The organism is Pseudomonas sp. LABIM340, assembly GCF_040017195.2.
GTDB lineage: Bacteria > Pseudomonadota > Gammaproteobacteria > Pseudomonadales > Pseudomonadaceae > Pseudomonas.
On sequence record NZ_CM200227.1, the window covers coordinates 5,408,182 to 5,464,276 of the forward strand.

Annotated in this window: 54 protein-coding genes (1 of these 54 cut by a window edge); 19 read left to right on the forward strand and 35 right to left on the reverse strand. The window is 65.3% G+C overall.

Annotation, left to right across the window (positions count from 1 at the left end; genetic code table 11):
• Window positions 1–630: 630 nt before the first annotated feature.
• Complete coding sequence (gene mqo / locus ABKS89_RS24890) at window positions 631–2,124, forward strand: malate dehydrogenase (quinone) (RefSeq protein ID WP_138216032.1); 1,494 nt, start codon at window positions 631–633, stop codon at window positions 2,122–2,124.
• 63 nt (window positions 2,125–2,187) lie between these two features.
• Here mqo and ABKS89_RS24895 read toward each other — a convergent pair whose 3' ends face one another.
• The 3 genes from ABKS89_RS24895 to ABKS89_RS24905 form a co-directional block, all read right to left on the reverse strand.
• Window positions 2,188–2,589, reverse strand: coding sequence for a VOC family protein (locus tag ABKS89_RS24895; RefSeq protein WP_348587417.1), 402 nt, complete (start codon window positions 2,587–2,589; stop codon window positions 2,188–2,190).
• A 359-nt stretch (window positions 2,590–2,948) separates the two neighbouring features.
• Window positions 2,949–3,236, reverse strand: a complete 288-nt coding sequence (locus ABKS89_RS24900; RefSeq protein WP_017519723.1) for a PA4642 family protein — start codon at window positions 3,234–3,236, stop codon at window positions 2,949–2,951.
• Between the two features lie 98 nt (window positions 3,237–3,334).
• On the reverse strand, window positions 3,335–3,763 hold the full coding sequence (locus ABKS89_RS24905; protein ID WP_518301058.1) for a hypothetical protein: 429 nt from the start codon (window positions 3,761–3,763) through the stop codon (window positions 3,335–3,337).
• A 194-nt stretch (window positions 3,764–3,957) separates the two neighbouring features.
• On the opposite strand from ABKS89_RS24905, the gene ABKS89_RS24910 reads away from it, so the two are divergent.
• A complete protein-coding gene (locus ABKS89_RS24910; protein WP_348587420.1) occupies window positions 3,958–4,875 on the forward strand; it encodes a LysR family transcriptional regulator in 918 nt (305 codons plus the stop codon).
• On the opposite strand, the gene ABKS89_RS24915 is transcribed toward ABKS89_RS24910, so the two are convergent.
• From ABKS89_RS24915 to ABKS89_RS24925, 3 genes are all read right to left on the reverse strand, one after another.
• On the reverse strand, window positions 4,859–6,283 hold the full coding sequence (locus ABKS89_RS24915) for an aldehyde dehydrogenase family protein (RefSeq protein WP_348587421.1): 1,425 nt from the start codon (window positions 6,281–6,283) through the stop codon (window positions 4,859–4,861). The genes ABKS89_RS24910 and ABKS89_RS24915 overlap by 17 nt on opposite strands.
• Before the next feature lie 151 nt (window positions 6,284–6,434).
• A complete protein-coding gene (locus ABKS89_RS24920) occupies window positions 6,435–6,911 on the reverse strand; it encodes a WbuC family cupin fold metalloprotein (protein ID WP_348587423.1) in 477 nt (158 codons plus the stop codon).
• 2 nt (window positions 6,912–6,913) lie between these two features.
• Window positions 6,914–7,471, reverse strand: coding sequence for a hypoxanthine-guanine phosphoribosyltransferase (locus tag ABKS89_RS24925; RefSeq protein WP_017519718.1), 558 nt, complete (start codon window positions 7,469–7,471; stop codon window positions 6,914–6,916).
• A gap of 155 nt (window positions 7,472–7,626) precedes the next feature.
• Between ABKS89_RS24925 and upp the strand changes: the two genes are divergently transcribed.
• The 3 genes from upp (at window position 7,627) to gpgF (ending at window position 10,729) form a co-directional block, all read left to right on the forward strand.
• Window positions 7,627–8,265: a uracil phosphoribosyltransferase gene (gene upp, locus ABKS89_RS24930; RefSeq protein WP_081516307.1), complete on the forward strand. Its 639-nt coding sequence runs from the start codon at window positions 7,627–7,629 to the stop codon at window positions 8,263–8,265.
• A 3-nt stretch (window positions 8,266–8,268) separates the two neighbouring features.
• On the forward strand, window positions 8,269–9,570 hold the full coding sequence (locus ABKS89_RS24935) for a uracil-xanthine permease family protein (protein WP_138216025.1): 1,302 nt from the start codon (window positions 8,269–8,271) through the stop codon (window positions 9,568–9,570).
• Between the two features lie 160 nt (window positions 9,571–9,730).
• Window positions 9,731–10,729, forward strand: a complete 999-nt coding sequence (gene gpgF, locus ABKS89_RS24940; protein WP_138216024.1) for a glucosaminyl phosphatidylglycerol flippase — start codon at window positions 9,731–9,733, stop codon at window positions 10,727–10,729.
• Window positions 10,730–10,732: 3 nt separating this feature from the next.
• On the opposite strand, the gene ABKS89_RS24945 is transcribed toward gpgF, so the two are convergent.
• Window positions 10,733–10,918 (reverse strand): hypothetical protein, encoded by a 186-nt coding sequence (locus ABKS89_RS24945; protein ID WP_138216023.1) that lies wholly within the window; start codon window positions 10,916–10,918, stop codon window positions 10,733–10,735.
• Window positions 10,919–11,005: 87 nt separating this feature from the next.
• Window positions 11,006–11,857: a formyltetrahydrofolate deformylase gene (gene purU, locus ABKS89_RS24950; RefSeq protein ID WP_017519713.1), complete on the reverse strand. Its 852-nt coding sequence runs from the start codon at window positions 11,855–11,857 to the stop codon at window positions 11,006–11,008.
• A gap of 258 nt (window positions 11,858–12,115) precedes the next feature.
• Between purU and mvaT the strand changes: the two genes are divergently transcribed.
• Window positions 12,116–12,490, forward strand: coding sequence for a histone-like nucleoid-structuring protein MvaT (gene mvaT / locus ABKS89_RS24955; RefSeq protein ID WP_045211008.1), 375 nt, complete (start codon window positions 12,116–12,118; stop codon window positions 12,488–12,490).
• A 69-nt stretch (window positions 12,491–12,559) separates the two neighbouring features.
• On the opposite strand, the gene sbcB is transcribed toward mvaT, so the two are convergent.
• Complete coding sequence (sbcB, locus tag ABKS89_RS24960) at window positions 12,560–13,990, reverse strand: exodeoxyribonuclease I (protein WP_348587424.1); 1,431 nt, start codon at window positions 13,988–13,990, stop codon at window positions 12,560–12,562.
• A gap of 141 nt (window positions 13,991–14,131) precedes the next feature.
• On the opposite strand from sbcB, the gene ABKS89_RS24965 reads away from it, so the two are divergent.
• From ABKS89_RS24965 to ABKS89_RS24995, 7 genes are all read left to right on the forward strand, one after another.
• Window positions 14,132–14,947: a DUF975 family protein gene (locus tag ABKS89_RS24965; protein ID WP_138216021.1), complete on the forward strand. Its 816-nt coding sequence runs from the start codon at window positions 14,132–14,134 to the stop codon at window positions 14,945–14,947.
• 154 nt (window positions 14,948–15,101) lie between these two features.
• Entirely contained in the window at window positions 15,102–15,773 is a 672-nt protein-coding gene (locus ABKS89_RS24970; protein WP_138216192.1) for an RDD family protein, read from the forward strand.
• Window positions 15,770–16,756: a stage II sporulation protein M gene (locus ABKS89_RS24975; RefSeq protein ID WP_348587425.1), complete on the forward strand. Its 987-nt coding sequence runs from the start codon at window positions 15,770–15,772 to the stop codon at window positions 16,754–16,756. Before ABKS89_RS24970 ends, ABKS89_RS24975 begins: the two co-directional genes overlap by 4 nt.
• On the forward strand, window positions 16,743–18,338 hold the full coding sequence (locus tag ABKS89_RS24980) for a DUF4129 domain-containing protein (protein WP_348587427.1): 1,596 nt from the start codon (window positions 16,743–16,745) through the stop codon (window positions 18,336–18,338). The genes ABKS89_RS24975 and ABKS89_RS24980 overlap by 14 nt, the downstream gene beginning before the upstream one ends.
• The gene (locus ABKS89_RS24985) at window positions 18,335–19,624 is read left to right on the forward strand and encodes a DUF4350 domain-containing protein (protein WP_348587428.1); all 1,290 of its coding nucleotides are present in this window, start codon (window positions 18,335–18,337) and stop codon (window positions 19,622–19,624) included. The genes ABKS89_RS24980 and ABKS89_RS24985 overlap by 4 nt, the downstream gene beginning before the upstream one ends.
• Window positions 19,621–20,631, forward strand: coding sequence for an AAA family ATPase (locus tag ABKS89_RS24990; protein ID WP_348587430.1), 1,011 nt, complete (start codon window positions 19,621–19,623; stop codon window positions 20,629–20,631). The genes ABKS89_RS24985 and ABKS89_RS24990 overlap by 4 nt, the downstream gene beginning before the upstream one ends.
• Window positions 20,628–21,956: a DUF58 domain-containing protein gene (locus tag ABKS89_RS24995; RefSeq protein WP_348587432.1), complete on the forward strand. Its 1,329-nt coding sequence runs from the start codon at window positions 20,628–20,630 to the stop codon at window positions 21,954–21,956. Before ABKS89_RS24990 ends, ABKS89_RS24995 begins: the two co-directional genes overlap by 4 nt.
• A 71-nt stretch (window positions 21,957–22,027) precedes the next feature.
• On the opposite strand, the gene ABKS89_RS25000 is transcribed toward ABKS89_RS24995, so the two are convergent.
• From ABKS89_RS25000 to ABKS89_RS25010, 3 genes are all read right to left on the reverse strand, one after another.
• Window positions 22,028–22,387, reverse strand: a complete 360-nt coding sequence (locus tag ABKS89_RS25000) for a PilZ domain-containing protein (RefSeq protein WP_081516319.1) — start codon at window positions 22,385–22,387, stop codon at window positions 22,028–22,030.
• 60 nt (window positions 22,388–22,447) lie between these two features.
• Complete coding sequence (locus ABKS89_RS25005) at window positions 22,448–22,870, reverse strand: DUF4124 domain-containing protein (RefSeq protein WP_138216015.1); 423 nt, start codon at window positions 22,868–22,870, stop codon at window positions 22,448–22,450.
• A gap of 75 nt (window positions 22,871–22,945) precedes the next feature.
• On the reverse strand, window positions 22,946–23,314 hold the full coding sequence (locus tag ABKS89_RS25010; RefSeq protein ID WP_045211033.1) for a lipoprotein: 369 nt from the start codon (window positions 23,312–23,314) through the stop codon (window positions 22,946–22,948).
• 99 nt (window positions 23,315–23,413) lie between these two features.
• Here ABKS89_RS25010 and ABKS89_RS25015 point away from each other — a divergent pair, with 99 nt between their 5' ends.
• The 3 genes from ABKS89_RS25015 (at window position 23,414) to pyk (ending at window position 26,806) form a co-directional block, all read left to right on the forward strand.
• Window positions 23,414–24,238, forward strand: coding sequence for an outer membrane protein assembly factor BamD (locus tag ABKS89_RS25015; protein WP_138216014.1), 825 nt, complete (start codon window positions 23,414–23,416; stop codon window positions 24,236–24,238).
• Window positions 24,239–24,340: 102 nt separating this feature from the next.
• Window positions 24,341–25,249 carry a universal stress protein gene (locus ABKS89_RS25020; protein ID WP_348587434.1) on the forward strand — a complete coding sequence of 303 codons (909 nt, stop codon included), beginning with the start codon at window positions 24,341–24,343 and terminating at the stop codon, window positions 25,247–25,249.
• Window positions 25,250–25,354: 105 nt separating this feature from the next.
• A complete protein-coding gene (gene pyk / locus ABKS89_RS25025) occupies window positions 25,355–26,806 on the forward strand; it encodes a pyruvate kinase (RefSeq protein ID WP_138216012.1) in 1,452 nt (483 codons plus the stop codon).
• A 432-nt stretch (window positions 26,807–27,238) separates the two neighbouring features.
• Here the strand turns inward: pyk and ABKS89_RS25030 are convergent, their stop codons facing one another.
• Genes ABKS89_RS25030 through ABKS89_RS25040 form a run of 3 tightly spaced genes read right to left on the reverse strand, consistent with a single transcriptional unit; the run spans window position 27,239 to window position 30,120 of the window.
• Window positions 27,239–28,012 (reverse strand): enoyl-CoA hydratase-related protein, encoded by a 774-nt coding sequence (locus tag ABKS89_RS25030; protein WP_348587436.1) that lies wholly within the window; start codon window positions 28,010–28,012, stop codon window positions 27,239–27,241.
• A gap of 37 nt (window positions 28,013–28,049) precedes the next feature.
• Complete coding sequence (locus ABKS89_RS25035; RefSeq protein WP_348587437.1) at window positions 28,050–28,988, reverse strand: iron-sulfur-binding ferredoxin reductase; 939 nt, start codon at window positions 28,986–28,988, stop codon at window positions 28,050–28,052.
• Entirely contained in the window at window positions 28,981–30,120 is a 1,140-nt protein-coding gene (locus tag ABKS89_RS25040; protein WP_348587440.1) for a GGDEF domain-containing protein, read from the reverse strand. The genes ABKS89_RS25035 and ABKS89_RS25040 overlap by 8 nt, the downstream gene beginning before the upstream one ends.
• Window positions 30,121–30,381: 261 nt before the next feature.
• On the opposite strand from ABKS89_RS25040, the gene ABKS89_RS25045 reads away from it, so the two are divergent.
• A complete protein-coding gene (locus ABKS89_RS25045) occupies window positions 30,382–31,905 on the forward strand; it encodes a fumarate hydratase (protein ID WP_081516327.1) in 1,524 nt (507 codons plus the stop codon).
• A gap of 69 nt (window positions 31,906–31,974) precedes the next feature.
• Here the strand turns inward: ABKS89_RS25045 and ABKS89_RS25050 are convergent, their stop codons facing one another.
• The 9 genes from ABKS89_RS25050 to ABKS89_RS25090 all read right to left on the reverse strand — a co-directional run bounded on the left by ABKS89_RS25050 (window position 31,975) and on the right by ABKS89_RS25090 (window position 41,774).
• Window positions 31,975–32,475 (reverse strand): hypothetical protein, encoded by a 501-nt coding sequence (locus ABKS89_RS25050; protein WP_348587442.1) that lies wholly within the window; start codon window positions 32,473–32,475, stop codon window positions 31,975–31,977.
• Window positions 32,476–32,571: 96 nt separating this feature from the next.
• The gene (locus tag ABKS89_RS25055; protein ID WP_081516329.1) at window positions 32,572–32,877 is read right to left on the reverse strand and encodes a ribbon-helix-helix domain-containing protein; all 306 of its coding nucleotides are present in this window, start codon (window positions 32,875–32,877) and stop codon (window positions 32,572–32,574) included.
• 33 nt (window positions 32,878–32,910) lie between these two features.
• Window positions 32,911–33,492 carry a DJ-1/PfpI family protein gene (locus ABKS89_RS25060; RefSeq protein WP_138216007.1) on the reverse strand — a complete coding sequence of 194 codons (582 nt, stop codon included), beginning with the start codon at window positions 33,490–33,492 and terminating at the stop codon, window positions 32,911–32,913.
• A 91-nt stretch (window positions 33,493–33,583) separates the two neighbouring features.
• The gene (locus ABKS89_RS25065) at window positions 33,584–35,248 is read right to left on the reverse strand and encodes a GMC family oxidoreductase (protein ID WP_348587444.1); all 1,665 of its coding nucleotides are present in this window, start codon (window positions 35,246–35,248) and stop codon (window positions 33,584–33,586) included.
• Between the two features lie 76 nt (window positions 35,249–35,324).
• Complete coding sequence (locus ABKS89_RS25070; RefSeq protein ID WP_348587445.1) at window positions 35,325–36,542, reverse strand: mandelate racemase/muconate lactonizing enzyme family protein; 1,218 nt, start codon at window positions 36,540–36,542, stop codon at window positions 35,325–35,327.
• On the reverse strand, window positions 36,539–37,834 hold the full coding sequence (locus ABKS89_RS25075; protein ID WP_518300966.1) for an MFS transporter: 1,296 nt from the start codon (window positions 37,832–37,834) through the stop codon (window positions 36,539–36,541). The genes ABKS89_RS25070 and ABKS89_RS25075 overlap by 4 nt, the downstream gene beginning before the upstream one ends.
• A gap of 98 nt (window positions 37,835–37,932) precedes the next feature.
• Window positions 37,933–39,354, reverse strand: coding sequence for an aldehyde dehydrogenase (aldA, locus tag ABKS89_RS25080; RefSeq protein WP_348587447.1), 1,422 nt, complete (start codon window positions 39,352–39,354; stop codon window positions 37,933–37,935).
• A 262-nt stretch (window positions 39,355–39,616) separates the two neighbouring features.
• Window positions 39,617–40,555 (reverse strand): LysR substrate-binding domain-containing protein, encoded by a 939-nt coding sequence (locus tag ABKS89_RS25085; RefSeq protein WP_138216002.1) that lies wholly within the window; start codon window positions 40,553–40,555, stop codon window positions 39,617–39,619.
• A gap of 52 nt (window positions 40,556–40,607) precedes the next feature.
• Window positions 40,608–41,774, reverse strand: a complete 1,167-nt coding sequence (locus ABKS89_RS25090) for a putative porin (RefSeq protein ID WP_138216001.1) — start codon at window positions 41,772–41,774, stop codon at window positions 40,608–40,610.
• A gap of 221 nt (window positions 41,775–41,995) precedes the next feature.
• Here ABKS89_RS25090 and ABKS89_RS25095 point away from each other — a divergent pair, with 221 nt between their 5' ends.
• Both ABKS89_RS25095 and ABKS89_RS25100 read left to right on the forward strand, forming a co-directional pair.
• Window positions 41,996–42,871, forward strand: a complete 876-nt coding sequence (locus ABKS89_RS25095) for a LysR substrate-binding domain-containing protein (protein WP_348587449.1) — start codon at window positions 41,996–41,998, stop codon at window positions 42,869–42,871.
• 304 nt (window positions 42,872–43,175) lie between these two features.
• On the forward strand, window positions 43,176–43,631 hold the full coding sequence (locus tag ABKS89_RS25100) for a glycine zipper 2TM domain-containing protein (protein ID WP_138215999.1): 456 nt from the start codon (window positions 43,176–43,178) through the stop codon (window positions 43,629–43,631).
• 47 nt (window positions 43,632–43,678) lie between these two features.
• Here ABKS89_RS25100 and ABKS89_RS25105 read toward each other — a convergent pair whose 3' ends face one another.
• From ABKS89_RS25105 to ABKS89_RS25155, 11 genes are all read right to left on the reverse strand, one after another.
• The gene (locus ABKS89_RS25105; protein ID WP_348587451.1) at window positions 43,679–43,927 is read right to left on the reverse strand and encodes a hypothetical protein; all 249 of its coding nucleotides are present in this window, start codon (window positions 43,925–43,927) and stop codon (window positions 43,679–43,681) included.
• Between the two features lie 4 nt (window positions 43,928–43,931).
• Complete coding sequence (locus ABKS89_RS25110) at window positions 43,932–45,362, reverse strand: efflux transporter outer membrane subunit (protein ID WP_348587452.1); 1,431 nt, start codon at window positions 45,360–45,362, stop codon at window positions 43,932–43,934.
• Complete coding sequence (locus ABKS89_RS25115; protein ID WP_348587454.1) at window positions 45,362–48,529, reverse strand: efflux RND transporter permease subunit; 3,168 nt, start codon at window positions 48,527–48,529, stop codon at window positions 45,362–45,364. Before ABKS89_RS25115 ends, ABKS89_RS25110 begins: the two co-directional genes overlap by 1 nt.
• Window positions 48,530–48,539: 10 nt before the next feature.
• Window positions 48,540–49,583, reverse strand: a complete 1,044-nt coding sequence (locus tag ABKS89_RS25120; protein WP_348587456.1) for an efflux RND transporter periplasmic adaptor subunit — start codon at window positions 49,581–49,583, stop codon at window positions 48,540–48,542.
• A gap of 196 nt (window positions 49,584–49,779) precedes the next feature.
• Window positions 49,780–50,391 carry a hypothetical protein gene (locus tag ABKS89_RS25125; protein ID WP_348587457.1) on the reverse strand — a complete coding sequence of 204 codons (612 nt, stop codon included), beginning with the start codon at window positions 50,389–50,391 and terminating at the stop codon, window positions 49,780–49,782.
• 109 nt (window positions 50,392–50,500) lie between these two features.
• Entirely contained in the window at window positions 50,501–50,809 is a 309-nt protein-coding gene (locus ABKS89_RS25130; protein WP_348587458.1) for a hypothetical protein, read from the reverse strand.
• Between the two features lie 283 nt (window positions 50,810–51,092).
• The gene (locus ABKS89_RS25135; protein ID WP_348587459.1) at window positions 51,093–52,454 is read right to left on the reverse strand and encodes an MFS transporter; all 1,362 of its coding nucleotides are present in this window, start codon (window positions 52,452–52,454) and stop codon (window positions 51,093–51,095) included.
• 96 nt (window positions 52,455–52,550) lie between these two features.
• Window positions 52,551–53,990 (reverse strand): NAD-dependent succinate-semialdehyde dehydrogenase, encoded by a 1,440-nt coding sequence (locus ABKS89_RS25140; RefSeq protein WP_348587460.1) that lies wholly within the window; start codon window positions 53,988–53,990, stop codon window positions 52,551–52,553.
• Window positions 53,987–55,021 (reverse strand): aldo/keto reductase, encoded by a 1,035-nt coding sequence (locus ABKS89_RS25145; RefSeq protein ID WP_348587461.1) that lies wholly within the window; start codon window positions 55,019–55,021, stop codon window positions 53,987–53,989. Before ABKS89_RS25145 ends, ABKS89_RS25140 begins: the two co-directional genes overlap by 4 nt.
• 10 nt (window positions 55,022–55,031) lie before the next feature.
• Complete coding sequence (fae, locus tag ABKS89_RS25150; RefSeq protein WP_138215989.1) at window positions 55,032–55,544, reverse strand: formaldehyde-activating enzyme; 513 nt, start codon at window positions 55,542–55,544, stop codon at window positions 55,032–55,034.
• Between the two features lie 409 nt (window positions 55,545–55,953).
• Window positions 55,954–56,095, reverse strand: partial view of an Orn/Lys/Arg family decarboxylase gene (locus tag ABKS89_RS25155; RefSeq protein WP_348587462.1) — the final stretch only. The gene runs 2,147 nt beyond the window's last position; only the last 142 of its 2,289 coding nucleotides appear in the window; its start codon lies off the right edge, out of view; it ends in the stop codon at window positions 55,954–55,956.

The following is a 56,095-nucleotide window of genomic DNA, read 5'->3' on the forward strand; positions in this document are numbered from 1 at the left end:
CAATCAAGGGGTAGACACTAGGAAAAAAGTCTAAGGTGCAGAGCTTTTTTTTGTGTTTCGCCGTTATAATCGCCCCCCGATTATAAGGACGCCTCCTGGTCGGGCCCCGCACGATGCCGACACACCGTGTCTCGCTTCTGCCACCCCTCAAAGAGAGTCGCCACTCGCCTCGGTCACTGGCCGTCGCGCTTTGTACGTTCGTTGCGCAGAACTTGGCAAGGATGCAGCCGCCCCCTCCGCACGGAGACCGGACCGGCCCGCGACGACGATCCCCTTTGAGCTTCACGCATCCAAAAGAGCGTGATCGAAGGTTTTTCACTACTTCACGAGAGTGTGGCGAGCAATGAAGAGTTTTGCGTTGGTAGCACCATTGACGTCTGACCCCGCAGCACTGAATCGCTTTTTCGGCACCGGAAGCTGCGCATAAGCGCCACTTTTGGATGCACTTGCGGATGAATTCGTCCGCCGTGGACTGCCGAGAAGGTGCGCACTTCCCCTCCTCCGATCCCGGCCCGAGACATTCCGCGAAAGGTCCTTTGCGACCTGAGAAGAATTCGGACATGCGGCTTTCGCGCAACAAGCGCAAGGCCCCTGTCACAACTGGCTGCTGATAGTTTTGGAGACGCGTTAATGGCGCAGAACGAAATCGAATCGATGGACGTGCTGCTGGTCGGCGCCGGCATCATGAGCGCAACCCTGGCTGTCCTGCTCAAGGAAGTCGATCCGGGCGTCAAGCTCGAGATCGTCGAACTGCAGGAATCCGGAGCCATCGAGAGTTCCAACCCGTGGAACAACGCCGGTACCGGTCACGCCGGCCTCTGCGAGCTGAACTACACCCCGCAGGCGGCTGACGGCTCGATCGACATCAAGAAGGCGGTGAACATCAACGCCCAGTTCGAGGTGTCCAAGCAGTTCTGGGCCTACCTGACCGGGAAGGACGCCTTCGGCGCACCGCGCAACTTCATCAACCCCGTTCCGCACATGAGCTTCGTGCGTGGCAAGGACATTCCGTTCCTGAAGAAGCGCCATGAGATGCTCGCCCAGCACCATGCCTTCACCTCGATGGAATACACCGAGGACCGCGCGAAGATCGCCGACTGGGCCCCGCTGACCATTCCCGGCCGCCCGGCCGACGAGCAGGTCGCGATGACCCGTGTGGAAAGCGGCACCGACGTCAACTTCGGCGCCCTCACCAACCAGCTGCTGAGCTACCTCTCCAGCCGCGAAGGCAGCGAAGTCCGCTACTTCCAGAAGGTCGTGGGCCTCGAGCGCTCCGGCGACGGCTGGCTGGTGGACATCAAGAACACCCAGACCGGCGATGCCCGCAAGGTCAAGGCGAAGTTCGTCTTCCTCGGCGCCGGCGGCGGCGCGCTGCCGCTGCTGCAGATGTCCGGCATCCCGGAAAGCAAAGGCTTCGGCGGCTTCCCGGTGAGCGGCCAGTGGCTGCGTTGCGACAACCCGGAAGTGGTCAAGCACCATCAGGCCAAGGTCTACAGCCAGGCCGAAGTGGGCGCCCCGCCGATGTCCGTGCCGCACCTGGACACCCGCGTGGTCGAGGGCAAGACCTCCCTGCTGTTCGGCCCGTACGCCGGCTTCTCCACCAAGTTCCTGCGCCACGGTTCGTTCCTCGACCTGCCGCTCTCGGTGCGCACCAGCAACCTGCTGCCGATGCTCGCCGTGGCCCGCGACAACATGGACCTCACCCGCTACCTGGTGAAGGAAGTCATGCAGTCCATGGACCAGCGCATCGAAGCCCTGCGCAAGTTCTACCCGGAACTGAACCCGGCCGACTGGCGCCTCGAAACCGCTGGCCAGCGCGTGCAGATCATCAAGAAGGATCCGAAGAAAGGCGGCATCCTGCAGTTCGGTACCGAACTGGTGGCGGCCCAGGACGGCAGCATCGCCGCCCTCCTCGGCGCCTCGCCGGGTGCTTCGGTCACCGTCTCGATCATGCTGGGCCTGCTGGAGCGCTGCTTCCCCGAGCGCTACAAGTCGGCGGAGTGGACCGCGAAGCTCAAGGAGATCTTCCCGGCCCGCGAGAAGCAGCTGGAAACCGACGCCGCGGTGTACCGCGAAGTCAACCAGATGACCGCCGACCGTCTGCAGATCGTCGCCGCGTCCTGAGTGCCGCACCCATGAAAAAGCCCGCCATCCGGCGGGCTTTTTCGTTTCTGTGTTCGGAAGCGGTCAGTGACAGCTGACCATCCAGCCGACGCCGAAACGGTCGGTGAGCATGCCGAAGCGCTGCACCCAGAAGGTCTTCTCCAGCGGCATCTCCACCCGTCCCTCCTCCGCCAGGGCGGCAAATGCCTGCTCCGCCGCCACCACGCTGCGCAGCGTCAGGTGCAGGGAGAAACCATTGAAAGCTGCGTTGTGCTCGCCGCGGCCATCGGACAGGAAGACTTCCGTCTCGCCGATCTGCAGGCTGGCGTGCATCACCTTGTCCAGCCAGCCATCAGGCACCGGCGAGGGGCCGGGTGCCTCCTCGTAGCGCATCAGCGCCCCCAGCTGAGCACCCACCGCGTGTTGGTAGAAGGCAATGGCCTCATCGGCGCGACCATGGAAAAACAGATAGGGCTGTACTTGCACGGCTTCGTCCTCGCCTTGTCGTTATCGTTCTGTAGAGAAGTCTAGGCGGGGATTCGGAGGCAGGCCGAAAGACGGTGCTTAACCTGTAGGAGCGGGCCATGCCCGCGACCGCGGGAATACGCGCGGTCAGATCCAGTTGGCGACCTGGAAGGGAAAATCGCTGGTGCGTTCTAGTTGTCTGTGGGGGCCAACGGTGTTCGCATCAACTGTCGGCCCTGCCGACGGTTCGCGTGCATGGCACGCTCCTACAGTTTTGTATCGCAGCTCGTGTAGGAGCCGCGGCATACGATGCGCAAAACGTGCAGTGGACAAAAACAGAAAAGCCCGCACAAGGCGGGCTTTTCAGCGGTTCGCAGCGATCAGCCGCGAGCGGCCTTGATCACCTCGATGTAGGGCTCGGCCTGGCGCTGGTCCTGGATCAGGGCGATGAAGTCCTGGCCCTGGGCATCCTTGGCGGACAGGTCGTAACCGGCTTCGACGAAGAAGCCGACGAAGCGCTCGAAGTCGTCGATGCGCAGGCCACGGTAGGCCTTGACCAGCTTGTGCAGGGACGCCGGGGTGTCGTCGGCCGGTTCCACGTCGAGGAACAGCTTGATGGCGTCGTCGTTGATCTCTTCGCCAATCACCTGCTTCTTGTCTTTACGCATCGCTCGCTTCTCTCTACGGCTGTCTCGGGGATCGCGGCCGGCAACGGCTCAGGCCGGGCACCACGGGTCGGGCAGTTTAACCCTGCGCCGTGCGCGGCTCAACGCGCACGCACCGCGCCGGTATGCAGGTCGGCCCAAATATGGCCGTTGCCGTAGGTGAGGAACTGCACGTAGACGGTGCCGTTGCGCAGCAGGTCGAGCAACTGTGGATAAGCCGCCTGCGGGTAATACAGGCTGAGCACGCGGGTGTTCTCGTCGTAGGCCGGCTTCTTCAGGCTCTTGCCCTCGGCGTCGAAGCTGATGACCACCTGGCTGATCTGCGCGCCCTTGTTCAGCGGCTTGCCCTTGAGGCGCAGCAGCGACGGCGTGGTGATCGGGATCGGCTGCTGGTTGGACTGGCGCTGGTTGCCCAGCACCACGCTGTATTCAGTGACCTGCAGCAGTTGCTGCTGCTCCGGCTCGCCCTGGCGCAGGCCGGCATCGTCCGGCGGCAGGAACTGGCTGTGCATCGGCGCGGCAATGGTCATCCCGGCAAAGCCAAGGGGAAGGCAGAACAACAGCGCCAGCACGGCGCCCGGCATGCGAACGGACATCATCACCTCCGCGGGACAGGGCCAAGCACTCTAGCACGCGCCCGAAGCGCCACGACAGGCGCACATGGCAAGCCCGGCGATACATTGATAGCCTTCGAAGCAACAACCCCAACACATTGACAACGTCCATGCTGCACAACGTCTCCGACCTCGACCTGCGCCTGCTGCGCATCTTCGCCTGCGTGGTGCGCTGCGGTGGTTTCTCCGCCGCGCAGGGCGAACTGGGCATGGGCCAGTCGACCATCAGCACGCACATCGCCAGCCTGGAGACGCGCCTGGGCTATCGCCTGTGCGAGCGCGGCAAGAGCGGCTTCCGCCTGACCGAAAAAGGCGAACGGGTGCTGGATTACGCACAGAGCCTGTTCGCCGCGCTGGGCGACTTCCGCGATCAGGTGCAGTCCCTGGCCGGGCGTCTGGTCGGCGAGCTGCACCTGGGCCTGGCCGACAACATCGCCACCCTCCCCGACGCACGCATCCACCAGACCCTGGCGCGCTTCAACCGCCGCGACCAGGACGTGCGCCTGCATTTCCTCATCGAATCCTCCAGCGAACTGGAGCGCCTGGTACTCAGCGGTCGCCTGCACCTGGCCATCGCCTGCTTCAGCCGGCGCCTGCCGAACCTGCGCTACGAGCCGCTGTACCACGAGCGGGTAGCGGTGTTCTGCGGGCGCGAGCATCCACTGTTCGACAAGTCAGTGAAGGATGCCGGAGAGCTGGAAAGCTGCGACTGGATCCAGCACGGCTATGCGGTGGCCGACGTACAGTTGCCCGCCGACCCGCAACGCAGCACGGCCTTCGCCCAGCACATGGAAGCGGTGCTCCACGCCGTGCGCGCCGGCACCCACCTGGGCTACCTGCCCACGCACTACGCCGAACGCTGGGTGGAACAGGGCGAGATGCGCGCGCTGCTGCCGGACAGCCTTGGCTACGGCATCACCCACAGCCTGGTGTCGCGCGACGAACCGGGGCACAACGAAGCGCTCCAGGCGCTGGTCGAGGACCTGCGCCTGGAGCACGGGGTGACGCCGGTCAGCGCGGCGCGGTGATGTGCTTGATGTCGAAGAACGCCGACAGTCCCCACGGCCCCAGCTCGCGGCCGATGCCGCTGCGCTTGCCGCCGCCCCAGGACGTCTGCGGGAACACCACTTGCGGCGAGTTCAGCCAGACGTTGCCAGCCTCCAGGTTCTCGGCAACGCGCTGGGCGCGCTCGAGGTCGGCGCTGCACACGGTGGCGGCCAGGGCGAAATCGCTGTCGTTGGCCTGACCCAGAGCGTCTGCCTCATCACTGAAGGTGCGCACGCACAGCACCGGGCCGAAGATTTCCTCGCGCCACAGGCGGCTGTCCGCCGGTACGTCGGTGTACACGGTCGGCTGGATGAACCAGCCCTCGGCCGCTTCGCCGCCGGTCAGGCAGGCCAGGCCTTCGTCGCGGGCGACCGCGAAGTAATCGAGCACCTTGCGGTACTGCGCCTCGCTGGTCATCGGGCCCATGTCGGTCTCGCCGAGCAGTGAATCGCCAACGCGCAGGCCTTCCACCGCGACCTTCAGCTTCGCCAGCAGCGGCTCGGCGATGGATTCCTGCACCAGCAGGCGCGAGGTGGCGGAGCACATCTGCCCGGCGTTCCAGTAGACGCCGGCGATGATCCACTGCACGGCCTCGTCCAGATCGCAGTCCTCGAACACCAGGATCGGCGACTTGCCGCCCAGCTCCAGGCCCACCGGCAGCGTGCGCGCGGCAGCGGCTTCCATGACCTTGCGGCCGACGACGTTGCTGCCGGTGAAGGACAGCTTGGCAATGCCCGGATGGCCGCACAGCGTGGCGCCGGCATCGGCCAGGCCCGGCACCAGGTTCAGCACGCCGGCCGGCAGGCCGATGGCGTCGGCGATCTCGCCCAGCACCAGTTCGATCAGCGGGGTGATTTCCGAGGGTTTGAGCACCACGGTACAGCCCGCCGCCAGGGCTGGCGCTACTTTCCAGGCGCTGGTCACCAGCGGGAAGTTCCACGGCACGATCAGGCCGACCACGCCAATCGGCTCGAAGCGGGTCTGCGAGCGGTAGCCGGCATCCGGCAGGGCCACCTCGGCGTTCTGCCGGGCGTCCAGTTGGTCGGCCAGTTCGGCGTAGTAAGCGAAGGTGGCGATGGCGTCGCCGATATCGATTTCCGCTTCCAGGCGCGGCTTGCCGCTGGCCTGCATCTGCAGGGCGATCAACGCTTCGCTGCGGGCTTCGAGCTGCTCGGCGAAGGCCCGCAGATAACCGGCGCGCTGGGCGGCGCTGGTCAATTTCCAGTCGGCGAAGGCACGCTTGGCGGCAGCGACGGCGCGCTCCACGTCGGACACACCGGCGCAGGCGACTTCCGGCAGCGCTTCACGGGTGGCAGGAGCGATCGGGCGCAGGACGGCGCCGCTGTCGGCGGGCTGCCATTGGCCATCGATATAAAGGAGACGGGACATGCGAACCTCGGACGGTTGTCTTGTGAGGGCCGCAGGATAGGCGGGGCATGCATCGGCAAAAATGCGAGTCAGCCCATGCATGCATCGACGGTATTCAATGTGTAGGAGCGGGCCATGCCCGCGAATCGCGCCTGTCGGGCGCGTTCTCGAATCAGGCTGGGAACTGCGAACGCATCCAGTCCAGGTACTCGGCGGCGGCCGCTTCGCCCTCGCGCGGCGCCCATTGCCCGCGCTCGTCCTCGCCCAGCGGCACGAAGGGGCCGGCCTTGGCTTCGAACATGATGCTGTCCGGCTCCAGCGCCACGATGGCGTGGAAGGTGCCCGGCGGCAGGTCCGCACCGACGCAGTCGCCACCTGCGCGCAGCACGCGGGTGGTCAGCAACTCGCCGTTATCGGAAAAGATCAGCAGGCCCAGCGCGCCTTTCACCACCAGCAGGCTCTCGGCCTTGTCCGGGTGACGGTGGCAATGCGGCGGGATGTAGCTGTCGGGCTGCAGCGCATTGAGCAGGCGATGGCAAGGCTCGGTCTGCTCATGGAAATTGTGGTTCTGCCGGCGCCGGGGGCTGGCGGCGGCACGGGCCGCGACCTCGTCGAACAGCGCACTGTCGAGAAAGCACGGCCCGCTCATCGTCAGAGACCTTTTACGGCGAAGATGCCGGCGGCGTTGCGCCAGTAACCCTTGTAGTCCATGCCGTAGCCGAAGATGTAGCGGTCGATGCAGGACAGGCCCACGTAGTCGGCCTTCAGGTCCGGACGGGCCTTGCGGTCGTGGTCCTTGTCGATCAGCACGGCGGTGTGCACGCGCTTGGCGCCGGCATGCTTGCAGAAGTCCATGATCGCCGAGAGGGTGTGCCCTTCGTCGAGGATGTCGTCGATGATCAGCACTTCACGGTCGATGAAGGAGATTTCCGGCTTGGCCTTCCAGAACAGCTCGCCGCCGGTGGTCTCGTTGCGGTAACGGGTCGCATGCAGGTAGGAGGCTTCCAGCGGGAAATTCAGCAGAGGAAGCAGCTTGCCGGAGAAGATCAGGCCGCCGTTCATCACGCAGAACACCACCGGGTTGGTGTCGGCCAGCGAGCCGTTGATGGCCTCGGCCACACGGGCGATGGCGGCCTCTACCTCGGCGTTGGTGTACAGGCAGTCGGCTTCGGCCATGACTTGGCGGATGTGCGCGAGATCGACGGACATGGGGGTTCTCCCGTGAAAAAGTGCGCAAAGGTACCTATCGGCGTGCCACGGAGCAAGGGTCAGCGGACGAATGTCGCCGACAATCGTGGCCCAAGGTAGCTAGGATGCATTACGCTACCGCAATTTTTTTGCCAGCCCGTCCGGAGAACCCATCCATGCCCGTCCTCGAGATCCGCCATCCCCTGATCCGCCACAAGATCGGACTGATGCGCCGTCACGATATCAGTACCAAGAACTTCCGCGAGCTGGCCCAGGAAGTGGGCGCCCTGCTGACCTACGAGGCGACCAAAGACCTGCCCCTGGAAAACTACGAAATCGAAGGCTGGGCCGGCCCGGTACAGGTCGAGAAGATCGCCGGCAAGAAAATCACCGTGGTGCCGATCCTGCGCGCCGGCATCGGCATGCTCGACGGCGTGCTCAGCCTGATTCCGGGTGCCAAGGTCAGCGCCGTGGGCGTGGCGCGCAACGAGGAAACCCTCGAAGCGCACACCTACCTGGAAAAGCTCGCGCCGGACATCGCCGAGCGCCGCTCGCTGATCATCGACCCGATGCTGGCCACCGGCGGCTCCATGGTCGCCACCATCGACCTGCTCAAGAAAGCCGGCAGCAAGGACATCCGCGCCATGGTGCTGGTGGCCGCTCCCGAAGGGATCAAGGCAGTCAACGATGCGCATCCGGACGTGCTCATCCTGACCGCTTCCATCGACCAGTGCCTGAACGAGAACGGCTACATCATGCCGGGCCTGGGCGATGCCGGTGACAAGATCTTCGGCACCAAGCAGAAGGAAACCTGATAGATGGCCGATGAATTCAACGAACCGCTGTGGCGCCAGATCATTTCTGGCGCACAGATGCTCTTCGTGGCCTTCGGCGCGCTGGTGCTGATGCCGCTGATCACCGGCCTGGACCCGAACGTCGCGCTGTTCACCGCCGGCTTCGGCACCCTGATGTTCCAGATCGTCACCGGCCGCCAGGTGCCGGTGTTCCTGGCCTCGAGCTTCGCCTTCATCACCCCGATCATCCTCGCCAAGGGCCAGTTCGGCCTGGCGGCGACCATGGGCGGCGTGGTGGCGGCGGGTTTCGTCTACACCTTCCTGGGCCTCGCCGTGAAGGTAAAAGGAACCGGCTTCATCGACCGCCTGCTGCCGCCGGTGGTGATCGGCCCGGTGATCATCTCCATCGGCCTGGCCATGGCTCCCATCGCCGCCAACATGGCGATGGGCAAAGCCGGTGACGGTGCCGAGCTGATCCCGTACAAGACCGCCATGTTCATTTCCATGCCGGCGCTGCTGACCACCCTCATCGTCGCGGTGTTCGGCAAGGGCATGCTGCGTCTGGTGCCGATCATCGCCGGCGTGCTGGTGGGCTACGGCCTGGCCTTCGCCTTCGGCGTGGTCGACGTGGCGAAGATCGCTGCCGCTCCGTGGCTGGAGCTGCCGAAGTTCACCGCCCCGGAATTCAACTGGCAGGCCATCCTGTTCATCGTTCCGGTGGCGCTGGCACCGGCCATCGAGCACATCGGCGGCGTCATCGCCGTGGGCGGCGTGACCGGCAAGAACTACCTGAAGACCCCGGGCCTGCACCGCACCCTGCTGGGCGACGGCATCGCCACCTCCGCCGCCGGCCTGTTCGGCGGCCCGCCGAACACGACCTACGCGGAAGTGACCGGCGCCGTGATGCTGACCAAGAACTACAACCCGAAGATCATGACCTGGGCGGCCATTTTCGCCATCAGCCTGGCCTTCGTCGGCAAGTTCGGCGCCATCCTGCAGAGCATCCCGGTTCCGGTGATGGGCGGCATCCTCTGCCTGCTGTTCGGCACCATCGCCTCGGTGGGCATGAACACCCTGATCCGCCACAAGGTGGACCTGTCCCAGGCGCGCAACCTGTGCATCGTCTCGGTCACCCTGGTGTTCGGCATCGGCGGCGTACTGATCGGCACCGGCACCGGCCCGGACGACTTCGGCCTGAAGGGCATCGCCCTGTGCGCCATCGTCGCGATCCTGCTGAACCTGATCCTGCCCGGCGAGGAAGGCTGGGAAAACAAGGCGCTGGAACAAGGCGCCGGCGACTCCGCGGCCGACAAACCCGCCGAGTGAGCCCCGGGCGCCGCCTCGCGGCGGCGCCCTGCCCACACAAAGTCAGGCGAACGCAGCATGCCGATCACGGTCCACTCAGCATGACAGTTCGATCCCGACAGGAGGCACTCCCTATCCGCTTCGCCTCGCTCGTCCCGTTTTCCCCGTCGCAGGTGCGCCCGTGAGCCGTGCCGCATGGCTGTTGCTCGGCCTGATCGGCGCTTCGCTGATCCCCCTCGCCATCGGCGGCCGGGAGATGCTCGAGCATGTCCTCGCCTTCCCCCTCGACCAGTTGCTGATCATGTTCGGCATGATCTGCCTGTGCTGGCTGATCAACGCGCAGAAGCTGCGGGTGCTGCTCAACGGCCGCGCCGGCGAGATCGGCAAGGTACGCTCGGTGGGCATCATCATGGCCTCGGAGTTCGCCTTCTACGCCACCCCCGGCGGCACCGGCGGCCCGCTGACCCTGATGGCCCTGCTCGCCCGCCACGGCATGCGCCCGGCGCACAGCAGCGCGATCTTCGCCGTGGACCAGTTGAGCGACCTGCTGTTCTTCCTCTGCGCACTGGCCGCGGTGCTGGTGTGGGCGCTGTCGCACAGCGTCAGCCCGAACCTGGAAACGTCGCTGATCACCAGCGGCGTGCTGCTGGGCGGGATTTTCTTCGGCGTGGTGTTGCTCGCGCGCTTCCAGCGCCGGGTGATCAAGGCCAACGGCCGGCTGTTCGAACGCCTGGGGATGAAGCCGCGCACACGCCTGCACTGGGCGCGCAAATGCCTGCACTTCCGCGACACCCTGGTGAGCTGCCTGCGCCAGCCCAAGCGCCGGCTGCTGCTGATCTTCTTCTTCACCTGCTGCCACTGGGTGCTGCGCTTCTCGGTGCTCTACATCACCCTCAAGGCGCTGGGCGTGGACCTGCATTGGGCCTGGGCGTTCCTGATCCAGTTGCTGTCGCTGGCCGCGGGTCTCGCCACGCTGCTGCCGGGCGGCGCCGGCGGCACGGAACTGACCAGCGCCGCGCTGCTCGCCCCGCTGGTGGGCAAGTCCACGGCGGCCGCAGCCATCCTGATCTGGCGCGTGGTGACTTACTACTTCTACCTGGTGATGGGCGCGCCGGTGTTCGCCCTGATGGCGGGCCGGCCGCTGCTGCGCAAGCTGATGGGGCTGCGGGAAAGCGCCTGAGGATCAGTCGCCGGAAGGCTTGTCGTCTTCGGACGGCGCCTTGGGCTTGAGCGAATCCCAGAGTTCGGCAGCGCCGGGAAACTCGGTGCCGTCCTCGTCGCTCAAGGCGTCGGGATCGTAGCGACTGGTACAGCCTTCGCCCAGGGTGGGCGGCGGGGTGGCGGTACCGGGGTTCTTCGGGTCACTCATGCTGACCATCTCCGTTGAGCGCAGCGCCCGCCGTCAGGCGACGGCGGGAGCATGCGGAGTACCCAGTCTAGAACGAAGCCGGGTGGATCAGTCGAACACCACCGTCTTGTTGTCGTGCACCAGCACGCGGTCTTCCAGGTGGTAGCGCAGGCCGCGGGCCAGCACCAGCTTCTCCACGTCCTTGCCGAGGCGCACCAGGTCTTCGATGTTGTCGCGGTGGCTGATGCGCACGACGTCCTGCTCGATGATCGGGCCGGCGTCCAGCTCCTCGGTCACGTAGTGGCAGGTCGCACCGATCAGCTTCACGCCGCGCAGCGACGCCTGGTGGTACGGCTTGGCACCGACGAAGGACGGCAGGAAGCTGTGGTGGATGTTGATCACCTGGTGGCGGTACTTCTGGCAGAGGTCCGGCGGCAGGATCTGCATGTAGCGCGCCAGCACCACGTTGTCGGCCTGGTGCTCGTCGATCAGGCGCGACACCTGCTCGAAGGCCGGCTGCTTGTTCTTCGGGTCCACCGGAACGTGGAAGTACGGAATGCCGTGCCACTCCACCATGCTGCGCAGGTCATCGTGGTTGGCGATCACGCAGGGAATCTCGCAGTCCAGCTCGCCGCTGTGCCAGCGGTGCAGCAGGTCGGCCAGGCAGTGCGATTCGCGGCTGGCCATCAGCACGACGCGCTTCTTCACCGAGGAGTCGGTGATACGCCACTCCATGGAGAACTCGCGGGCAATCGGTGCGAAGGCCTGGCGGAAACCGTCGATATCGAACGGCAGGGAATCGGCACGAATCTCATGCCGCATGAAGAACCAGCCGTTGTCGTTGTCGGAATGGTGACTGGCCTCGGTGATCCAGCCGTTGTAAGTGGCTAGGAAATTACTCACCTTGGCGACGATGCCGACCCCGTCGGGGCAGGCGATCACCAGTCGGAAAGTGCGCATGGGTGTACTCCAGATACATCGCGAAGGCCGCCATTCTAGCGGCTCGAGGGGAAAAGATCAGCCATTGCCGCGGTGCGCCGACGAGAGCCAGTTCGGTGCATTGCGAGTGCATCGATTAATTACCGGCGAATGAACTAGTTAAATAAGTCGACAATTACCGACAAAACTTTTCCCAAGCATTTACTTGAACAACTTCGCTGACTATTATGTCTGCTACAAACTTTCCGCCACCGCTGGACCCAGAACAAGGTACCCAACATGTCGCTGATCAACGAGTACCGCGCTACCGAAGAAGCCATCAAGGAACTTCAGGAGCGCCTGAAATCCCTGGAGCAGGACGACAAGCTGAAGAAAGAGCTTGAGTTCGAAGAGAAACTTCGCGCACTCATGGCCAGCTACGGCAAGTCCCTGCGTGATGTCATCGCCCTGCTCGATCCGGACGCGAAGCTGAGCAAGTCGCCACGCGCCGCCAAAGCTACCGTGAGCAAGCGCGCTCGCAAGGTCAAGCAGTACAAGAACCCGCACAACGGTGAAGTGATCGAAACCAAGGGCGGCAACCACAAGACCCTCAAGGAATGGAAAGCCAAGTGGGGCGCCGAAGCCGTAGAAGGCTGGGCCACACTGCTGGGCTAAGCCTTGCGGAGATGAAAAACGCCAGCCTTGCGCTGGCGTTTTTTATTGCCTGTGAGAAAGTACGCGGCGCTACAGGCTATAGCGCGCACGCAGCACCTGCGCATACTTGTCCCACTCTTGCAGCACCAGACGGCCGGCCGGCGTGGCATTGACCAGTTGTTCGCTCATTGCCGCGGCAAAGTTATCCAGAGTATTCGGCGCGCCCCACTCGGCCTGACTCAGGCGCGCACGGCAGAAGTCCTGCCATTGTTGCTGTTCCGTGGCACTCAAAGTTTCCGGGAAATTGCGCGCGCGATAACGGAAGAGCAGTTCAGGAAGTCGCGCATCATCGAACGGCCATTGCTCTTTCGCCAACCGCGCGGGATCGGCCTGGCGCACCTGCTCGCACAATCTGCGATCACGGTCGCCGATAAAACCGTCATACAACTGCTGCTCGGGATCTTCACTGCCGGCGAAACTTTCCTCGGCATACAAGGGCGCGAGTTTGTCCTGCCAGGTTGCCTTGGCGTCGGTCAGTGTCCGCGCTGCCGCCAGGCAGGCATCGAGGTCCAGGCCGATGCGTTGGCGATCCTGCGGGCGCAATACGGACAGCGGCGCCACCACCGGGCACTTGTTGATGTGCAGCAGCTTCAGTGGCACCGGCAGTTCGCCCTCGGCCAGCTCGTCACGACGCGTGTAAAGGCGCTTGCGCAGCGTTTCCGCATCCAGTTCGAGCAAGGGCGAAACATCGGCGCCCAGGTCACAGACGATCAATGCATTGCGGTTGCGCGGATGCCAGCCCAGCGGCAGCACCACGGAGAGATAGTGCCGCGCCCCGGAGAACATGCCGGAGATATGCACCATCGGCTGCAGTACGCGCACCTGGTCCAGCACACCCTGCTTGCCGCGCAGGCGATAGAGGTAGTCGTAGAGCTTGGGCTGGCGGTCACGCACCAGCCGCGCCAGGGCGATGGTGGCGCGCACGTCGGACAGCGCGTCGTGCGCCTGCCCGTGATCGATGCCGTTGGCCGCGGTGAGGCGCTCCAGCTTGAGGCTGACGACGCCGTCCTGCTCGGGCCAGACGATGCCTTCGGGGCGCAGGGCGTAGGCGGTCCGCACCATGTCGATCAGGTCCCAGCGGCTGTTGCCGCCCTGCCACTCACGGGCGTAGGGATCGAAGAAGTTGCGGTACAGGCTGTAGCGCGTCACCTCGTCGTCGAAGCGCAGGCTGTTGTAGCCCGCCACGCAGGTACCCGGCTGCGCCAGTTCGGCGTGCAGGCGGGTCATGAATTCGGCTTCGCCCAGACCGCGCTCCTCCAGGCGATCCGGGGTGATGCCGGTGACCAGGCAGGCGGCCGGGTGCGGGAGGATGTCGTCGCTGGGCCGGCAATAGAGGTTCAGCGATTCGCCGATCTCGTTGAGGTCCTCGTCCGTGCGGATGCCGGCCACCTGCAGCGGGCGGTCGCGGCGCGGGTCGATACCGGTGGTTTCGTAGTCGTACCAGAAGATGCTGGCGTTCATCGTTTTTCCTTGCCTGCAAGCGAGTGCGTCGCAGTCTAACAGTGCGGCCGACCACACTTCCAAAACGCCTCGCTGGCACCTCGCCAGCCCCCGCCTTTATGATGGGCGTCGCAAGGACACCCACTGGAAAGGACTTTCCTCATGCAAGACATCGCTGCACAAAATCCCTACAGCGCTCCGCTGAGCAACCTCGAACCGGGCGCCGCCCAAGGCGCCGTGCCCTCCATCGTCGAGGCCCTGACCCGCGGCTACAACTTCAGCATCGGCGACCTGCTGGGCGAATCCTGGCGCCGCACCAAAGGCGCCAAGGGCCTGATCATCGGCGGCTTCGTGGTCTTCTATGCGGCGATCTTCGCCCTGGTCAACGTGCTCAGCCTGTTCCTCACCGTGGTCGGCGTCGCCGGGATCGCCGGCATGGGCCTGCTCGGCGACAGCGAAGCCGCCGGCGGCATGGCGGTCGGCGCCCTGGTCGCGTTCTTCATCGGCTCCATCGTCCTGAGCTTCGTCGCCACCGCCGTCTGCTACCCGCTGCTGGCCGGCGTGAACATGCTCGGCATCCGCCGCGCGGCCGACCAGCCGCTGCGTTTCAACGAAGTCTTCAGCCACTTCGGCCGCACCTTCCAGGTGGTGGTCTGCGTGCTGCTGAGCACCATCATGATCTTCATCGGCTACTTCCTCTTCGTGCTGCCGGGCATCTACCTGAGCATCGCCTACATGCTCGCCATCCCGCTGGTGGTCGAGCGCGGCCTGTCGCCCTGGGCGGCGATGGAAGTCTCGCGCAAGGCCATTACCCAGCACTGGTTCAAGGTCTTCGGCCTGCTGCTGGTGTTCGGTCTGCTGTTCATGCTCAGCACCCTGACCCTGGGCATTGCGCTGATCTGGGTGTTGCCGTGGCTGATCGTCGCCATCGGCGTGCTCTACCGCACCATCTTCGGCGTGCTGCCGCCGGCCAAGTGATCAAATCGGCCTGAGCCTGCCAGCGCGGTTGCCTCGCCGCACCGCGCTGGCTAGCATCTGGCACCTACGTCATCGACAGCGGTTTCCCTTGAGCCCAGCAGACCTCTACTCCAACGCGTCTCCCCACGCGCCCGTCCTGGATACCCGCTACCACGTGGAGACCCCGGAAGGCATCGACCTGCTGCTGCGTCCCGCCGGTGTCGTCCCCCGCGCCCTCGCCTACCTGATCGACCTGGGGATTCGCGTCCTGCTGATGGTGGCGCTGTTCATGCTGCTGGCCTTCCTCGGCGAGCTGGGCACCGGGCTGGGACTGATCCTCACCTTCATCATGACCTGGTGGTACATGGTGCTCTTCGAAGTGCTCAACCAGGGCCGCTCGCCCGGCAAGCAGATGATGGGCCTGCGCGTGGTGCACGACGACGGCACGCCGATCGGCTGGTCCGCCTCGCTGCTGCGCAACCTGCTGCGCTTCGCCGACATCCTGCCGTTCGCCTACACGCTCGGTCTGCTCAGCTGCCTGTCCAACTCCGCATTCAAGCGCCTGGGCGACCTCGCCGCCGGCACCCTGGTGATCTACCGTGATCCGCCGCCGAGCCGCCCGCAGGTGCCGGAGACAACACCCGAACTGGCGCCCTGGCCCCTGAACCTGGAAGAGCAGCGCGCCCTGATGAGCTTCGCCGAGCGCGGCACGCAGCTTTCGGCGGCGCGCCGGGAAGAGCTGGCCGCGATCCTCGCGCAACCGCTGGGCATCGCGCCCGAGCAGGCGGAGGCACGCCTGAACCGCATCGCCAGCGGCCTGCTCGGCAACGGGACGGGCCACCCATGAAGCAGGCCTTCTTCGAACAACGCCACCAGGGCAGCTGGAAGCGTTTCGCCAAGCGCCTGGAGCAACTGGAAGGCGGCAAGCGCCAGGAACCGAGCGAGAAGCCCGAGGAGTTCGCCGCCGACTACCGGCGTATCTGCCAGCAGCTCGCCCTGGCCCAGGAGCGCGGCTACAGCAGCCACCTGATCGACCAGTTGCAGCAGCTCGCCATGCGCGGGCACCAGCAGTTCTACCGCCACCGCAGCCACCTGGGCGCGCGCATCCTCGGCTTCCTGGTCGCCGGCTTCCCGCGCCTGGTGCGCGAGGAATGGCGCTGCATCGCCATCGCCAGCCTGCTGTTCTACGGCAGCCTGCTGCTGATGGGCGTGCTGGTCTATCACTTCCCCGACCTGGTCTACAGCGTCATGGCGCCGGAGCGGGTTTCCGAGATGGAGTCGATGTACTCGCCGGACACCACGCGCCTGGGGCCCATGAGCACGCGCGACGCCGGCGATGACTGGAAGATGTTCGGTCACTACATCATGAACAACATCGGCATCGCCTTTCAGACCTTCGCCAGCGGCTTGTTGTTCTGCGTCGGCACCCTGTTCTTCCTGCTGTTCAACGGCGTGGTGATCGGCACGGTAGCCGGCCACCTGACCCAGGTCGGCTACATCGAGACTTTCTGGTCCTTCGTCATTGGCCACGGAGCTTTCGAACTGACCGCGATCACCTTCGCCGGAGCCGCCGGCCTCAAGCTCGGCTGGGCGCTGCTCTCCCCCGGCCGCCTGAGCCGTCTTGAAGCCCTGCGCCAGGCCGCCGCCCGCGCCGTGCAACTGATCGGCGGGGTGATCCTGATGCTGCTGATCGCCGCCTTCGTCGAAGGCTACTGGTCCTCCGTCACGCACTTCTCGGCGACCGTGAAGTACATCGTCGGCGCCTGCCTGTGGCTGCTGGTGGGCAGCTATTTCCTCCTGGCCGGACGGGGTCGCCATGCGCCTGACTGACGCCAGCGTCGCCATCCGCCCACGCAGCGCCTGGGAGGCGCTGGACCTCGGCATCCTGCTGGCGCGCCGTCACGCCGGCCTGCTGATGGCCAGCTGGGCGATCGTCACCCTGCCGGTGTTCGTGCTGCTCTCCCTGCTGTTGTGGAACTACTCCAGCTGGGCGGTGCTGATCTTCTGGTGGCTCAAGCCCGCCTTCGAACGCCTGCCGTTGTACATCCTCTCGCGCTCGCTGTTCGGCGATACGCCGACGCTCAAGGAAGCGCTGCGGGCCTTCCCTGGCCTGCTCAAGTCGCAACTGCTGCCCAGCCTGCTCTGGCGCCGGCTGAGTCCGACGCGCAGCTTCGACCTGCCGGTGCTGCAACTCGAAGGCCTCAAGGGCCAGGCGCGCAGCCAGCGTCTGGTGGTGCTCGGCCAGCGCAATGCGGGCGGCGCCACCTGGCTGACCATCGTCGGCATGCATTTCGAACTGGCGCTGTGGCTGGGCCTTTCCGCGCTGATGTACCTGATGCTGCCGCAGCAGTGGGTGGACGACTGGAAATGGCAGTCGCTGATCAGCGTGGCGCAGGGCGACTGGGCGTGGCTGGAGCACGTCAGCAACCTGATCTACGCGTTGCTGCTGATCGTCTGGGAGCCGGTGTACGTCGCCTGCGGCTTCACCCTGTACCTCAATCGTCGCACCGAGCTGGAAGCCTGGGACATCGAACTGGTGTTCCGCCGCCTGCGCCAGCGCCTGGTCGGCAGCGCCTATGCCCTGCTGCTGATCGTGGCCGGCGCCTTCGCCCTGCTGCCGGCCAACGACGCGCTTGCTGCCGGTTCGGAAACCGGCAGCAAGGCCAGCCAGAGTTGCCCGTTGCCCGACCAGAACCCCGACGGCCCGCAGGGCGCGCGGTTGACCCAGCAGAAACTCAGCAGCGAAGACTCACGCAGCGCTGCGGAAAAGATCCTCACCGCGCCGCCCTTCAAGAACAGCGAGAAGGTCACCAGCTGGCGCCTGCACGAAGACAAGAAAGACCCGAAGCCGGCCGATCCGGACGAGGCCAAGCGGCTGAAGAGCTTCTTCGAGGCGCTGGGAAACTGGAAGGCCTTCAAGTTCGCCGCGCAAGGCATCGAAGTGCTGCTCTGGGGCATTCTGTTCACCGTCGTCGCCCTGGTCATCTGGCGCTACCGCGAATGGCTGCGGCTGTTCGTCGGGCGCATCGGCCTGCCGCAGAAGCCGCGCCGCGAAGCCCCCAGCGTGCTGTTCGGGCTGGACCTGGCGCCGGAAACCCTGCCCAGCGACGTCGCCAGCGAAGCCGAGCGCCTGTGGGACGAACAGCCCCGCGCCGCGCTCGGCCTGCTCTACCGCGCCCTGCTCAGCCGCCTGCTGCACGACTTCCGCGTGCCGCTACGCGAGTCGACCACCGAAGGCGAAGTCCTGGTGCGCGTGGCCGACCTCAATGACCCGCCGCTGGACAACTTCGCCCGCAGCCTGACCCAGCAGTGGCAGGCGCTCGCCTACGGCCACCGCGCGCCGCAGGCGGAACTCAAGCAGCAGCTGTGCGGCGAATGGCGCCACCTGTTCGGCAGCGAGGTGCAGGCATGAAGCGCGGCAACCTCGCCCTGCTGGTGCTGCTCGTCCTGCTCGTGCTCGGCGGCATCGGCTACTACCTGTACCGCAACCTCGAGCCCTACACCGAGACCATCGAGCACGGTGCTTCCCCGGAAGCCCGTGCCAACCCCTATCTCGCCGCCGAGATGTACCTGCGCAGTCGCGGCATCCACGTCACCACCGCGCGCGGCATGGAAGTGCTGGACCAGTTGCCGAGCAAGGGCCAGACCCTGATCCTGCTGGGCACCCGCGAGAACGTCACGCCAGCGCAGAACGCGCGGCTGCTCGACTGGGCCAATCGCGGCGGCCACCTCATCGTCACCGCCGAAAGCCTGTGGGATGAAGACGAAGGCAAGAGCGGCGACGCGCTGCTGGATCAGCTGGGCGTGCAGCAATTCCTCACCTCCGACCTGAAGGACAAGGAGGAGGAGAAATCCGCTCCGAGTGACGAAAAGTCGGCAGAAGCGTCCGAAGACCAGAAGCAGGACGAAGCCGCCAAACCGGAAGTGGAAGAAGAACATCCGGACCAGGCCTCCAGCGCCCACGACAACGAGGCGACGGAAACGGACCCTTATCCGAACCTGACCAAGCTCTACCTGGAGAACGAGAAGGCGCCGGCCTACTTCGACTTCGACACCGACTACCACCTGTTCGACTCGAAGAACCTCGCCTACGCCTGGGCCAACAGCGCCGACTCCACCCACCTGCTGCAACTGCAGCAGGGCCAGGGACTGATCACCGTACTCACCGACAACTGGATCTGGCAGAACGGCGAACTCGATGCCTACGACAACGCCTGGCTGCTCTGGTACCTGACCCAGGACAGCGCCGTCACGCTGGTCTACCGCGCCGACGGCACCAGCCTGATGACCCTGTTGATGCGCTACTTCCCACAGGCTCTGCTGGCCGCCGTCCTGCTGCTGGTCCTGGTGCTCTGGCGCAACGGCCTGCGCCAGGGCCCGCTGCAACCCAACCCGGATCGCAGCCGCCGGCAACTGGAAGAGCACCTGCGCGCCGGCGCCGATTTCATCCTCCGCCAACGCGGCCAACTCGCCCTGCTGCAGGGCCTGCAACGTGACGTGATGCGCCGGGCGCGGCAGCGCCAGCCCGGCTTCGACCGCCTGCCGGTCGCCGAACAATGGCAAGCTCTGGGCCGCATGACGCGCATGTCGGTCAGCGCCATCAGCCAGGCCATGCGCCCCTATCCGCCAAAGCGCATGGCCGTCGCCGAATTCACCCGCCAGGTCGCGCACCTGCAAAGCCTCAGGAATGCCCTATGAGCGAACAGACGCCTGAACCGTCCAGCACCAACGCCCCCAATGCCGCCGCCCAGCGCCAGCGCGCCAGCCAGCTGGCCCAGGCGCTACGCCACGAACTGCAGAAAGCCCTGATCGGCCAGCAGGAGGTGATCGACGACGTGCTCACCGCCCTGCTCGCGGGCGGCCACGTGCTCATCGAAGGCGTTCCCGGCCTGGGCAAGACCCTGCTGGTGCGCGCCCTCGCCCGCTGCTTCGACGGCGGCTTCTCGCGCATCCAGTTCACCCCCGACCTGATGCCCAGCGACGTCACCGGCCACGCCGTGTACGACCTGGCCACCGAGCAGTTCAAGCTGCGCAAGGGCCCGGTATTCACCCACCTGCTGCTGGCCGACGAGATCAACCGCGCCCCGGCCAAGACCCAGGCCGCCCTGCTGGAAGTGATGCAGGAGCGCCAGGTCACCCTCGAGGGCCGCGCCCTGGCCGTGCCGCAGCCGTTCATGGTGCTGGCGACACAGAACCCCATCGAGCAGGAAGGCACCTACCCGCTGCCCGAAGCCGAGCTCGACCGCTTCATGCTCAAGCTGCGCATCGACTATCCGCTGGAGGCCGAGGAGCAGACTCTGGTGCGCCAGGTCACCCGCTCCGCGCGCAGCGACATGCTCGACGTGGCGCCGATGCGCGCCCTGCTCAAGGACAAGGACGTGCTGGCCCTGCAGAAGATCGCCGCCGACCTGCCCATTGATGACCAGGTACTCGACTACGCCGTGCGTATCGCCCGCACCACCCGCAACTGGCCGGGGCTGGCGCTCGGCGCCGGGCCGCGTGCGTCCATCGCCCTGGTGCGTTGCGCCCGCGCCCGTGCCCTGCTGCGCAGCGGCGATTTCGTGATTCCGGACGACGTCAAAGGCAGCGCCCTGGCCGTGCTGCGCCATCGCGTGCGCCTGTCGCCGGAACTGGAGATCGAAGGCCTGTCGGTCGACCAGGTGCTGCAACAGCTGCTCGACCAGGTACCGGCGCCGCGCGTATGAAGCCATCGCGCGCGCTCCTCGCGCTGCTCGGCGTCCTGCTGGCGATCGCCATCGCCCTGGGCGCGGCCGAGGCTCTGGACTCGGGCTCGGCGCTGCTCGGTCGGCTCTGGTGGGGTGCGCTCTGCGCTCTGATCCTGCTGGCGCTGGCCGATGCTCTCTGGCTGCGCCGCACGCCGTCGCCCGAGCTGCGTCGCCAGCTGAGCGGCAACCTGCCGCTGGGCCGCTGGAGCGAGGTGCGCCTGCAATTCCATCACCGCTACGCACAGCCACAACGCATCACGGTGTTCGACCACCTGCCCGCCGGCATGGACTTCGAATACCTGCCGCAGACCGTGGAGTTGCACCCCGGCGAACAGACCGAGCTGGGTTACCGCGTGCGTCCGCTGTCCCGTGGGCATTTCGTCTTCCAGCGCTGCGAGATCGAACTGTCCAGCCCGCTGCGCCTGTGGAAGGGCCGGCGCTACCTGGAACAGCGTGACGAAACCCGCGTCTATCCGGACTTCGCCCGCCTCTACGGCGCCGAACTGATGGCCGTGGACCACTGGCTCAACCGCATCGGCGTGCGCGCCGGGCAGCGCCGCGGGCTGGGCCTGGACTTCCACCAACTGCGCGAATTCCGCGACGGCGACACCCTGCGGCAGATCGACTGGAAGGCCACCGCGCGCAAACGCACGCCCATCGCCCGTGAATACCAGGACGAGCGCGACCAGCAGATTCTCTTCCTGCTCGATTGTGGCCGGCGTATGCGCAGCCACGATGGTGATCTCTCGCACTTCGACCATTCGCTCAACGCCAGCCTGCTGCTGGCCTACGTCGCGCTGCGCCAGGGCGACGCGGTGGGCCTGATGACCTTTGCCGGCGACCAGCCGCGCCATCTGCCACCAGCCAAGGGCAGCGCGCAGCTCACCGCCCTGCTCAACAGCGTCTATGACCTGCGCAGCAGCCAGCGTCCGGCAGACTTCCCCGCCGCCGTACAGGCGGTGCTCACGCGCCAACGCCGCCGCGCGCTGGTGGTGATAGTGACCAACCTGCGCGACGAGGATGACGAGGAACTGGTGGCCGCGGTGAAACGCCTGGGGCGCCAGCACCGGGTGCTGGTCGCAAGCCTGCGCGAGGAGGTACTCGATCGCCTGCGCCAGGCGCCGGTGGAAGGGTTCGAGGAGGCCCTGGCCTACTGTGGCGCAGTGGATTACCTGAACGCCCGCGCGGGGCTGCACGAGAAGCTGGCGGCCCATGGGGTGCCGGTGCTCGACACACGGCCGAGCCAACTGGGGCCGGAGCTGATCAACCGTTATCTGGGCTGGAAGAAGGCTGGCGCGCTGTAACTATGCGCCACAACCGGACGCCACCTCCCTGGCGTCCCACACCGTGCAGATCGGTCAGCGCGTCCTGCGCTTCAGACCGACTCCACCTGCCGGCGAAAACTGAAATAACGGCGCAACGCGTCGACCAGCTCGACGTACTCCATCGGCGGCGCCGTCAGGCTGAAGCCCGAATCGTAGTTGCCCGGATTGACGTCCTCGCGGCACCACTGGCAAGTGGCGGCGAACTCGATCAGTTGCAGCTTGCCGTCATGCCCGGGGATCTTCAGGCGCATCTCGAAGCGGCCACCCACCAGCATCGGCAGCTGGCTGATCAGGAGCAGCCCATCCAGCGACACGTTGCCCAGGTAGCCCATCGGTTTGTCGGTGATGCTGTTGAACACCTTCAGGTAGTAGGGCAGCTGATGGCGCTCGATATGTCGTTGATGACGCATAATGGCGTTTCGCTATGAAATATCGTCCAGTATGACGATGCCGCCCATGCAGGGCCAGTCCTAACGACATCCTTCCGCCAGCCGAGCGCTAAGCGCCTGACGAGCGGCGTCGAGCTGTGCATCGCTGTAGTAAGTCCTTTCACCACTGCTGGTCTGCGTGAAGTACCGCCCGCCATGACTGAGCGATTCCAGGTCATGGCGCCACTTCGCGCACTGCTGGTCCAGCTTGGCCTGCTGCTCCGTCGCCTGGTTCTGGGCGGCGGCGCTTTCATCTCGACGCGCGTCGTAGAAGCGGCGGGTGCGTTCCTCCCGCTCGCGGGTCGCCGCATCACGTTCGATGACCTGCGGCTTGACCTCGACGCGTTGCGCCCCCGGCGGTGGGGTTTCGCTGAAATGCACCTTTCCCTGAGCGTCGGTCCAGCGGTAGATATCCGCCGAAGCCAGCAGGGGGAAACACAAGGCGCAGAGCCACAGGGCGCGCATTCGTAACTCCTTGCATGATGCACTCAAGAGATTAGCCAGCTATGAGCGGCGCTCAAGTCGGCCCGCGACCGCCGGTCAGGGAGTGGGCGTATCCAGGCGCAGGTCGTTGGGCAGACGGCCATTCAGGCGCAGCGTTTCGAGCCGTGCCTTGGCCCGATAAGCATACTCACTGGTGGGGTAACGGGCGACGATGAACTGGTAGGTCTGCGCCGCATCGACGTAGAACTTCTCACGCTCCAGACACTGGCCGCGCAGCATGGAGATTTCCGGCTGGATCCACGGCCGCGCACGGGCCTTGCGCTCGGTTTCCGAAAGCTCCAGCTGCACGCGCTGGCAGTCGCCGCTCTTGTACGCGCGGTAGGCATTGTTCAGGTGATAGTTCATCGACCAGCTGGTGCAGCCGGTAACACTCAGCGCCAGCAGCGCGAGGAAAAGGGTTCGCATGGGCATATCCTCCGTTGGGAAGTGTATCGGCCCGTCTTGGCCGTACTGTAGCCCGCCACTAGACTCACGTGGACTTCGCCTCAGCGCAAAGGATCTGCCATGCGTTTCGCACACCCGATTTCAATTGCCCTCCCGTTCGCCGTGCTGCTGCCCTGGCTCGCCGCCTGCGCCCCGACCACGCCGCTGTTCGTCGCCCAGATCACTACCGGCGAAGTGGCCGAATACAAGCAGCTCAAGAACAAACGCATGACCGCCGCCGTGGAAGAGGAAGGCGACCTGCTCACCTACAGCGCCCAGGCCATCCGCGATGGCAAGAGCAGCGAAGCCGAGCAGCTCTATCTCACCGGCTACGACAACACCCGCTACGGCCCCGAGGTGCGCGCCATCGCCCTGTACCAGATCGGCCTGATCTACATGAGCCGCTACAACGACCAGCGCGACGATCAGAAAGCCATGGATTACTTCCAGCGCATCGACCGCGAATTCCCCGGCACCCAGGCCGCCGAGCACGCCGATGCCCGCGAACTGATCATCCGCCAGCGCGCCAAGGACCCGGTGCAGAAGACCGCCAAGCAACTGCTGGCCGACTGGCAGCCGCAGTACAACCTCGACCTGAACAAACCGACCCTCGACCCGGACATGACCCTGCTGTCGCGCCGCGCCGTGCTCAAGGGGCGTGTCGACGAGGCCGCGCAGCTCTACCTGCTGGGCGCCAATGATCCGGCCATCCCGGCGGACATCCGCGAGAAGGCGCTGTACCAATTGGGACTGATGTACATGGCGCCGGACAACCCGCACCCGGACCGCGAGAAGGCCATCGCCTACCTGCGCCGCCAGCTCGCCGAGTTCCCCAACGGCGAACTGGCCGACAAGGGCGCCCGCCATCTGGACCGCGCGCTGAACCAGACCTCGCTACGCAACTGACGGCAAAGCCCGCGTGCCGCTGAGCCACATCAAGGCGCGCGGCGGGCGGCAGTGTCTACGCTTGTGCTCTGCAATGAACGCAGAGCGCGCGAGGACTCCGCCATGAAGCTGCAGCACCTGCTCGTCATCATCGACCCGACCCGCGCAGACCAGCCCGCCCTCACCCGCGCCCGCTGGATCGCCCAGCGCTGCGGCGCGCGTCTGGAGCTGCTGGCCTGCGTGTACAACGCGGCGCTGGACAACGCCCTGCTGCTGGAACGCGGCGACCTCGACGCCGCCCAGCGCAACCTGCTGGACGAGCGCCTGGGCTGGCTGCAACAGCTTGCCGAGCCGCTGCGCAAAATCGGCCTCGACGTGCACTGCCAGGTGCGCTGGGGCAAGTCTCTGCACCACCAGGTGATTCTCCACTGCGAGCAGACCACGCCCGACCTGGTACTCAAGTCCGCGCATCACCACAACCTGCTCAAGCGCCTCTTCCTCACCAACCACGACTGGCAACTGATCCGCCATTGCCCGCAACCGCTCTGGCTGGTGCAGCACGGCGAATGGTCGGGAAAGAACCTGTGCGCCGCCGTCGACCCACTGCACGCCGGCGATACCCCGGCCACGCTGGATCATCGGCTGATCACGGTAGCCCGCGAACTGGAGCAGCGCCTGCAGCTCGACGCCCACTACCTGCACGCATACATGGCCGTGACTCGCACCCTGGCGTTCAACGCCGAGCTGCTGGCCGACTACGATAACTACGTGCTGCGCACCGAAGCCCACCACCGCGAAGCCTTCGACGCCCTGCTCGCGCACTACCCGCAGATCGATCGCCAGCGCACGTTGCTGGGCCAGGGCTTCGCCGAGGAAGTGATCCCGACCTACGTGAAGGACCACGCCATCGACCTGCTGCTGATGGGCGCCGTCGCCCGCGGGCAGCTCGACAACGCGCTGATCGGGCAGACCGCCGAGCGGGTCTTCGAGGAAGTCGAATGTGATCTGCTGGTGATCCGGCCCCGCACCTGAGAGAGCCACCTGAAAGAGTCACCTGAAGAGAGTAAGATGGCGCCCTGGCCGCTCCGGACCCGCTCCGGCGGCGGCCTGACCGCTGCTTTCCCCTAGGAGTCCCGCATGTCCCTTCGCCGCACCAAGATCGTCGCCACCCTCGGCCCAGCCAGCAATTCCCCCGAAGTCCTGGAACAGCTGATCCTCGCCGGGATCGACGTCGCCCGCCTGAACTTCTCCCACGGCACTCCCGACGAACACCGCGCGCGCGCCCAGCTGGTGCGCGACATCGCCGCCAAGCACGGTCGCTTCGTGGCGCTGCTGGGCGACCTGCAGGGTCCGAAGATCCGCATCGCCAAGTTCGCCAACAAGCGTATCGAACTGGCAGTCGGCGACACCTTCCGCTTCTCCACCAGCCACCCGCGCACCGAAGGCAACCAGCAGGTCGTGGGCATCGACTACCCGGACCTGGTCAAGGATTGCGGCATCGGTGACGAGCTGCTGCTGGACGACGGCCGCGTGGTCATGGCGGTCAAGGAAGTGAAGGCGGACGAACTGGTCTGCGAAGTCCTGATCGGCGGCCCGCTGTCCGACCACAAGGGCATCAACCGCCGTGGCGGCGGCCTCACCGCGCCGGCCCTGACCGAGAAGGACAAGGCCGACATCAAGCTGGCCGCGAGCATGGACCTGGACTACGTCGCCGTGTCCTTCCCGCGTGACGCCAAGGACATGGAATACGCCCGCCGCCTGCTCACCGAAGCCGGCGGCACCGCCTGGCTGGTGGCCAAGATCGAGCGCGCCGAAGCCGTGGCCGATGACGAAGCGCTGGACGGCCTGATCCGCGCCAGCGACGCCGTGATGGTCGCCCGTGGTGACCTCGGCGTGGAAATCGGCGACGCCGAACTGGTGGGTATCCAGAAGAAAATCATTCTGCACGCGCGCCGCTACAACAAGGCGGTGATCACCGCGACCCAGATGATGGAGTCGATGATCCAGAACCCGATGCCGACCCGCGCGGAAGTCTCCGACGTGGCCAACGCCGTGCTCGACTACACCGACGCCGTGATGCTCTCGGCCGAATCCGCCGCTGGCGAATACCCGGTGGAAGCGGTCAAGGCCATGGCGCGCATCTGCGCCGGCGCCGAGAAGCACCCGACCACCAAGAAGTCCAGCCACCGCCTGGGCCAGACCTTCGAGCGCTGCGACGAGAGCATCGCCCTGGCGGCCATGTACACCGCCAACCACTTCCCGGGCATCAAGGCGATCATCTGCCTGACCGAAAGCGGTTACACCCCGCTGATCATGTCGCGCATCCGCTCCTCGGTACCGATCTTCGCCTACTCCCCGCACCGCGAAACCCAGGCCCGCGTGGCGCTGTTCCGTGGCGTGGAGACCATCCCGTTCGACCCGGCAGCCCTGCCGCCGGAGCGTGTCAGCCAGGAAGCCGTCGACGCGCTGCTGCAGCGTGGCGTGGTGACCAAGGGTGACTGGGTGATCCTGACCAAGGGCGACAGCTACACCGCCCAGGGCGGCACCAACACCATGAAGGTGCTGCACGTGGGCGACCTGCTGGTCTGATCCTGCTGTAAAGGCTCTTTATTGAGCGAGAAAGGCCGCCCTCGGGCGGCCTTTTCCTTTTGCGGTTGCTCAAAGGGCAACCAATCGGCTGAAAGCCTGGCGCCATGCGGCTTCGGCACCTTGGCCCCAAGCTTATCCACAGCACCTTCCACACCTTATGTGGGCAACCTGCCGGGTATCGCTCAAATACCGCTCAATCTCCTGCAGATCACGGCTGGCGTGGCTTCGCTGGGTTGCCCCAGAGCTTATCCACAGCGCGTTCCACAGATTGTGTGGGCAACCCGGCCATCCCACGGCGGATAACGCTGGCGCGTTATTCGCCCTACCAGAGTGACCGAGGGCACGACGCAGGATGGCGTGGAGCGCAGCGATATCCATCCTACATAAACGGGGCGTACAACCGCTCGCGGTTGTACGCCGTGAGCGAGCCGCTCAGAGGAACTTGGAGAAATCCGGCTGGCGGCGCTGGGTAAAGGCGCTCAGCGCTTCGTGGGCTTCCGGCGAATGCAGGCGCTGCACGAAGTGCTGGCCCTCCTCCGCCACCACCCGGCGCAGCTCCTCGATGAAGGGCGCTTTCAGCAGGCGCTTGCTCAGCGCCACCGCGGCGGGCGGCAGTTGCTGGAAGGCCTGGCAAACCTCGCGGGCACGCTCCAGCGCAGCCGCGCCGTCTGCCAGCGACTCGTTGGCGATGCCGTAGGCCACGGCCTGCTCGCCGGTGAAACCTTCGCCACGCAGCAGGAGACTGGAAGCCTTGACCGGGCCGACCAGACGCGGCACCAGGAAGCTGGAGCCGAACTCGGGGCACAGGCCCAGGTTGACGAAGGGCATCTTCAGCTTGGCGCCCCTGGCGATGAACACCTGGTCGCAGTGCAGCAGCAGCGTGGTGCCGATGCCCACGGCCGGGCCGGCGACGGCAGCGACCACCGGTTTGGTGAATTCCATCAGCGCGCGCATGAAGCGGAACACCGCGCTATCCGGGCCGCTCGGCGGCTCCTGGAGAAAGTCGACGATGTCGTTGCCGCTGGTGAAGCACTCGGCGTTGCCGGTGATCAGCACCACGCGCACCGAACGATCCTCCTGCGCCGCTTCCAGGGCATCGGCGAGACCGGCATACATGCTGCGGGTCAGCGCGTTCATCTTGTCCGGACGGTTCAGGCGCAGGGTCAGCAGGCCCTCTTCGCGCTCGACGAGAATCTGTTCGCTCATGGCAATTCCTTGTTCTTATTGAAGGGAGAGGACCGGTTCAGGCGTGGGGCAGGAACAGGTCGGCCAGCGTCTGGCCACGGGGCACGCCGCAGAGGTAGAGGCGGCGAGCGAAGGCATCGACGCTGGCGGGATGGCCGCAGAGTAAGGCGAGGGTTCGCCGCGAAACAAGCCGGAGTTGCGCCAAAACCTCGGCCGACTCGGCCGTGGTCATCAGTGTCACTTGCAGCTCAGGATGGCTGGCGGCCAGGGATTGCAGGGGCTCCGCCAGATAATGGCCGGCGTGGTCATGGGCCTGGTGAATGACGCGGATCGGCCCGCTGTGATGCTGCCGCAGCGCTTCGCGCAGTACGCCCCAGAGCGGCGCCAAGCCGGTGCCGGACGCCATCAGCAGCAGCGGTCGCTCATGCCATTCCGGGTCGTAGTGCAACGCGCCGCCGCGCAGCTCGCCCAGGCGCAGGCCGTCGCCGACCTTCAGGCCTCGGGCGAAATCGGCGAAGGCGCCGCGCTCGCGGCAGTCGATGTGGAATTCGAGCCAGGGATCGAGGCCCGGCACGCTGCCCAGGGAGTAGGGCCGCGCAACACCTTCGGCGCTCCAGAGGATCAGGTGCTGACCGGCGCTGTAGCGCAGCGGGCGTTGCGGGGCGAGGCGCAGGCGCAGCACGTCCGGCGCCAGCCAGTCGAGCTCAGTCACCGTGGCAGGCAGGCCATCGCGTTGCGGGTCGAAGGCTTCCACCGAGAGGTCTTCGATCACCCGGCACTGGCAGGACAGTCGCCAGCCTTCTTCGCGCCGGGCGCTATCCAGCGCCTCGGGCAAGGCATCCAGCACCTCGCCGCGGATGCAGCGCACCAGGCAGGCGTGGCAACTGCCGGCCCGGCAGCTGTAGGGCACGGCGACGCCGGCCCCGCGCAGGGCATCGAGCAGGTTGACTCCGGGGCTCACCGAAAAGCGTTGCGATCCGGCCTGTATCTCAGGCACGCGTCCACTCCCATGCGGCATCGCAGCGGTTACGTCCGCTGCGTTTCGCACGGTAGAGCGCCTGGTCGGCCCGTTGCAAGGCCTCGTCGAGATCGTCGTTGGCGTCGAGCAGGGTCATCCCCGCCGACAGGCTCAGGGATTCGATGTTCACCCCCACCGGCTCCGCCGCCGAATAGGCCATCCGCAGGCGCTCGCAGCAGGTGGTCAGGCGATCGGCATCGGCATTGGGCAGCAGCAGGACGAACTCCTCGCCACCGTAGCGCGCCAGCACGTCGCCTTCACGCAGGCAGGCCCGCGCTACCGCGGCGAAGGTCTGCAGCACGCGGTCGCCGGCGGCATGGCCGTGAACATCGTTGATGCGCTTGAAGTGGTCCAGATCGATCAGCGCCAGGCCGTGGCGCTGGCCGGGACGCATTTCTTCCAGCGCGCGACCCGCCAGGCGAATGAAGTGGCGGCGGTTGAACAGCCCGGTGAGTTCGTCGGTGGCCACCAGGTCTTCGAGCTGGCGCATCATGCCGCGCAGGGTGTCCTGGTGCGCCTGCAGCGCATAGCGGCGCTGGCGCATGCGCTGGCGCATGCGCTGGCGCAACGACTGCACGTAGCCGGCGAACAGGCTCAGCCAGGTGAGCACGATGAACAGCACCAGCAGTTGCAGGACCGCCTGGGCCGGCAGTTGCAGGCGTTGCTGGAAGGCCTCGTGGAGGTTCAGGCCGGCGAAGGCAATGAAGGCCAGCGCGGCGCAGCGGGCGAATACCCGTGGCTGCAACTGGAACACGCCGAACAGCAGGATCAGCACGTAGAGTACCATCAGCGTGCCGCGCGCGGTATCGACGTTGGCCAGGAACAGGGTGTTCCAGACCAGCGCCACCAGCACCTGCGGCTCGGTCATGCTCGGGTCGGTGAAGCGCTGGTTGCGTCCGCTGAAGAACAGCCAGGCGAACACCAGCTGGCTGCCGGCGACCAGCAGCGTGCAGGTCAGCGCGAAGCTGACGGGGGCGCGGTAGAACTCGCCGAACACGGCCAACCACAACAACAGAAGCGCCAGGGCATAGGTCCCGAGGGCCATGCCGAATCGCCTGATGAGTAGTTTTTGTAAGGCGTGCTGCTTCAGAGGTGGTTTCAGCGTGCTCATGGGGCTCCGTCCCGTAATGGCACCTGGCCTTCACTCTACTATCAAAGCGCCCCAGTGCCTAGCCGATCGGAATGTGGGCGACCGAAGGGCTCCTTATAAGGAGCGGGGGTCATCTGGGACCAAGGTCGGATCACTGGCGAGTGCGCGGCAAGCGGCCGCAGCGCTATACTATGGCGCCTTTTTTCGCCGCAGCCGTGTCGGCGAAACCCTGATGTAACAGGCTAGAAGCCTGTCTTACCCGCCTGAAGAGGACCGTGCTCCATGGCCGTGATCAAGCAAGACGACCTGATCCAGAGCGTCGCCGATGCCCTGCAGTTCATCTCCTACTACCACCCGGTTGACTTCATCCAGGCCATGCATGAGGCCTACCTGCGCGAAGAATCGCCGGCTGCCCGGGACTCGATGGCGCAGATCCTGATCAACTCGCGCATGTGTGCCACCGGCCACCGCCCGATCTGCCAGGACACCGGTATCGTCACCGTGTTCGTCCGCGTCGGCATGGAAGTGAGCTGGGCCGGCGCCACCATGAGCGTCGACGACATGATCAACGAAGGCGTACGTCGCGCCTACAACCTGCCGGAGAACGTCCTGCGCGCCTCCATCCTGGCCGACCCGGCCGGCGCGCGTAAGAACACCAAGGACAACACCCCGGCGGTGATCCACTACTCCATCGTCCCCGGCAACACCGTGGAAGTGGACGTCGCGGCCAAGGGCGGCGGCTCCGAGAACAAGTCGAAGATGGCCATGCTCAACCCGTCCGACTCGATCGTCGACTGGGTCCTGAAGACCGTTCCGACCATGGGCGCCGGCTGGTGCCCGCCGGGCATGCTCGGCATCGGCATCGGCGGTACCGCCGAGAAGGCCGCGGTGATGGCGAAGGAAGTCCTGATGGACGAGATCGACATCCACGAACTGAAGGCCCGCGGCCCGCAGAACAAGATCGAGGAAATGCGCCTCGAGCTGTTCGAGAAGGTCAACCAGCTGGGCATCGGCGCCCAGGGCCTGGGCGGCCTGACCACCGTGCTCGACGTGAAGATCATGGATTACCCGACCCACGCAGCCTCGCTGCCGGTCTGCATGATCCCCAACTGCGCCGCCACCCGCCACGCGCACTTCGTGCTCGACGGCTCGGGCCCGGCCGAACTGGAAGCGCCGTCCCTGGACGCCTACCCGGAAATCGTCTGGGAAGCCGGCCCGTCCGCGCGCCGCGTCAACCTCGACAGCATCACCCCGGAAGAAGTGCAGAGCTGGAAGCCTGGCGAGACCATCCTGCTCAACGGCAAGATGCTCACCGGCCGCGACGCCGCGCACAAGCGCATGGTCGACATGCTGAACAAGGGCGAAGAGCTGCCGGTGGACCTCAAGGGCCGCTTCATCTACTACGTCGGCCCGGTCGATCCGGTCGGTGACGAAGTGGTTGGCCCGGCTGGCCCGACCACCGCGACCCGGATGGACAAGTTCACCCGCCAGATCCTCGAGACCACCGGTCTGCTGGGTATGATCGGCAAGTCCGAGCGCGGCCCGATCGCCATCGAGGCAATCAAGGACAACAAGGCCGTCTACCTGATGGCCGTAGGCGGCGCCGCCTACCTGGTCGCCCAGGCGATCAAGAAGTCCAAGGTCCTCGCCTTCGCCGAACTGGGCATGGAAGCGATCTACGAGTTCGAAGTCAAAGACATGCCGGTGACCGTTGCGGTCGACACCAATGGTGAGTCGGTGCACATCACCGGCCCGGCCATCTGGCAGAAGAAGATCGCCGAGAGCCTGGCGGTGGAAGTGCAGTAATCACTGCACGACCGCTCCATGGAAAAGCCCGGCCAAGTGCCGGGCTTTTTCATGTCTGGCCGCCCGCTTTCAGAGGGCGGTTTCCAGAGCGGATTGGATAGCCTCAGTGCGCTCCTCGATTTCCATGGCTGCCGAAGCGGGCTTGAAATTGATGCTGAGCACTCCCGCCTCCAGGGCTACCTTGTCGCGGTAGCCGTCCGCTGGGGCGCGACTGGCGTCGTAGCGCACCACGACACGCTTCAGCTTGCCTTGTACCGCCTGCTTGCCCTGGTCGTAGGAGGTCAGCATCTCCAGCGCCTCGGCCAGCGGTACGAAGTACACGTTGGTCCAGTAATCCTCGGTCCCATAGTGAGCGGCCTGCCCCGGCAGGGCGATGCTCTCCCAGTCCACTTCGACGGGAACGGCAAAACCGGCGGACTCGTGGATGTCGCGCAGTTGTTCGACGAAGACCTTCTGTTGATAGGCCGTGATGGCTTCGCGCTCCGCGGAGCTGGGCTCGGCGATCGAGAGACCGACCATGCCTCCCGCCAGCAAGGCGCAGAGGAGAAGCGAGCGGGTACTGAACGGCATGGGACACTCCCGGAAACTGGCAACGGCGCAGTCTAGAAAGACCGCGCCGGCTTCCGGGATCGGACTATTCGGCAATGCCCGTGAGCGGATGCCGAATCAGGACGCGCTGCGCGCCACCAGGCTCAGTTCCGTCACCTTGTCGCGGCGCTGGGCAAGGAAGCGCGTGCAGCTCACCCGCAGGAAGGAGGCAAAGTTCACCACCTCACCGCGGTAGTCCATCACCTCGTCGTAGAGCTTGGTGATCAGCTGGTTGGTGGTCATGCCGTCCACCTCGGCGATCTCGCGCAGGATGTCCCAGAACTGGTTCTCCAGGCGCAGCGTGGTGACCACGCCACGGATGCGCAGCGAGCGCGAGCGTGACTCGTAGAGAATCGGGTCGGCCTTTACGTAGAGTTCGCACATGGACGGCTGCTCCAGCTTCGATGTCGGGCCAGTTTACAGGCTGATCTTCGTGCCCAGCACGTCGAGGAACTTCGCCAGCCAGGCGGGGTGCGCCGGCCAGGCCGGGGCGGTGACCAGGTTGCCGTCGACATGGGCGGCGTCTACCGGGATGTCCACATACTCGCCACCGGCCAGCGTCACTTCCGGGCCGCAGGCCGGGTAGGCGCTGCAGGCGCGGCCCTTGAGCACGCCAGCGGCGGCCAGCAGCTGGGCGCCATGGCAGACGGCGGCAATGGGCTTCTTCGCAGCGTCGAAGGCTTTCACCAGCTCGATCACTTTCGCGTTCAGGCGCAGGTATTCCGGGGCGCGACCGCCGGGGATCAGCAGCGCGTCGTAGTCTTCGGCGCGCACATCGGCGAAGTTGGCATTCAGGGCGAAGTTGTGACCGGGCTTCTCGCTATAGGTCTGGTCACCCTCGAAGTCGTGGATGGCGGTGCGGATGCTCTGGCCGGCCTTCTTGTCCGGGCAGACGGCATGGACGGTGTGCCCGACCATCAGCAGTGCCTGGAACGGCACCATGGTTTCGTAGTCTTCGGCGTAGTCGCCGACCAGCATCAGGATCTTCTTCGCGGCCATCTGGGGCATCCTCCCGGCAGGGCCCGGCCATGGTGGCCGGGCATGCGGGAGAGCTTAGTCAGTGGCGCGGGCAGCGGGTAATACGCCGCTACTACACCGCCACGCGCTGGGCAGGCTTGGCGCTCGAGCGTTGCTCGGCAACCTGACGGGCATCTTCGAGGATCAGGTCGGCGCCCTTCTCCGCCACCATCATCACCGCAGCATTGGTGTTGCCGGAGGTGACGTTGGGGAAGATCGACGCATCGACCACGCGCAGCCCCTTGAGGCCGTGCACGCGCAGGCGGTTGTCCACCACCGAGGTCTGCGGGTCGCTGCCCATGGCGCAGCTGCCACACAGGTGGTAGATCGAGCCGCAGTTCTCGCGGAAGTACTGCAGCATCTGCTCGTCGGTCTGAGCGGCCGGGCCGGGCAGCACCTCTTCGACGGTGATCTTCTTCAGCGCCGGCGCGTTCATGATCTTGCGGATCAGGTGGCTGCCCTGGATGGCTTCGTCGATGTCCTTCTGCGTGCTCAGGTAGTTCGGGTCGATCAGCGCAGCGTCGGCCGGGTTCTTCGAGGCGATGCGGATTTCCCCGCGGCTGGTCGGCCGGCACGGGTTGAAGCAGAGCAGGAAGCCCGAATACGGCTCGGGTTTCAGGCTGGCCTTGTTGCTCTTGGGGATCTGGTACGACAGCGGGTTGAAGTACAGCTGCAGGTTCGGGTGCGCTTCGGCGTCGTTGCCACGGAAGAAACCGCCGCTCTGGTTCACGCTCATCGACAGCGGGCCCTTGCGGGTCAGCAGGTACTCCAGGCCCAGCCTGGCCTGGCCGAACAGCGAACCGAAGTCATCGTTCAGGGTGCGGATGTTGGCCTTGTAGTAGTAGCTGACGCAGAGGTGGTCCTGCAGGTTCTTGCCCACGGCGGGCAGCTCGTGGACCTGGGGAATCCTGTGCTTGTCCAGCAGCGCGCGGTCGGCGACACCGGACAGCTGCAGCAGCTTGGGCGAGTCCACCGCGCCGGCGGCGAGGATGACTTCGCGCTCGGCGTGGAACTCACGCTGCACGCCGCTCTGCTTCACGCTCACGCCGATGGCGCGCTTGTTCTCGTCGAACAGCACGCGCTCCACCAGCGCGTTGCGCTCGATGGTCAGGTTGGCGCGGTGCTGCGCCGGGTGCAGGTAGGCGAAGCTGCTGGAACAGCGCTGGCCATTCTTCGTGTTGACGTCGTAGAGGCCGGCGCCCTCGAAGTCCTTGCCGTTGAAGTCCTCGCTCAGCGGGTAGCCCAGCTCCTGGCAGCCCTTGAGGAAGCTGTCGCAGATTGGATGGGTGTGGCCCTTCATCGGCGTGATCTGAATCGGACCGTTGGCGCCGTGGTACTCGGTGTTGCCCAGCGGGTGCGATTCCAGCTTGCGGAAGTACGGCAGCACGTCCTTGAACGACCAGCCTTCGTTGCCGTTGGCCGCCCAGTCATCGAAGTCATGGGCCTGGCCGCGCACGTAGATCATCGCGTTGATCGAGCCCGAACCACCCTGCACCTTGCCGCGCGGCGCATAGAGTTCGCGGTTGGCGAGCTGCTTCTGCGGCTGGCTGTAGTACATCCAGTTGAAGGTCGGGTTGTAGTAGAGCTTGGCGAAGCCCACCGGAATCCTGAACCAGTGCGAGCTGTCCTTGCCGCCGGCTTCCAGCAGCAGGACGCTGTGTTGGCCCGATTCGCTCAGGCGGGCGGCGAGGATGCAGCCGGCGGAACCGGCGCCGACGATGATGTAGTCGTATTTCATGGATTGCGTACCGCGGTATTGGGTAGAACCCCGCCCTCTCTTTTCTTTGAGGAAAAGGACGAGGACGGGTCCGGCATCAGCCTTTGGCCGGTGCGTTGTCTTTCACGTCGACAGGGTCCGGGCCCATCTGCAGGTGCAGGCGCTCGCCGGTGTAGGGGCTGTGGGCGCGCACCACGTCCATGTTCAGCTCGACGCCCAGGCCGGGCTCGCTGGACGGGATGATGTAGCCGTCTTCCCACTGCAGCGGCTTCTTCAGCACCTGTGCGTGGAAGCCGTCCCAGGTGCCGATGCTTTCCTGGATCAGGAAGTTCGGCGTGCAGGCCGCCAGCTGGAAGCTCGCCGCCGCGCCGATGGGGCCGTTGTAGAGGTGTGGAGCGATCTGCGCGTAGAAGGCTTCGGCCATGGAGGCGATCTTCTTGCCTTCGAGCAGGCCGCCGCAGCGGCCGACGTTCATCTGCAGGATCGACGCACCGCCGGCCTGCAGCAGCTTGAAGAACTCGTACTTGGTGGTCAGGCGCTCGCCGGTGGCGATCGGGATGCTGGTCTTGGCGGCGACCTGGCCCATGGCGTCTTCCTGGCCCGGCGGGATCGGCTCTTCGAACCACAGCGGGTCGTACTTCTCCAGGCGTTTTGCCAGGCGAATGGCCGAGGACGGCACCATCTGTCCGTGGGTGCCGAACAGCAGGTCGCACTGGTTGCCCACCGCTTCGCGGATCTTGCGGCAGAAGGTCTCGCAGCGATCCAGCACTTCCAGCGATACCTGGTGGCCGGAGAACGCGGTGTACGGGCCGGCCGGGTCGAACTTCACAGCGGTGAAGCCGAGCTTCATGTTCTCGATGGCGCACTCGGCGGCCAGGTCCGGGTCGGAGTAGTCGTATTCGCCCTGGGCGTTCTTCGGGTACAGGTAGGTGTAGGAGCGCAGGCGCTCGTGGACCTTGCCGCCGAGCAGCTCGTAGACCGGCTTGTTCGCGGCCTTGCCGATGATGTCCCAGCAGGCCATTTCAAGGCCGCTGACGATGCCCATCATGGTCAGGTCGGGGCGCTGGGTGAAACCGCTCGAATAGGCGCGGCGGAAGAAGCGCTCGATGTGGTGCGGGTCCTGGTTCTCCAGGTAGCGGCCGAACACATCTTCGATGGCCGGCACCATGACCCTGGGATGGAAGGTGGCGGCGTAGATCTCGCCGACGCCTTCGATGCCGCAATCGGTCTTCAGCTTGACGAACAGCCAGTACATGCCGCCGACATGGGGCGGCGGGACGGCGACCACATGGGTTTCGAGGGAGACGATCTTCATGCGTTTTTCGCTCTCTTCTGGATGCGCTTGTTCAGGATCAGGGTGGCGACCACGCCCAGCAGGCCCATCACCACGACGTAGGAGAAGTAGATCTGGTAGCCGACGAAGCCGGGGAAGCGGTCGGTGATGTAGCCGTTGAGCAGGGGCAGGTAGGCGTCCGGGGCGTAACCCAGCACCGAAATGATGCCGATGGCCAGACCGGTGACACGCAGCGGGATGTGGCAGTCATCGAGGATCGCCCAGTACAGGCCGCGGATGGCGTAGGTCATCAGGCCGATGAAGATCACCAGGAAGATCAGTACGCCGAGCACATGCAGGCTCGGCAGCACGATCAGACCGATCATCCCCAGGGCGGCCAGGAGCATGGCCCAGGTCAGCACGCCGGTACGGGTAAAGCGGTCACCCAGCCAGCCGCCGCCGATGCCGCCCAGCGGGCGCATCCACAGCTTGATGGTGGTGATCAGGCCGGCAGCGGTGGCGGATAGGCCGAAGCCGCCTTCCTGCAGGTAGGCCGAGAAGCTGTAGGTGGCCCAGAAGAAGTGGTAGCCGCAGAACACGATGGCGGTGACCAGCCAGAGTTCGGGGATGCGCAGCAGGGTGCGGAAGTCTTCCAGCAGGTTGCCCTTCTCGGCGCGGGACTGCTTGCCGTTTTTCTGCGGATCACGCACCAGCATAAGTGCGGCGCCGAGCACGATGCAGAAGATCGCGTACATATGGATGACCAGTTGCAGGCCCTGGGCGTTCTTCTCGCCACGGGTCTCGGTGACGTAGGCGAACAGCGCGATGGCGATGGTCGCCAGCAGCGCCTCGACCAGCCCGCGGCCGCCGTCGAGTACGCCGAAGAAGCGGCCCTGCTCGTCTTCGCCGGCGAGCATCTTCACTCGTTTGATCAGCGCGGCCCAGAAGGTCAGGCCGGTGGTGATGCCGAAGCCGCAGAAGATCACCAGCAGCGTGTCGAAGCCCGGCAGCATCGCGTACCACATGCCCAGCAGGCCGGTGCCGATCAGCGAGAAGCTGATCAGGAAGCGCGGCGACAGGCGGTCGGCCAGCCAGCCGCTGGGCAGGTAGCTGAGCAGGAAGGCAGTGCCGAGGATCGAGTAGAGGTAGCCCAGTTCGCTGTTGTTGATCGCCAGCGCCTCGAGCATGGTGCTCTGGTACACCTGGCGCAGGTACAGCATGGGATAGATCGCCCCCGCCGCGAGCACGAGCAGGGCGAGCTGGATGTAACGGGTGAAGTTGGCGTTAGCGGGCACGGCCATGGTCATGGCATCTGCACTTATTGTTTTTTTCATCATGCATCTCGCAGCCGGCTCGGTCGCCGGCAACTGGTCGGAACAGCGGTGGGAGTAACGGGGCCCAGGCAGTGGGCCCCGTGGGTTGGATCAGCAGATCAGAACTTCAGGACCACCAGGCGCGTCTGGGTGAACTCGAGCATCCCGTGCTTGCCGTCGTCACCGCCCAGGCCCGAGCGCTTCCAGCCGGCGTGGAAGCCCTGGTAGGGGTCGGCAGGCGTGCGGTTGATGTAGATCTCACCGGCCTCGATGTGGTTGGCCACCTTCATGGCGTTGCGGTAGTTCTCGGTGAACAGCACCGAGGACAGGCCGAACTGGTGGTCGTTGGCCATGGCCAACGCTTCGTCGAGGGTCTCGTAGGACAGCACCGGCAGCACCGGGCCGAAGATTTCTTCCTGGACGATTTCCATGTCCTGGCGGCAGCCGCTGAGCAGGGTCGCCGGGTAGAAGTGGCCGGCGCCCTCAGGCAGCACGCCGCCGCACTCCAGCACAGCGCCTTCGGCCAGCGCGCGCTGGACCTTGGCGTGCACGTCGGCACGGGCACGGCCGTATTGCAGCGGGCCCATCAGGCTGGCGTCTTCGGCACGGTTGCCGATGCGCACGGCGGCCACCTTCTCGCGCAGCAGGGCGAGGAAGCGGTCATGCACGCTGGCCTGCACGTAGACACGCTCGATGGCGGTGCACAGCTGGCCGCAGTGAGTGGTCTTGGAGGCGACGATGGCGGCGGCGGCCTTCTCCAGGTCGGCGTCGGCCTCGATGATCGCCGGGGTCTTGCCGCCCAGTTCCAGGGACGGCTTGGCGATGTTGGCCTTGCAGTAGTCGAGCACGATACGGCCGGCGCCGACGCTGCCGGTCAGGGTGATCAGGCCGATCTGCGGCTGCTGGCAAAGCACGGCGGCGACGTCGTGATTCATGGTCAGCACGTTCAGCACACCGGGCGGCAGTCCGGCTTCCTCGGCGCAACGGGCGATTTCGAAAGCAGAGGTCGGAGTGTTGTTGCTCGGGCGCACCACCACGGTGTTGCCGGTGATCAGCGCCGGCGCGACCTTGCGCAGGAAGGTGTAGACCGGGTAGTTGAACGGGATCAGCGCCGCGACCACGCCGATCGGTTCGCGCTGCAGCAGGATGGTTTCGTCGGCGGAGTCGCTGGGGATCACTTCGCCTTCGATGCGACGCGCCCATTCGGCGTGGTAGCGAGTGATCTGGCCGGCGTAGAAGGCTTCGCTGCTGGCATCGGCCAGGCTCTTGCCGGACTCGGCGGCCAGGGCGGCGCCGACGCGCTCGGCGTTGCGTTCCAGGGCTTCGGCGAAGCGGCGCAGGTGCTCGCCACGCTCGATGGCCGGCAGGCGGGCCCAGCTGCGCTGGGCGCGGGCGGCGGCTTCGACGGCGTCGCGCACATCGGCCTCGGTCGCAGCCGGCACCTGGGCGACCTGCTGCTCGGTCGCCGGGTCGAACACGGCGATGTGGGCGGAGGAGGCGTCGGCGAAACGGCCGTCGATGAAGTTACGATCTGTACGCATGGTCATGTCCTGTCGTTCAAGCAAGGCTTCGGGCCGGTGGCGGCCCCACGTAACGACAAGGTGCAGGCTGGCTCATGCAGGCGACGGGCAAGGCGGCGCGGCGCAGGCAGGGCGGTGACTCTTGTCGTTATCGGTTGGCCGAAGTTTCGACAGGCGCCCAGGTCGCGACAAGCGATTAATAAACCGCCATAACATGCAAAAAACGCAGGTTAGTGCGCGCAGGAAAGTCGCCACTTCCTACAGGAAATGACGATGGATTCTTTCAGGAAAGACTGATGACGGAGCCCGATCCCGCCAGGTTGCGCTCGGTCATCCACACCTCCTGCTGCAACCACTCATGGAAGCGCTGGACGTGGGCCGGCAACTCCTGTTCCGGCCGGCTGACCCACCAGTAGGACTGGTGCCCCTGCACCTCGACGTCGAGCATCTGCACCAGCTGCCCCGCCGCCAGTTCACGGGCGACCATCTGCCGGTCGGCGATGGTGATGCCCAGCCCGTCGATGGCCGCGCGGATGGCCATGTCCAGCAAGTCGAATTCGTAGCCACCCTGCAGGTCGACGCCCTGGATCTTCGCCGCGTCCAGCCAGTGTCGCCAGGTCAGGAAACGCTGGTCGTCGCGGGCCAGCACATGCAGCAGAGTCATGCTGCGCAGGTCGATGTCCTGCTCCTCGCGCTGCGCCAGCAGGTTGGGCGCGCACACTGCGATGTGCCGTTCGTGCATCAGCAGCGAGCTGTCCAGGCCGTCCCATTCGCCATTGCCGAAGCGAATCGCGCAGTCCAGCGTGCTGCTCTGCGCGAGGCTGTCCTGCAGGTTGGTGGTCAGGCTCACTTCCAGGTCGGGGTGCGCTTCGCGCAGGCGCGACAGGCGCGGCAACAGCCAGCGCAGGGCGAAGGTGGGCGGCGCGTTGACCCGCAGGCGATTGAGGTGGTGGCGCTGCTGGATACCGCGCACCGTCAGCTCGATGCGGTCGAACGAGAGTTGCAGCGCACGCAGCAGTACACGCCCGGCCTCGGTCAGCTCCAGATGGTGATGCCGGCGCACCAGCAGGCTCTCGCCCAGCTGTTCCTCCAACTGACGCACCTGGCGGCTGACCGCGCTCTGGGTCACGTTGAGCAACTCCGCCGCACGGGTAAAGCTCCCCGTGCTGCCGGCCACTTCGAAGGCCTTCAGCGCATTGAGCGCCGGAATCTTGCGTTTCACCCACCCTTCCCTGCCCTGCGGCCTTTGCCGCGTGGGCCTTGTCAGCGCGATATCAGAAGTAATAGCCGACATTCGCGTACAGCTGGTTCTCCCAGTGGCTGGTGCCACCTTCGGCCAGACTCTGGGTGTAGTTGCTGCCGCCGATGTATGGATCGTTGCGGCCGTTGAGCCACTCCACGGCGATGTACACCGCCTTCACCGAGAAGGAAGTACCGAGGATGAAGCGCTGCGAAGTCTTGAAGTCGTCAGCGGATTTGTCGAAGGCGCTGTAGTTGCCATAGACCTTCACGCCGCTGACCCAACCATCGAGGAAACTTCCCGGAATGCTGTAGCTCAGGTCGCCGACATACAGGTTACCGCGACTGGCGACGTTGAACGTACCGTCGTACCCCCCGAATGTGACTACTTCGTCGCTGCCGGGATTGCGCGGCGACATCTGCTGGCGCGCCGCCTGCAGCTGCACGCCCCAGGGGCCGTTCTGCCCGGCGTAGTGAATGGCGTAGGCATTGCGCCGACCGTTGTCGTCGGTGTCCTGGTTCTCCAGTCGCGAGGTCAGCGCGGAGAAGCCCACTTCGGATTTCCAGTCGCCCAGTTGCAGCGAACGCGCCAGGCGGCCGACCAGGATCTGCCGTTCCTTGTTGCGCGAGCCGTCGCCGACATAGCTATCCGCCGAAGTCACCACGGTGGAATAGGTGGTGCCGTTGCTGGTGCCGTTGCCCTCCCAGGCGGGACGGCTATAGGCGCCGACCTGCAGGTTCCAGTCGCCCTGCTGCTGAATGTACTTCACGCCCACGTCGTTGACGTCTTCCAGGCCGATGACGTTGCCGAGGGTCTCGTAGAAAGTGCTGCCGAAGAAGGGTTGCAGACCAAAGGGAATCTGGTTGAGGCCGACCTGGATCTGCCGGTCCGGATCGAACTTGTAGCCGATCCAGGCGTACTCGGCGAAGTTCACGTCACCAAAGTGCTGGGTGTACTGGTAGGGATAGTCCTTGCCGTACCAGCGGTAGCGTGCGGCACCGATCCAGGTGTCGGAGGTGTAGGTGACACGCAGCATCGCGGTGTCGATGCCGAACTTCTCGATATCGCGGTCCGGGTCATGATCCCAGCGCGCGCGCACGGCGCCGCCGATGTCCAGGTTGTCGGTGACCGGTACGGCGATGGCGGTAGAGCTAAGGGCGAAGAGTGCGGGAAGCAGGAACGGCAGGTGGAGTCTGGCCACGTTGGAGGTGCCTCGGCTGATTTCTTGTCGTTATGGGAGTTGCCCGCGCCCGGTGCTCCCCGGTGCGTGAGCGCGGCCGAAACTAGCCCTTGGCCGAACCGCCACACAAACGACTAAATCGCAGTCAAAACCCGAGAAAAACGCATATTCCGAAGGCACTGCCATCGCTAGAATCAGCGAAAAAAGCCCGCGCCCCGAGCGTACTTCCGGATGGCCCCGCCATGCGTAATCTGCCGCCCTTGACCATGCTCCGCGTTTTCGAAGAAGTGGCCCGCCACCGCAGTTTCAATCGTGCGGCCGATGCACTGAACGTCACCCAGGGAGCGGTCAGCCGGCAGATCAAGCAACTGGAGGAATACCTCGGAATCAGCCTTTTCCTACGCACACCCCGTGGGCTGACCCTGACCGAAGCCGGTAGTGCCCTCGCTCCGCACCTGGGCGAAGCCTTCGACCAGATGGAACGCGCCCTGCAGGCCGTGCGCGTCCCCAACCTGCGCCAGCGCCTGCGCATCCTCGCACCACCGACCTGGGGTACCCGCTGGCTGTCGCCGCGCCTGCGCAGCTTCCTCAAGCGCTATCCGGACATCAGCCTGAGCGTCACCAACCAGCAGGGTGACGACAGCGCCGGCGAACTGGACTGCCGCATCCGTTTCGGCCTGGAACAGGCCACCCACTGCCACAGCGAGCTGCTGGTGATGGAGCGCCATATGGCCGTGGCGAGCCCGGAGCTGTTCGACGGTGAACAACCGCCGGAGCTGCATGACCACCCGCTGCTGCATATCCTGCACGAGGGCAAGCGCCTGCGGGTCTGGGAGAACTGGCTGGAGGCGGTCGGCCGCAGCGACGTCGATGCCGCCAGCGGGATCGAGTTCAGCACCCTGGACCAGGTCATCCACACGACCCTGGCCGGGGGCGGACTGGCAGTGATCGACCGGCAGATGATCGAAAGGGAACTGGCCAGCGGCAGCCTGCTGCCCATCACCCCGGTCGAGGTGATCGGCCCCTACGGCTACTGGCTGGATATCGCCAGCGACAAGCTGGGGCTGTCGAAGGTAGAGCGTTTCCAGCACTGGCTGAATGCGGAACGCAATCCATGACGAGGATTGTGCAGGCACAAAAAAACCAGGCCCTGACTCGCGGAAAACCAGGACCTGGCGCAAGGCAGAAGCGGGAGTAACGGAGCCCCTCGGCGAGTCTCAGCCACATGCCCCGATCGGCGTGCGCGGCCATTCTTGACGCGGTGGCTGGTTCCGGATTGCCGGAAGTTTCCTGGAGTCAGCCGCGACATTTCCTGTACTCCTATCCCCCCGCAGAATCGCCCGAAACTTCCCCTTAACCTCGGAAATCTGGCGCGCCAATGAGGCGCGCCTGCAATGGCTCTCATCTTCGAGGTACAGATCAATGAAACCAGCAACATCCTGGCTCGCCGGCGCCCTGCTCGCCCTTTCCCTCAGCGCTTGCGCAACAGTGGACGCCGGAAACGGCGGGCCGGGCGAGATGGAAATCCGCACCGGGCGCATCGAACAGATCACCCTCACACAGATGCAGACCAACCACGACAGCGGCGTCGGTGCTGTGATCGGCGGCGTAGGTGGTGCCGCCCTGGGCAGCCTGATCGGTCACGGCACAGGCCGGGATGTGGCGATGGTTGCCGGCGCACTCGGTGGGGCACTGGGCGGCAACTACGTGGAGAAGAAACGCTATGACCAGCCCAAGGAGGCCCAGCAGATCATCGTGCGCATGCGCAACGGCGTGCTGGTGTCGGTGACCCAGCCGGTCAACCCCAGCCTGGGTCAGGGCATGGCGGTGTTCATCGAGGGCAGCGGCAACGAAGCGCGTGTAGTTCCGCAGAGCTGATCCCCAGAAGCGCCTCTCATCCGAGAGGCGCTTCTGCAGGCGGACCTTCAGATGCTGGAGAGTCTCGACCTGTCGATCACCTCGTTGCGCAATACCTCGATGCAGCGGGGAGCACGAGTCGAAAGACGCACCATCACACCCTTTACCGGCGTCCGTGAAAGCGTCGTGTAGACGCCATCGACCCGCACCGCCAATCCCTCGCCCCGCAATGCTGCAAGGACTTCTTCATCGCTGACATCATCGCCACAGAAGATACGGATTTCCTCTCCGGGACGACGGGAAAGTGCCCATGTCATCGAACTAATTCCCCTTCAGCGCGACGGGTTTGAACAGCAGCGCAGCATCCGCTCCCACCTCGCCCCCCACGGAGAGATACAGCGTGTTGAACGCATTCAGCGATGCCAGGCGGCTGCTCACTTCCTGCAGTTGCCCATCGAAGAGTTTCTCCTCGGAAGTGGTCACATCCAGGTAGGTGGAATATCCGCCCTCGTACAAGCGACGCGCCTGCAGCGAGTACGTTTGCAACGCACTGACCTGCTGCTCGACCGCAGCCAACTGCGCCGCCGTCTCCCGTGTGCCCACCAGCGCATCGTTCACATCGGCCAACGCCGATTGCACCGTGCCCTTGTAGGCGAGTACCGACTGTTGGTACCCGGACTTCGCCTGGAGCACCTGCCCGGAGATGGCGCCGGCATCGAACACCGTCTGGTTCAGCCCCAGGGCAAGGTTCCAGACCTTCGACGCACTCTCGAACAACTGCCCACTCTCGCCCCGGCTGAAGCCGATCATCCCCGACAGGTTCAGGTCCGGCAGGTACAGCGCCTGCGCCGCGCCGACCATGGCGTTACTGGCGACGACGGCCTGCTCGGCCTGCAACAGATCCGGGCGTCGCGACAGCAAGGTGGCCGGCAGGACGTCTGGCACCTTCGGCGCGCGCAGGGAGGACAGGCGCTCATTGCGCACGATAGGGCCGGGGTTTCGGCCGAGCAGCACCGAAAGCGAGTTTTCCGCCGAGCTGATTTTCGCTCTCAAGGGCGGAATCGCCGCCTGGGTCGCCCAGTAGTCGTTCTGTGCCTGGCTGAGTTCGATCTGGCGGATCACTCCTCGGTCATAGCGCTTCTGGAAGATGTTCAGGGCGTCCTTGCGCGCCTGCGCCGTCTGCTCGGCGATGGCGAGTTGTTCGTCCAGTGCCAGCAGGTTGAGGTAGCCCTCGCTGATCGAGCTGGCGAGGCTCAGCGCCACGCCGCGCTGGGCGTACTGCGCAGCGAGCAGTTGCGCGCTCGCGGCCTCGCTCTGGCGACGCAGCTTGCCCCAGAGGTCGATCTCCCAGCTGGCGTTCAGGCCGGCTTGATACTGGTTACTCGTCCCGTCGAACCCGGCAAGCGGCGTGTCGACGAACTCGTCGCTCAGCGCACGCTTGGCTCCGACACCCACCCCCAACTGCGGGAACAGCCCCGCCCGTACCGTGCGCAATTGACCTCGGAACTGCTCAATGCGCGCAGAGGCACGTTGCAGGTCGAGATTGTTCGCCAGCCCCTCCTTGACCAGCGATGGCAAGGTGGAAGAACCGAACTGGTTCCACCACGGGCCATCGACCTGGGACTCGGTGGCGTTCAGGTGCGCCCTGTAGGTCGCCGGCATGGCGACCTCGGGGCGTTGATAGTCAGGGCCGATCATGCAGCCGGCAAGGGCTGAAACGGCCAACCCCAGCATGAGTTTTCTGGCAGTCATCAGTGCGCCTCCTGGGTAGTGTCGCCACTGGGCGTCGCAGACGCAGTCACGGAACCCTGGGATTTTTTTCGCCGTTCGCTGAGGCGTTCGACGATGCAGGAGAACAGCGGCACGAACACCAGCGCCAGGCTGGTAGCCGCGAGCATGCCGCCGATGATGCCGGTGCCGATGGAGTGCCGGGAATTTGCCCCCGCCCCGCTGGCGATGGCCAGCGGCACGGCGCCGAAGATGAAGGCCAGCGACGTCATGATGATCGGCCGCAGGCGCAGCTCCACCGCCTTGAGCACCGCGTCCAGCGGCGCCAGGCCGGACTGGCGCTGCAGGATGACGAACTCGACGATCAGGATCGCGTTCTTCGCCGCCAGCCCCACCAGGGTGACGAGGCCGATCTGGAAGTACACGTCGTTGGAGATGCCGCGCAGCCAGATCGCCACCAGCGCCCCGAAGATGCCGAAGGGCACCGCACTGAGCACAGTCAGCGGCAGCGACCAGGACTCGTACTGGGCCGCCAGGATGAGGAAGACCATGATGATGCCGAAGGCGAACACCAGCACCGTGGTGTTGCCCGCCTTGTTCTCCTCGAAGGCCTCGCCACTCCAGGCAAAGCTGTAGCCCGGCGGCAGTTCCTGCTGGGCAAGCTCCTGCATCGCCTTGATGGCGTCACCGGAGCTGTAGCCGGGGCCAGCGTTGCCGGCGATCTTCGCCGCGGGGAAGTTGTTGAAGCGCGTCACCAGACTCGGCCCGGAGGTGAACTCGGTCTTCACCAGGGCGGACAGCGGGATCATCTTGCCGTCCTTCTGCCGTACGTAGAGGTAGCCCAGGTCGGTCGGCGAACTGCGGTATTGCGCATCACCCTGCACGATTACCTGCCAGACCCGACTGCCCAGCACGTACTGGCTGATGTAGGCCGAGCCGAACTGGGTCTGCAGCGCGCCATACACATCGGCCATCGGCACGCCCAGCGTCTCCGCCTTGGCGTTGTCGACCGAAACGCGCATCTGTCGGGTCGAGGCCTGGAACGTACTGATCAGGCCGGACAGTTCCGGGCGCTTGGCGGCGGCGCCGATGAGTTTCCAGGTGGCAGCCTGGAGCTCCTTCGCATCGCCATTGCCGCGGTTCTCCACCCAGAACTCGAAACCGCCCTGGGTCCCCAGGCCGGGAATCGACGGCGGGTTGATGGGGATGATGCGGGCCTGGGGAATGGTCGCCAACTTGGGGTACAGGGCGCGGATGATGCCATCGGCCGACATCGCGTCGCCCTTGCGCTGCTCCGAAGGCTTCAGGTTGAGGAACACCGTGCCCATGTTCGTCTGGTTCTGGCCATCGATGAAGCTGTAGCCGGAAATCGCCGATGCGTCCTGCACCGCCGGGTGCTCGCGGAACATCGCCGCGACCTGCTCGGTCGTCGCCTCAGTGCGGTCCAGGCTCGCCGAGTCCGGCATCATCACGGCAACCAGCAGGTAGCCCTGGTCTTCTTCGGGCACGAAGCTGGTGGGAATCTTCGAGAACAGCGCGGCGATACCCAGCAGCATGACAGCGAACAGCGCCAGCGCCAGCACCATGCGCCGCACGACCAGGGAAACCAGGCCGACAAAGCCATGGGTCATCCTGTCGAAGGCCTGGTTGAACCACTCGAAGCCCCTCCAGCGCGCATGCTGGCCCGGCTTGAGGATCAGCGCGGCGAGCGCCGGCGACAACGACAGGGCGACGAAGCCGGAGATGATCACCGAGCAGGCGATGGTGAGGGCGAACTGGCGATACAGCAGGCCGGTGGTACCACTGACGAAGGCTACGGGAATGAACACCGCGCAGAGCACCAGCACGATCGCGATCACCGGGCCGGTCACCTCCTCCATCGCCTTCACAGTCGCGTCGTGGGCGCTCAGGTGGAACGACTCCATGTTCCGCTCGACGTTCTCCACCACCACGATGGCGTCGTCCACCACGATGCCGATGGCCAGGACCAGGGCGAATAGCGTCAGCAGGTTGATCGAGAAGCCCAGCGCCAGCAGTGCGCCGAAGGTGCCGATCACCGCGACGACCACTGCGACCACCGGAATCAGGGTGCTGCGCACGCTCTGCAGGAAGATGAAGACCACCATTACCACCAGGGCGATGGCGATCAGTAGCGTGACCACTACCTCATGGATCGAGGAGCGGACGAACTCGGTGGTATCCAGGGAGACGGCATAACCGATGCCCTGGGGGAAAGTGGTAGACATGTCCGCCAGCGCGGCGCGGACGTTCTTCGACACTTCCAGGGCGTTGGAGCCGGCCTGCTGGTAGACCGCGATCATGGTCGCCGTCTTGCCGTTGAGCGAAGAGCGCATGCTGTACTGGTTGAGGCCGATCTCGGCACTGGCCACGTCGCCCAGGCGAACGATGGCGGTGCCATTGGCGTCGGCGCGCAGGATGATCTGCTCGAACTCCTTGGCAGTCTTCATGCGCCCCGGCGTAACCAGCGGGTAGGTCAGTTCCATCATCCCCTGGGACGGGGCCTGGCCGATGTTGCCGGCACCGAACTGCTGGTTCTGCTGGCTGACCGCGTTCTGCACGTCGGTCGCGGTGATGCCCAGCTCCGCCATGCGGTCCGGCTTGAGCCAGATGCGCAACGCGAGGTCCGCGTCGCCCATGATCTGCGCCTGGTTGGCGCCCTGGATGCGCTTGATCGCGTCCAGCACGTAGAGGTTGGCGTAGTTGCCCACGTACTGCTGGTCGAAGCTGCCGTCCGGCGAGTAGATCGCCAGCAGCATGAGGAAGCTGGAGGAACGCTTCTGCACGTTCACGCCGTTCTGCTGCACGGACTGCGGAAGCTGCGCCAGCGCCTGGCTGACGCGGTTCTGCACCTGGACCTGGGCGATGTCCGGGTCGGTGCCGATGTCGAAGTACACGTTCAGGGTCATCTGCCCGGTGGGCGAGCTGACCGACTGCATGTACAGCATGTTGTCGACACCGTTGACCTGCGTTTCGATAGGCGCCGCCACGGTTGAAGCGATGGTCTGCGAATCGGCGCCTGGATAGGTCGCCGTCACGGTGATCTGGATGGGGGTGATGTCCGGGTACTGCGCCACCGGCAGGGCGAAGATGGAGACGCCGCCGGCGATGATGATGATCAGCGATAGCACCATCGCGAAGATGGGACGCTCGATACAGAAACGGGAAAGCATGACGGTCGCCTCACTCTGCCTTCGGGGTCACTGGGCCGAAACTGCCGGCCGGAGCGTCCCCGGTAATCTTCAGGGGGGCACCGGGCATGAGCTTTCCGGCGCCATCGACCACCACCCGCTCGCCGCCCTTGAGCCCCTTTTCGACCCGCCAGAACTCACCGGATGGCTCGGCCATCTGCACCGGGCGCTCCTCGGCCTTGTCGCCGTTGACCACGTAGACGAAGTCGCCCTTGGGTCCGTGCATGACAGCTCGTTGCGGAAGCTGAATGGCATTGGCGTAATTCGCCCCCCTCAGGGTGATGCGCACGAACTGACCAGGGCGCAACTCGCCCTTGGGATTGGCGAAGTCGGCGCGGACCATGAAGGTGCCGGTCTGCTGGTTGAAGGTGGAAGACGCAAAGCTCACCACGCCGGTCGCCGGGTAGCGCGAGCCGTCCGACATCTGCAGGTGCGCCTCGAGACGGCCGTCGGCCGGCAGCACCAGGCGGCCGCTTTCGCGCAGGTCGCGGATAGCGAGGAACTGCTCCTCGCTCACGCTCAGCACCACGCGCATCGGGTCCAGCGTGGACACCGAGGTCAGCAGGCTATTGCTGGCGTTGACGTAGGTCCCGTTGTTGACGTGGGCGTAGTCGCTGATGCCATCGACCGGGGAACGCACGTAGGTGTAGGAGAGGTTCAGCTCCTGCGTCCTGACCTGGGCCAGCGCCGCCTCCATGGAGGCCTCGGCGGACTTGGCCGTGCCGATGGCATCGTCGCGATCCTTCGGACTCAGCGCCTTTTCCGCCGCCAGCGGCAGCACGCGGTCCAGGTTGGCCTTGGCGCGTTCGTAGCTGGCCTTCTGCGCGGCGTACTGCGCCCTGGCCGAATCAAGCTGCGCCTGGAACGGCGCGTGGTCGATCTCGAAGAGCAGGTCACCGACCTTCACCAGACTGCCTTCGTTGTAGTTGCGCCTGAGCAGGAAGCCATCGACCCGGGCATGGATGTCCACCGCCTGTGGGCTCTGGGTCTGGCCGACGAAGGTCATGCTCGCCGGCAGGTTGGTCGGCTTCGCCACAGCGGTCGTGACAGCGACTGGAGCGGCCCCGGCGGGCGTTTTTTCCGCCCGGTCACAGGCAGTCAGGAATACGGTCGCGAGTAGTACTGCGCAGGGGCACAGAGGAGTCAGGCGCATAGTCAATCCACAGCGAATGCCCGAAGGCAAGGGAACAGGAAAAGGGAGTTCCCGCCACGGCGAGAACTCCGCGATGGCATCAGTTGGAGGACTTGGCCGGCGCCGCCGACTGGGCGACCGGGTGAGCAGTGACGATCTGCAGGGTGTCCTCGTAGGTCACCGTCAGCATCTGGCCGCTCTTCAGCTCGTTCATACGGCTGCGCAGCTTGACGTCATCGACCTGCACCACCTTGGTCGCGCCGTTCGGCCCTTCGAAGGTCAGCTCATGCTTTTTGAGATTGATACCGACGATCTTCAACTGGACGCGGGCCATGCGAAACGCGTCGCCACCGGGATGGGGGTTGGTTGGCGTGGCCATCGCCGCGCCATCGACTTCGAGGGCGCCGGGAGCCTGCGTCTGCACCTGGGTATCAAGGTCAAAGGCAGCGGAGTGGACGACCAGCGCGGCGATGTAATCGCCCGCCTTGAGGTGCCCCAGGTCCTGCGCGGCGTCGGTCAATTGCACGGTCAGCGGCTTGCCGGCCTCGTCCTCGACGACGATGCGGCGGTCCTTGGCATCGACGGAGATGACCTTGGTCACCACCTCATCGGACACCACCGCGGTGCCCAGCGGAATATCGGCGGCCATTACCGGGGCCGTGGCCGCCATGGCCAAAACAGCGATCAGTGGCAGAGTCTTGAGTATTTGCATGAGGAACCCTCCTTGGGCTCGTTTTCTGGTGAACGGAACAGCTAGGCGAAGTGGCTGCATCACTGGACGAGGGGCGCGGTATCACTGACCGCGGTGCGACTGTCGGGCGTCAGGCAGAAAGCGATGTACACCGCCTGCCGATCACAGCCGCGGCGCCGAGGGTGTATTCGGTGCGGTTGTTGGCATAGGCGAGCCGGGGGACCTTGCTCGACAGCACGGTGGCAGCGGCGTCCAGGCATTCGAGTTCGAACCGCGCACGGGACAGGGCGGTGCTGATCGCCGCGTTCTGGTTCTGCGCGATGAACTGCTGGTCGGTCATGCAGCCGCTCAGGGAAGCGGCGCAGACCAGCAAGGTAAAGGCGGGAAACAACGGCAGGCCATTGGCGAGGATGGCCGCAATGGAGGGGCGCAGGTGCATGGCGACTCCTTGCTGAAGAGTGATCGCCTGGGAAATTTGCACCGTTGAACGAGCGTACGGGGACGGCAATCCGAGGCAGGGACCGCTACCTTAATCGCCATCCGGAGCGCTGAAATCGGGGTGGAGACAGATACGGATGGTCCCCCTGTCAGTTGCGCCAAATTCCTACATGAGTGACACAGATATCCGAGGAACCGCCCTGCGAAATACCGTCCTAGAGCCTACAGACGAACGGGCGTACCGGTTTCCCGGTACGCCCGTTCGTTCAGCTCGCTGGGAGAAATCAGGCCAGTTGAGCGGCCTTTTCCGAAGCATCGGCCGTCGCCGGCTCTGGCTCGGCGCGGCAGGCGTTAGTCAGGGTCAGGTCCTTGGTCTCCGGTGCCCAGGCGATGGAGATGACCGCCCCCAGCAGCAGGATGCCGGCGAGGATCGCCATGGTCGGATTGAGGCCGATGCCCGCCACGCTGACCGGCAGCAGGAAGGTGCTCAGTGCCGAGCCCAGGCGGCTCGCCGCCGTGGCCAGACCGATACCGCCGGCGCGCACTTCAGTGGGGAAGCTTTCCGCCGGATAAACGCCGACCAGGTTGCTCACCGCCGACAGCACCAGGGTGAACAGGCCGAAGCACGCCACCATCAGCCAGGCCATGCTGCCCGGCAGCAACACCAGCAGGAACAGGGAAGCGGCGAGGATCAGGAAGGAGTTGATGAGGAAACCACGACGGCTGAACTTGATGGTGCACCAGATGCCCAGCAGGGCCCCGACCACCAGCAGCGCGTTGAGCATCATCTCGGTGCCGAAGCCTTCGGCGAGCCCCATCTTCTGCAGGATCGACGGCAGGAAGGTGTAGATGGCGAAGTACGGCATGACAATGCAGATGAAGAACAGGCAGTTGAAGGCCGTGCGCTTGCGGTACTCGCGGCTGAACAGCGCGCTGTAGCCGGCGTGCTTGCGGGTGATGACTTCTTCGTCGATCTCCACGTTGGCGCCCAGGTGCTTGCGCACGATGGCACGGGCTTCCTCGACGCGGCCCTTGTGGATCAGCCAGCGCGGCGACTCTGGCGTGCCGATACGGGCAATCAGGATCATCGCGGCGGGGATCGCCGAGGACGCCAGCATCCAGCGCCACGCGTCGTCGCCCAGTGGCAGCAACGCGGTGCCGACGAAGGTGGCGGCGACATAACCGAAGGTCCAGATCACGCTGAACGAGCCCAGCAGCACGCCACGGTGCTTGCGTGGAGAGAACTCGGCGAGCATGGCGTGGCCGACGCTGAAGTCGCCGCCCAGGCCGATGCCGATCAAGACCCGGCAGAGGAACAGCTGCATCGCGGTTTCGACGTAGAACTGCATTACCGAGGCGATGGTGATCAGCACGAAGCTGATGAGGAAGATTTTCTGCCGACCGAGGTGGTCGGAAACCCAGCCGAAGAACAGGCTGCCGAAGAACAGCCCGAGCAGCGCGGAGCTGCCGATCAGGCCCTGCCAGAACGGCGTCAGCGCCATCTGCGGGTTGATCAGGGTGAAGGCGATACCGATGAGACCGAGGATGTAGCCGTCGGTGAAGTGGGCGCCGAAGGTGAGCCCGGCGATCTTGATGTGGAACCTGCCGATGGGCAGGTCATCGATTTTGACTGGTTGACCCGACATGATCGTCTCCGACTTTTTGTTATTGGAAACACAGCGAGGTTGAGCCGCCGCGTCCCGGACGACGCGGCGGATGAGGCAGAACTCCTTGGCGAAGCGTCAGGCGGACAGACCGCCCATGAGCAGGTACTTGATCTCCACGTAATCCTCGATGCCGTACTTCGAACCTTCGCGGCCCAGGCCGGATTCCTTGATGCCGCCAAAGGGCGCCACCTCGGTGGAGATGATTCCTTCGTTGATGCCGACCATGCCGGCCTCCAGACCCTCGGCCATGCGCCAGACGCGACCGATGTCGCGGCTGTAGAAATAGGCGGAAAGTCCGTAGGGCGTATCGTTCGCCAGACTCAGGACTTCAGACTCGTCGCGGAATCGGAAACAGGCTGCTACAGGGCCGAAGGTTTCCTCACTGGCAATCAGCATTTTCGGACTCGCTTCGGCCAGCACAGTCGGCTCGAAGAAGGTGCCGCCCAACGCATGGCGACGGCCACCGCAGAGCAGCTTCGCGCCCTTCTCCAACGCATCGCCGACGTGCTGCTCGACCTTGGCCAGCGCGGCTTCGTTGATCAGCGGGCCCTGCTCGGTTTCGCCTTCCAGTGCATTGCCCACGCGCATGGCACGCACCGCTTCGGTGAGACGCGATACAAATGCGTCGTACACCCCGTCCTGGATGTAGAAGCGGTTCACGCACACGCAGGTCTGCCCGGTGTTGCGGAACTTCGAGGCCATTGCACCGCGCACGGCAGCCTCGATATCGGCATCGTCGAAGACGATGAAGGGCGCGTTGCCGCCCAGCTCCAGCGAGACCTTCTTCAGCGTCTCCGCCGCCTGGCGCATCAGCAGCTTGCCGGTGCGGGTCGAGCCGGTGAACGACAGTTTGCGCACCGAACCCGATGCCTGCAGCGCGCCACCGATGGCCGGGGCGTCGCCGGAAACGATGTTGAACACGCCCGGCGGAATGCCCGCCTCTTCCGCCAGCACCGCGAGGGCGAAGGCCGACAGCGGGGTTTCTTCCGAAGGCTTGAGGATCATCGTGCAGCCGGCGGCCAACGCCGGACCGACCTTGCGGGTAACCATCGCCAGCGGGAAGTTCCATGGGGTGATTGCCGCGACCACGCCGATGGCCTGCTTGATCACCACGATGCGCGCATCGCCCTTGTGCGAGGGGATCACGTCGCCATACACGCGCTTGGCTTCCTCGGCGAACCACTCGAGGAAGCTCGCCGCGTAGGCGACCTCGCCTTGGGCTTCGGCCAGCGGCTTGCCCTGCTCGCTGCTGAGCAGGCGCGCCAGGTCGTCCTGGCGCTGCAGCATCAGTTCGCCCCAGCGGCGGATGCGCGCGCTGCGCTCTTTGGCGGTGAGTGCGCGCCAGGCCGGCAGCGCTCGTTCAGCAGCGGCAATGACAGCGTTGGTCTCCTCGGCGCCGCCACGGGCGACTTCGACGATCAGCTCGCCAGTAGCCGGGTTGCGCACCGGGTAGGTTGCGCCGCCATTCACCCATTGGCCATCGATGTAGTGGCCGGTTTTCAGCAGCGCGCTCATGCCACCGCCTCCGTCAGCGAAAAGGCTTCGCGCATGGGGCGGGCGGCGCGCAGGATGCGCTTGCCGGCGGTGTAGTCGTTGATCACGTCGCAGGGCGTGTAGTTGCGTTCCAGCTCAAAGATTTCCTCGTCGTCCAGGCGGGTCTCCAGCGCGGCCAGGGCGCTGTCGAACTGCGCAGTGGTGTCGGCGCCGACCAGCATGCAATCCACGCCCGAATGCTGCAGGACCCAGGCCTGGGCGATCTGCGCGTTGGACACGCCGCGGCGCTGGGCAACGCGCTGTACGGAGTGGGCGATCTCGAAGGAGGCCTCGTCGGCGTACATCTGCTGAGTGAAGAAGTCGGTCTGGTTGCGCGTGGAGTTCGCGTCGCCGGTCAGCCGGCCGCGCGCCAGCGGGCTGAACACCGAGACGCCAAGGCCCTGGTCGCGGCAGAACGGGATCATCTCGCGCTCCTCCTCGCGGTAGGCGCAGTTGAGCTGCAGCTGCATGTTGATCGGCTTGACCCAGCCGTTGCGCTCGCAGGCCATGAGAATCTTCGCCAGCTGGCCGGTGAGCATGGTGGACACGCCGATGTAGCGGGCCTTGCCGGCGCGGACGATATCGTTCAGCGCGCCCATCACTTCTTCCACCGGGGTGTTCACGTCGTAGAAGTGCAGCATGTAGATGTCGACGTAATCCATGCCCATGCGCTTCAGCGAGGCATCGATGCCATCCATGATGTGCTTGCGCGAATGACCGCTGGCGTTGATGCCGGGGCGGGTGCCGTAGCCGACCTTGGTGGTGATCACCACGTCCTCGCGGCGCACCAGGCGCTTGAGGATGCGGCAGACCACTTCCTCGCCGACGCCGGCCGAGTAGAAGTCGGCCAGATCGATGAAGTTCACGCCGGCGTCCAGCGCGTGCTTGACGATCGGCTCGCTCCTGGCCTCATCGAAAATCCACGGTTTCCAGTCCGGGGTGCCCATGTTCATGGTGCCCAGGCACAGCTTGGAAACCTGCAGGCCGGAGTTGCCGAGACGGATGTATTGCATGCTGCTGACCTCAGGCCTTGGGGGTGTAGAAGGGGTTGGCGATGGCGTTGACCACGTCGGCCAGCTGCGCGCGTTCGGGCTTGCAGCTCAGCGCCGCGCGGATCGCAGTGCGGCAGGCGTTGTAATTGTTGCGGTAGACGGCATCCAGGTCGTCGCAGGCCGGATTGACCCAGTTGGCGGTGACGATGGCCCACTCGTCCTCGGCTTCCGGCGGCAGCGTGCCGTCCAGCAGCGCCTCGGTGACGGCCTTGGCGATGCCGGCCTGGGACGCGCCCCAGGTAGCGTTGGCGTGCAGGTCGCCGTTGATCTCCGCCTTGTTCACGTAAAGGGTCATCGGCTTGACCGGAATGTTCGGCTGCGCGATCACCATGAATGGGCAGTGCCCCTGGCTGGGCGAGGCGAGGCTGCTGGAGAAGGCCTGGCCGGCCGGTCCGCTGCGCGGGCCGAGCAGAATATTGATGTGCGCGGCGTTGACGCCGGGGCCTTCGAAACCTTCACCGATGTACAGGTCGAGCTTTTTCATGGGGTACCTCATGGAACCGTGGGGGTGTAAGAAAGCCCGGGCCTGCGTGCGCGGCCCGTGGCAAAAACGGCGCAGAGCGCCGGGAGAAAGTCGGTGTGGGATCAGGAATCGACGGGCGAGTCGGACGGATGCGCGAAGGCACCGGACAGGCCGGAACACGGAGGACGGATCGAGGGCAGGGAAAGCAGGGAAGTGATCATGTCGCGTCGCTCTTTGTTGTTGTCGATGAGCTGGTGCGACGATTTTTAGCACCAGGCCAAATCGGCCCGGTAACCATAAAAACTCAAGGAGTTATGAGTTCAAGTCATACCCGGATGCGGGCGAAAAACCAGGTCACATCCTGAGTTCTGCAGATAAAAAAACCGGCGCAGGGCATTGCCCTGCGCCGGCCTTCATCAACCGAACAGACTCAGTCTGACTGGATGCAGGCGACCCGGTAGAGGCCATCCTCGACTTCAACACCATGGGTATCGTGGGTGAAGCCCGGGAAACGCTGGTCGAAAGCCTCCAGCGCCTTCAGGTAACCCAGTAGCGGACCATCGGCGGGCCCG

Coding starts and splice junctions, on each gene's coding strand:
- ABKS89_RS25125 (WP_348587457.1), bottom strand. CDS start 50,391: ATGCAAATACTCAAGACTCTGCCACTGATCGCTGTTTTGGCCATGGCG.
- ABKS89_RS25105 (WP_348587451.1), bottom strand. CDS start 43,927: ATGACATGGGCACTTTCCCGTCGTCCCGGAGAGGAAATCCGTATCTTC.
- ABKS89_RS24980 (WP_348587427.1), top strand. CDS start 16,743: ATGCGCCTGACTGACGCCAGCGTCGCCATCCGCCCACGCAGCGCCTGG.
- ABKS89_RS25135 (WP_348587459.1), bottom strand. CDS start 52,454: ATGTCGGGTCAACCAGTCAAAATCGATGACCTGCCCATCGGCAGGTTC.
- mvaT (WP_045211008.1), top strand. CDS start 12,116: ATGTCGCTGATCAACGAGTACCGCGCTACCGAAGAAGCCATCAAGGAA.
- ABKS89_RS24920 (WP_348587423.1), bottom strand. CDS start 6,911: ATGAGCGGGCCGTGCTTTCTCGACAGTGCGCTGTTCGACGAGGTCGCG.
- ABKS89_RS25040 (WP_348587440.1), bottom strand. CDS start 30,120: ATGAGCACGCTGAAACCACCTCTGAAGCAGCACGCCTTACAAAAACTA.
- aldA (WP_348587447.1), bottom strand. CDS start 39,354: ATGCGTACAGATCGTAACTTCATCGACGGCCGTTTCGCCGACGCCTCC.
- pyk (WP_138216012.1), top strand. CDS start 25,355: ATGTCCCTTCGCCGCACCAAGATCGTCGCCACCCTCGGCCCAGCCAGC.
- ABKS89_RS25100 (WP_138215999.1), top strand. CDS start 43,176: ATGAAACCAGCAACATCCTGGCTCGCCGGCGCCCTGCTCGCCCTTTCC.
- ABKS89_RS25045 (WP_081516327.1), top strand. CDS start 30,382: ATGGCCGTGATCAAGCAAGACGACCTGATCCAGAGCGTCGCCGATGCC.
- upp (WP_081516307.1), top strand. CDS start 7,627: ATGCCCGTCCTCGAGATCCGCCATCCCCTGATCCGCCACAAGATCGGA.
- mqo (WP_138216032.1), top strand. CDS start 631: ATGGCGCAGAACGAAATCGAATCGATGGACGTGCTGCTGGTCGGCGCC.
- ABKS89_RS25055 (WP_081516329.1), bottom strand. CDS start 32,877: ATGTGCGAACTCTACGTAAAGGCCGACCCGATTCTCTACGAGTCACGC.
- ABKS89_RS24965 (WP_138216021.1), top strand. CDS start 14,132: ATGCAAGACATCGCTGCACAAAATCCCTACAGCGCTCCGCTGAGCAAC.
- ABKS89_RS25030 (WP_348587436.1), bottom strand. CDS start 28,012: ATGAGCGAACAGATTCTCGTCGAGCGCGAAGAGGGCCTGCTGACCCTG.
- ABKS89_RS25095 (WP_348587449.1), top strand. CDS start 41,996: ATGCGTAATCTGCCGCCCTTGACCATGCTCCGCGTTTTCGAAGAAGTG.
- ABKS89_RS24945 (WP_138216023.1), bottom strand. CDS start 10,918: ATGAGTGACCCGAAGAACCCCGGTACCGCCACCCCGCCGCCCACCCTG.
- ABKS89_RS25145 (WP_348587461.1), bottom strand. CDS start 55,021: ATGCAATACATCCGTCTCGGCAACTCCGGCCTGCAGGTTTCCAAGCTG.
- ABKS89_RS25060 (WP_138216007.1), bottom strand. CDS start 33,492: ATGGCCGCGAAGAAGATCCTGATGCTGGTCGGCGACTACGCCGAAGAC.
- ABKS89_RS25020 (WP_348587434.1), top strand. CDS start 24,341: ATGAAGCTGCAGCACCTGCTCGTCATCATCGACCCGACCCGCGCAGAC.
- ABKS89_RS24935 (WP_138216025.1), top strand. CDS start 8,269: ATGGCCGATGAATTCAACGAACCGCTGTGGCGCCAGATCATTTCTGGC.
- ABKS89_RS24975 (WP_348587425.1), top strand. CDS start 15,770: ATGAAGCAGGCCTTCTTCGAACAACGCCACCAGGGCAGCTGGAAGCGT.
- ABKS89_RS25115 (WP_348587454.1), bottom strand. CDS start 48,529: ATGCTTTCCCGTTTCTGTATCGAGCGTCCCATCTTCGCGATGGTGCTA.
- purU (WP_017519713.1), bottom strand. CDS start 11,857: ATGCGCACTTTCCGACTGGTGATCGCCTGCCCCGACGGGGTCGGCATC.
- ABKS89_RS24900 (WP_017519723.1), bottom strand. CDS start 3,236: ATGCGTAAAGACAAGAAGCAGGTGATTGGCGAAGAGATCAACGACGAC.
- ABKS89_RS25015 (WP_138216014.1), top strand. CDS start 23,414: ATGCGTTTCGCACACCCGATTTCAATTGCCCTCCCGTTCGCCGTGCTG.
- ABKS89_RS25050 (WP_348587442.1), bottom strand. CDS start 32,475: ATGCCGTTCAGTACCCGCTCGCTTCTCCTCTGCGCCTTGCTGGCGGGA.
- ABKS89_RS25065 (WP_348587444.1), bottom strand. CDS start 35,248: ATGAAATACGACTACATCATCGTCGGCGCCGGTTCCGCCGGCTGCATC.
- ABKS89_RS24905 (WP_518301058.1), bottom strand. CDS start 3,763: ATGACCATTGCCGCGCCGATGCACAGCCAGTTCCTGCCGCCGGACGAT.
- ABKS89_RS25110 (WP_348587452.1), bottom strand. CDS start 45,362: ATGACTGCCAGAAAACTCATGCTGGGGTTGGCCGTTTCAGCCCTTGCC.
- ABKS89_RS25130 (WP_348587458.1), bottom strand. CDS start 50,809: ATGCACCTGCGCCCCTCCATTGCGGCCATCCTCGCCAATGGCCTGCCG.
- ABKS89_RS25000 (WP_081516319.1), bottom strand. CDS start 22,387: ATGCGTCATCAACGACATATCGAGCGCCATCAGCTGCCCTACTACCTG.
- ABKS89_RS25005 (WP_138216015.1), bottom strand. CDS start 22,870: ATGCGCGCCCTGTGGCTCTGCGCCTTGTGTTTCCCCCTGCTGGCTTCG.
- ABKS89_RS25140 (WP_348587460.1), bottom strand. CDS start 53,990: ATGAGCGCGCTGCTGAAAACCGGCCACTACATCGATGGCCAATGGGTG.
- ABKS89_RS24990 (WP_348587430.1), top strand. CDS start 19,621: ATGAGCGAACAGACGCCTGAACCGTCCAGCACCAACGCCCCCAATGCC.
- ABKS89_RS25010 (WP_045211033.1), bottom strand. CDS start 23,314: ATGCGAACCCTTTTCCTCGCGCTGCTGGCGCTGAGTGTTACCGGCTGC.
- ABKS89_RS24915 (WP_348587421.1), bottom strand. CDS start 6,283: ATGTCCCGTCTCCTTTATATCGATGGCCAATGGCAGCCCGCCGACAGC.
- ABKS89_RS24985 (WP_348587428.1), top strand. CDS start 18,335: ATGAAGCGCGGCAACCTCGCCCTGCTGGTGCTGCTCGTCCTGCTCGTG.
- ABKS89_RS25075 (WP_518300966.1), bottom strand. CDS start 37,834: ATGAAAAAAACAATAAGTGCAGATGCCATGACCATGGCCGTGCCCGCT.
- ABKS89_RS24995 (WP_348587432.1), top strand. CDS start 20,628: ATGAAGCCATCGCGCGCGCTCCTCGCGCTGCTCGGCGTCCTGCTGGCG.
- fae (WP_138215989.1), bottom strand. CDS start 55,544: ATGAAAAAGCTCGACCTGTACATCGGTGAAGGTTTCGAAGGCCCCGGC.
- sbcB (WP_348587424.1), bottom strand. CDS start 13,990: ATGAACGCCAGCATCTTCTGGTACGACTACGAAACCACCGGTATCGAC.
- ABKS89_RS25070 (WP_348587445.1), bottom strand. CDS start 36,542: ATGAAGATCGTCTCCCTCGAAACCCATGTGGTCGCCGTCCCGCCGCCC.
- ABKS89_RS24910 (WP_348587420.1), top strand. CDS start 3,958: ATGCTGCACAACGTCTCCGACCTCGACCTGCGCCTGCTGCGCATCTTC.
- ABKS89_RS24925 (WP_017519718.1), bottom strand. CDS start 7,471: ATGTCCGTCGATCTCGCGCACATCCGCCAAGTCATGGCCGAAGCCGAC.